Source organism: Shewanella sp. SP2S2-6, assembly GCF_031931965.1.
GTDB lineage: Bacteria > Pseudomonadota > Gammaproteobacteria > Enterobacterales > Shewanellaceae > Shewanella > Shewanella baltica.
Window position 1 is genome coordinate 1 of sequence record NZ_JAUOEQ010000032.1, and the last position, 56741, is coordinate 56741.

At 46.6% G+C, this 56741-nt stretch carries 44 protein-coding genes and 3 tRNA genes; 21 read left to right on the forward strand and 26 right to left on the reverse strand.

Annotated features, from left to right (window positions below; genetic code table 11):
- Positions 1 to 358 precede the first annotated feature (358 nt).
- The 10 genes from panP to Q4Q57_RS17560 form a co-directional block, all read right to left on the reverse strand.
- Entirely contained in the window at positions 359 to 2008 is a 1650-nt protein-coding gene (gene panP / locus Q4Q57_RS17515) for a pyridoxal-dependent aspartate 1-decarboxylase PanP (protein WP_311891550.1), read from the reverse strand.
- A gap of 282 nt (positions 2009 to 2290) precedes the next feature.
- Positions 2291 to 3505: a glycerate kinase gene (locus Q4Q57_RS17520; protein ID WP_311891551.1), complete on the reverse strand. Its 1215-nt coding sequence runs from the start codon at positions 3503 to 3505 to the stop codon at positions 2291 to 2293.
- Positions 3506 to 3589: 84 nt separating this feature from the next.
- Positions 3590 to 4948, reverse strand: coding sequence for a GntP family permease (locus tag Q4Q57_RS17525; RefSeq protein ID WP_311891552.1), 1359 nt, complete (start codon positions 4946 to 4948; stop codon positions 3590 to 3592).
- 326 nt (positions 4949 to 5274) lie between these two features.
- Complete coding sequence (locus Q4Q57_RS17530; protein ID WP_311891553.1) at positions 5275 to 6282, reverse strand: catalase family peroxidase; 1008 nt, start codon at positions 6280 to 6282, stop codon at positions 5275 to 5277.
- A gap of 209 nt (positions 6283 to 6491) precedes the next feature.
- Positions 6492 to 7730: a sugar diacid recognition domain-containing protein gene (locus Q4Q57_RS17535; RefSeq protein WP_311891554.1), complete on the reverse strand. Its 1239-nt coding sequence runs from the start codon at positions 7728 to 7730 to the stop codon at positions 6492 to 6494.
- An 8-nt stretch (positions 7731 to 7738) separates the two neighbouring features.
- Complete coding sequence (locus Q4Q57_RS17540; RefSeq protein WP_311891576.1) at positions 7739 to 8437, reverse strand: uracil-DNA glycosylase family protein; 699 nt, start codon at positions 8435 to 8437, stop codon at positions 7739 to 7741.
- Between the two features lie 172 nt (positions 8438 to 8609).
- Entirely contained in the window at positions 8610 to 9215 is a 606-nt protein-coding gene (locus Q4Q57_RS17545; protein ID WP_259589336.1) for a hypothetical protein, read from the reverse strand.
- Positions 9216 to 9443: 228 nt separating this feature from the next.
- Positions 9444 to 11531 carry an MtrB/PioB family decaheme-associated outer membrane protein gene (locus tag Q4Q57_RS17550; RefSeq protein ID WP_311891555.1) on the reverse strand — a complete coding sequence of 696 codons (2088 nt, stop codon included), beginning with the start codon at positions 11529 to 11531 and terminating at the stop codon, positions 9444 to 9446.
- A gap of 12 nt (positions 11532 to 11543) precedes the next feature.
- Positions 11544 to 12551, reverse strand: coding sequence for a decaheme c-type cytochrome MtrA (mtrA, locus tag Q4Q57_RS17555; protein WP_311891556.1), 1008 nt, complete (start codon positions 12549 to 12551; stop codon positions 11544 to 11546).
- Positions 12552 to 12619: 68 nt separating this feature from the next.
- On the reverse strand, positions 12620 to 14581 hold the full coding sequence (locus Q4Q57_RS17560; RefSeq protein ID WP_311891557.1) for an OmcA/MtrC family decaheme c-type cytochrome: 1962 nt from the start codon (positions 14579 to 14581) through the stop codon (positions 12620 to 12622).
- Positions 14582 to 14719: 138 nt separating this feature from the next.
- Between Q4Q57_RS17560 and Q4Q57_RS17565 the strand changes: the two genes are divergently transcribed.
- Positions 14720 to 14881 (forward strand): hypothetical protein, encoded by a 162-nt coding sequence (locus tag Q4Q57_RS17565; RefSeq protein WP_006081109.1) that lies wholly within the window; start codon positions 14720 to 14722, stop codon positions 14879 to 14881.
- Between the two features lie 41 nt (positions 14882 to 14922).
- On the opposite strand, the gene Q4Q57_RS17570 is transcribed toward Q4Q57_RS17565, so the two are convergent.
- The 4 genes from Q4Q57_RS17570 to Q4Q57_RS17585 all read right to left on the reverse strand — a co-directional run bounded on the left by Q4Q57_RS17570 (position 14923) and on the right by Q4Q57_RS17585 (position 22448).
- Positions 14923 to 17115 carry an OmcA/MtrC family decaheme c-type cytochrome gene (locus tag Q4Q57_RS17570; protein WP_311891558.1) on the reverse strand — a complete coding sequence of 731 codons (2193 nt, stop codon included), beginning with the start codon at positions 17113 to 17115 and terminating at the stop codon, positions 14923 to 14925.
- 248 nt (positions 17116 to 17363) lie between these two features.
- Positions 17364 to 19283 carry an OmcA/MtrC family decaheme c-type cytochrome gene (locus Q4Q57_RS17575; protein WP_311891559.1) on the reverse strand — a complete coding sequence of 640 codons (1920 nt, stop codon included), beginning with the start codon at positions 19281 to 19283 and terminating at the stop codon, positions 17364 to 17366.
- Positions 19284 to 19318: 35 nt separating this feature from the next.
- Positions 19319 to 21469, reverse strand: coding sequence for an MtrB/PioB family decaheme-associated outer membrane protein (locus Q4Q57_RS17580; protein ID WP_311891560.1), 2151 nt, complete (start codon positions 21467 to 21469; stop codon positions 19319 to 19321).
- A 13-nt stretch (positions 21470 to 21482) separates the two neighbouring features.
- Positions 21483 to 22448: a DmsE family decaheme c-type cytochrome gene (locus Q4Q57_RS17585; RefSeq protein WP_311891561.1), complete on the reverse strand. Its 966-nt coding sequence runs from the start codon at positions 22446 to 22448 to the stop codon at positions 21483 to 21485.
- A 436-nt stretch (positions 22449 to 22884) separates the two neighbouring features.
- Between Q4Q57_RS17585 and Q4Q57_RS17590 the strand changes: the two genes are divergently transcribed.
- The 3 genes from Q4Q57_RS17590 to glnS all read left to right on the forward strand — a co-directional run bounded on the left by Q4Q57_RS17590 (position 22885) and on the right by glnS (position 27296).
- A complete protein-coding gene (locus Q4Q57_RS17590) occupies positions 22885 to 23124 on the forward strand; it encodes a ferrous iron transport protein A (protein WP_012196862.1) in 240 nt (79 codons plus the stop codon).
- Positions 23117 to 25411, forward strand: coding sequence for a Fe(2+) transporter permease subunit FeoB (gene feoB / locus Q4Q57_RS17595; RefSeq protein ID WP_311891562.1), 2295 nt, complete (start codon positions 23117 to 23119; stop codon positions 25409 to 25411). Before Q4Q57_RS17590 ends, feoB begins: the two co-directional genes overlap by 8 nt.
- Positions 25412 to 25625: 214 nt before the next feature.
- Positions 25626 to 27296, forward strand: coding sequence for a glutamine--tRNA ligase (gene glnS, locus Q4Q57_RS17600; protein ID WP_311891563.1), 1671 nt, complete (start codon positions 25626 to 25628; stop codon positions 27294 to 27296).
- Positions 27297 to 27495: 199 nt separating this feature from the next.
- Here the strand turns inward: glnS and Q4Q57_RS17605 are convergent, their stop codons facing one another.
- Entirely contained in the window at positions 27496 to 28092 is a 597-nt protein-coding gene (locus Q4Q57_RS17605) for a Yip1 family protein (RefSeq protein WP_006081117.1), read from the reverse strand.
- 283 nt (positions 28093 to 28375) lie between these two features.
- Here Q4Q57_RS17605 and miaE point away from each other — a divergent pair, with 283 nt between their 5' ends.
- Positions 28376 to 29146 carry a tRNA isopentenyl-2-thiomethyl-A-37 hydroxylase MiaE gene (gene miaE / locus Q4Q57_RS17610; RefSeq protein ID WP_311891564.1) on the forward strand — a complete coding sequence of 257 codons (771 nt, stop codon included), beginning with the start codon at positions 28376 to 28378 and terminating at the stop codon, positions 29144 to 29146.
- Positions 29147 to 29274: 128 nt separating this feature from the next.
- Here miaE and Q4Q57_RS17615 read toward each other — a convergent pair whose 3' ends face one another.
- Both Q4Q57_RS17615 and Q4Q57_RS17620 read right to left on the reverse strand, forming a co-directional pair.
- Positions 29275 to 29997, reverse strand: a complete 723-nt coding sequence (locus Q4Q57_RS17615) for a UDP-2,3-diacylglucosamine diphosphatase (RefSeq protein WP_311891565.1) — start codon at positions 29995 to 29997, stop codon at positions 29275 to 29277.
- A 9-nt stretch (positions 29998 to 30006) separates the two neighbouring features.
- A complete protein-coding gene (locus Q4Q57_RS17620; RefSeq protein WP_106650139.1) occupies positions 30007 to 30501 on the reverse strand; it encodes a peptidylprolyl isomerase in 495 nt (164 codons plus the stop codon).
- A 140-nt stretch (positions 30502 to 30641) separates the two neighbouring features.
- Between Q4Q57_RS17620 and cysS the strand changes: the two genes are divergently transcribed.
- Complete coding sequence (gene cysS / locus Q4Q57_RS17625; RefSeq protein ID WP_311891566.1) at positions 30642 to 32021, forward strand: cysteine--tRNA ligase; 1380 nt, start codon at positions 30642 to 30644, stop codon at positions 32019 to 32021.
- 164 nt (positions 32022 to 32185) lie between these two features.
- On the opposite strand, the gene folD is transcribed toward cysS, so the two are convergent.
- Positions 32186 to 33040 (reverse strand): bifunctional methylenetetrahydrofolate dehydrogenase/methenyltetrahydrofolate cyclohydrolase FolD, encoded by an 855-nt coding sequence (gene folD, locus Q4Q57_RS17630; protein WP_011846463.1) that lies wholly within the window; start codon positions 33038 to 33040, stop codon positions 32186 to 32188.
- Between the two features lie 364 nt (positions 33041 to 33404).
- Here folD and Q4Q57_RS17635 point away from each other — a divergent pair.
- The 9 genes from Q4Q57_RS17635 to Q4Q57_RS17675 all read left to right on the forward strand — a co-directional run bounded on the left by Q4Q57_RS17635 (position 33405) and on the right by Q4Q57_RS17675 (position 42502).
- Positions 33405 to 33481: transfer RNA gene (locus tag Q4Q57_RS17635), tRNA-Pro, on the forward strand.
- 116 nt (positions 33482 to 33597) lie between these two features.
- Positions 33598 to 33674: transfer RNA gene (locus Q4Q57_RS17640), tRNA-Arg, on the forward strand.
- Positions 33675 to 33683: 9 nt separating this feature from the next.
- Positions 33684 to 33759: transfer RNA gene (locus tag Q4Q57_RS17645), tRNA-His, on the forward strand.
- A gap of 262 nt (positions 33760 to 34021) precedes the next feature.
- Complete coding sequence (tig, locus tag Q4Q57_RS17650; protein WP_063883149.1) at positions 34022 to 35326, forward strand: trigger factor; 1305 nt, start codon at positions 34022 to 34024, stop codon at positions 35324 to 35326.
- 89 nt (positions 35327 to 35415) lie between these two features.
- On the forward strand, positions 35416 to 36024 hold the full coding sequence (clpP, locus tag Q4Q57_RS17655; RefSeq protein WP_006081124.1) for an ATP-dependent Clp endopeptidase proteolytic subunit ClpP: 609 nt from the start codon (positions 35416 to 35418) through the stop codon (positions 36022 to 36024).
- Between the two features lie 84 nt (positions 36025 to 36108).
- Positions 36109 to 37389, forward strand: coding sequence for an ATP-dependent protease ATP-binding subunit ClpX (gene clpX, locus Q4Q57_RS17660; protein ID WP_220592579.1), 1281 nt, complete (start codon positions 36109 to 36111; stop codon positions 37387 to 37389).
- A gap of 132 nt (positions 37390 to 37521) precedes the next feature.
- Positions 37522 to 39879, forward strand: coding sequence for an endopeptidase La (gene lon, locus Q4Q57_RS17665; protein ID WP_311891567.1), 2358 nt, complete (start codon positions 37522 to 37524; stop codon positions 39877 to 39879).
- Between the two features lie 259 nt (positions 39880 to 40138).
- Complete coding sequence (hupB, locus tag Q4Q57_RS17670) at positions 40139 to 40411, forward strand: nucleoid-associated protein HU-beta (RefSeq protein ID WP_006081127.1); 273 nt, start codon at positions 40139 to 40141, stop codon at positions 40409 to 40411.
- 225 nt (positions 40412 to 40636) lie between these two features.
- Positions 40637 to 42502 carry a SurA N-terminal domain-containing protein gene (locus Q4Q57_RS17675; RefSeq protein ID WP_311891568.1) on the forward strand — a complete coding sequence of 622 codons (1866 nt, stop codon included), beginning with the start codon at positions 40637 to 40639 and terminating at the stop codon, positions 42500 to 42502.
- Positions 42503 to 42692: 190 nt separating this feature from the next.
- Here the strand turns inward: Q4Q57_RS17675 and Q4Q57_RS17680 are convergent, their stop codons facing one another.
- From Q4Q57_RS17680 to pspF, 8 genes are all read right to left on the reverse strand, one after another.
- Entirely contained in the window at positions 42693 to 42905 is a 213-nt protein-coding gene (locus tag Q4Q57_RS17680) for a molybdopterin-binding protein (RefSeq protein ID WP_006085368.1), read from the reverse strand.
- A gap of 142 nt (positions 42906 to 43047) precedes the next feature.
- Complete coding sequence (gene fabV / locus Q4Q57_RS17685; RefSeq protein WP_011846466.1) at positions 43048 to 44250, reverse strand: enoyl-ACP reductase FabV; 1203 nt, start codon at positions 44248 to 44250, stop codon at positions 43048 to 43050.
- Between the two features lie 105 nt (positions 44251 to 44355).
- The gene (locus Q4Q57_RS17690; RefSeq protein WP_006085370.1) at positions 44356 to 45141 is read right to left on the reverse strand and encodes an ATP-binding cassette domain-containing protein; all 786 of its coding nucleotides are present in this window, start codon (positions 45139 to 45141) and stop codon (positions 44356 to 44358) included.
- Positions 45122 to 46129 (reverse strand): oligopeptide/dipeptide ABC transporter ATP-binding protein, encoded by a 1008-nt coding sequence (locus tag Q4Q57_RS17695; protein ID WP_063883145.1) that lies wholly within the window; start codon positions 46127 to 46129, stop codon positions 45122 to 45124. Before Q4Q57_RS17695 ends, Q4Q57_RS17690 begins: the two co-directional genes overlap by 20 nt.
- A gap of 3 nt (positions 46130 to 46132) precedes the next feature.
- Entirely contained in the window at positions 46133 to 47023 is an 891-nt protein-coding gene (locus tag Q4Q57_RS17700) for an ABC transporter permease subunit (protein WP_006081133.1), read from the reverse strand.
- Positions 47010 to 48041: an ABC transporter permease gene (locus Q4Q57_RS17705; protein ID WP_311891569.1), complete on the reverse strand. Its 1032-nt coding sequence runs from the start codon at positions 48039 to 48041 to the stop codon at positions 47010 to 47012. Before Q4Q57_RS17705 ends, Q4Q57_RS17700 begins: the two co-directional genes overlap by 14 nt.
- A complete protein-coding gene (gene sapA / locus Q4Q57_RS17710; RefSeq protein WP_311891570.1) occupies positions 48041 to 49666 on the reverse strand; it encodes an ABC transporter substrate-binding protein SapA in 1626 nt (541 codons plus the stop codon). The genes Q4Q57_RS17705 and sapA overlap by 1 nt, the downstream gene beginning before the upstream one ends.
- Before the next feature lie 69 nt (positions 49667 to 49735).
- Entirely contained in the window at positions 49736 to 50827 is a 1092-nt protein-coding gene (pspF, locus tag Q4Q57_RS17715; RefSeq protein WP_311891571.1) for a phage shock protein operon transcriptional activator, read from the reverse strand.
- A 177-nt stretch (positions 50828 to 51004) separates the two neighbouring features.
- Between pspF and pspA the strand changes: the two genes are divergently transcribed.
- From pspA to megL, 6 genes are all read left to right on the forward strand, one after another.
- On the forward strand, positions 51005 to 51688 hold the full coding sequence (gene pspA / locus Q4Q57_RS17720; protein ID WP_311891572.1) for a phage shock protein PspA: 684 nt from the start codon (positions 51005 to 51007) through the stop codon (positions 51686 to 51688).
- 17 nt (positions 51689 to 51705) lie between these two features.
- Positions 51706 to 51945 (forward strand): envelope stress response membrane protein PspB, encoded by a 240-nt coding sequence (pspB, locus tag Q4Q57_RS17725; RefSeq protein ID WP_006081138.1) that lies wholly within the window; start codon positions 51706 to 51708, stop codon positions 51943 to 51945.
- Entirely contained in the window at positions 51932 to 52318 is a 387-nt protein-coding gene (gene pspC / locus Q4Q57_RS17730; RefSeq protein WP_063883141.1) for an envelope stress response membrane protein PspC, read from the forward strand. The genes pspB and pspC overlap by 14 nt, the downstream gene beginning before the upstream one ends.
- A 113-nt stretch (positions 52319 to 52431) precedes the next feature.
- Positions 52432 to 53892, forward strand: a complete 1461-nt coding sequence (locus tag Q4Q57_RS17735; RefSeq protein WP_311891573.1) for a YcjX family protein — start codon at positions 52432 to 52434, stop codon at positions 53890 to 53892.
- A complete protein-coding gene (locus tag Q4Q57_RS17740) occupies positions 53889 to 55163 on the forward strand; it encodes a YcjF family protein (RefSeq protein WP_311891574.1) in 1275 nt (424 codons plus the stop codon). Before Q4Q57_RS17735 ends, Q4Q57_RS17740 begins: the two co-directional genes overlap by 4 nt.
- Positions 55164 to 55518: 355 nt before the next feature.
- Positions 55519 to 56712 (forward strand): methionine gamma-lyase, encoded by a 1194-nt coding sequence (megL, locus tag Q4Q57_RS17745; protein ID WP_311891575.1) that lies wholly within the window; start codon positions 55519 to 55521, stop codon positions 56710 to 56712.
- The last annotated feature ends 29 nt before the right edge of the window (positions 56713 to 56741 follow it).

Sequence of the window (56741 nt, forward strand, 5' to 3'; positions counted from 1 at the left end):
CCCTTGGTTTTTTCCAAGCTAGTTTTCACACTTAGTGTGGAGCAAGACTGCCTATGTGATAGTGGTATGTATTTTTCCATATGCAGTAGATCACGCAGAAATTAGCTAAGGCGAATTCAGATGCTGACGTGACCTTCGATGACATGGATGTCATCGTAGAGCCGCCATGGATGGCTTCACGGCGTGTCACGGAAGCAGTTGAATTCGGCGAACGAGTGATGGATAAGCGCTTTGTCTTGTCTCTTTAATGTTCAGCTTATTTCGTGTCGCGTAGCAAACAGCCGCAAATAATTTGCGGCTGTTTGCTATTAACACACTGTATTTGAACTGGGATTTAAAGCTTTCGCTAAACAACTCGCTATTGGGCAACCATCGCCATGAGTGCGGGTAAAAACTCGTTATCTAGTGCAGCGATTTCACTTTGCTCGACCAGCACTTGATTGAGGATGTCATGGCTGGTGAGGGGGTTGGCGAGTACTACGCGAAACACCACGGTCGCTTGTCTAAAATAGCGGGCTGGCTGAATGCGGGTGCGGGAGACGAAGGATTTACCCTGTTCGCGTTGGTGCTTTTGAATAAACTGGGTGAGGCCATCAAGCAGCTCGTTAAAGCGGGCGAGTCTTAAGGTGTCTGCTTGCTCACAGGCAAGCTGCATGGCGGCTTGGACGCAGGCGGGCACATAACGGTAAGTCAGCAGACACAGTTCTGGTTCAGTAACCAGCTCAAAATCCTCATGGGCTTTGATTTGCTCCGCAAAATAGCGCGCTTTCTCAAGGCTGTTGTTGATTAAGATTTCATACCCATCGCGGCCGATGATCTGCAAGCAAGCGTGCACTAACATCGCCATGCCAGGGCGTGAACCTTCCAGCGTTTGGCTGCCTAAGTCCTTTGAACCACGGCGCAGGATATATTCGGCGTGATGGGCGATGGCGTGGGCGAACTCTGGGTCTTTAAATAACACCATGCCCGCGCCCATGGGCACGTACATTTGTTTGTGGGCATCGATGGTGACTGAATCGGCAAGTTCGATACCTGCGAGTAAGTGGCGGTATTTATTGGATAATAAACTTGCTCCGCCCCACGCTGCATCCACATGGAAATGGCAGTTTAACTCTTTTGCCAGCGCCGCTAACTCTGCCAGTGGGTCAACATTACCGGTTTCTGTGGTGCCTGCCACGCCAACAATCGCCAACACTTTGATGTTTTTACGGGCAAGTTCAAGGGCGGCTTGGCGCATTTTCGCGACATCGACCTTGTTATCGCTGCCCGTGGGAATGCTGATGATATTGTCACGACCGATACCAAGCAGATCGACGGCTTTGCCTAGCGAATAGTGACCGCGCTCCGAGACTAAAATCGCTAAATCGTCATAGCCATAGTGGCGCAGTGCCTTGAGTAAACCTTCGCGGCTGACGCCTTTAAACTCGCCATCGGCCTTCAATAATTGGTTACGGGCAATCCACAGGGCCGTGATGTTGGCAACCGTGCCGCCGGAGCAAAATGCGCCGAGGGAATGATTGGCGCTGTGCATCCAGCTTTGATAAAAATCCGTATCTTGGGCATAAATCAAATGGTGCATCATGCCGAGCACTTGGCGCTCAAGCGGCGTAAATGCCTTCGAGGTTTCGATTTTGACCAGATTTTGATTCAGTCCCACCATCATTTTCGACAGCGGCAACACAAAGTAGGGCAGTGCCGACGTCATGTGGCCGATAAAACTCGGTGCCGCTGTGTGTACCGAATGCGCCACCAAATTTTGCATAATCTCGTCGGTGTAATCGGAGACGAAACGCGGCTGAGTTGGAATTTCAAAGGCTTGAAAATCGGTTTCAATTTCCGACAAGGGTTTTTCGAGCGCGGCGATACTGTCACCCAAAAAGCCTGCTAAGTCCTCGGAGAGCTTCTGCTCGATAATACTCAGCGTTGATCCTGCATCTTCCGGTGCAGTAAAAATGCGTAGCAGACTTTCTTCGGATGCTGTGGCTTGGCGAGGGAGTTTCTGGGTCATGGGGCTTGCCGTCTATTAATTTTTATAGTGAAACCGCAAATTGGCTCGAAGAGTATAACGGACCAGTGACTTTCGACCAGTGACTCTCAAAATGTTCAATCAGCGGAATACCAAAAAGGGAGCTCACTTTACTGCAAGGCCTTTTAGGCATCAAGCACTAAAATTTTGTGTTGCTAAAGCGTTGCGGCCTAAATAAGCAAAGGCGCCGTTATGGCGCCTTTATGTTTAACTCGACGAGCTGCTCATCAAGCTTGAGCATTAGCCCTAAAATTCATGTTAGCCCTAAAATTTGCGTTGGCCCAACATGAGTACCGCGCCGATATTTCGGGCGGTATTGCAAAGGTTTAGCTTGGCATTGGCCAGTACATCATCGAGCGGACTTAAGTGCGGAATGATAGGGAAGATAGCCGCCATACCGTGATCCAATATGGCATTGGCGTTGTCACCCAGGCAGCCCGCGATACCGATAGTAGGAATGCCCTGCAGTTGGGCTTGCTTTAACACACCCATCGGGGTTTTTCCAAACACGGTTTGCCCGTCGATGCGGCCTTCACCTGTGATCACTAAATCAGCGCCACGGATTTTGTCAGCAAGGCCAACGGTTTTCATTACAATTTCAACACCGGGTTTAAGTTCGGCATTTAAAAAAGCCATCACGCCAAGACCCATACCGCCCGCAGCACCTGCACCCGCATGTTCACGGTGATCTGTCATGCCACTTTGGGCAATCACATCGGCATAATGGGATAGCGCTAAATCGAGCTGCTTAACCATCGCAGGCGTTGCGCCTTTTTGCGGGCCAAAAATCGCCGATGCACCACGCTCACCGCACAGCGGATTATCAACATCGCAGGCGACTTCGAAGCTGCACTCACGTAACAGCGGATGAGCGTTTGAGACATCGATTTGGGCAAGGTTCGCCAGTGCCGCGCCGCCAGAAGGCAAGGTTTTACCTTGGCTATCGAGCAATAAAATGTCCAGCGCTTGGGCCATGCCCGCGCCGCCATCGTTGGTGGCACTGCCGCCTAGACCTAAAATGATGTGCTTTATCCCCCGATTAAGCGCATCACAAATCAGCTCGCCCGTCCCATAACTGGTGGTGATCAGCGGATTACGTTGCTCCCTTGGCACATGGTGCAGACCAGAGGCCGAGGCCATTTCAATCACGGCAATCGCGCCAGTATTTGGAACCGTTGCAGAGCCATGATTAGAGCGACTATCCAAGTCATTATTCGAGTCACTATTTGATAAATTACCAAGAATGCCATAGTGCGCTTGCACCCTATGCCCCAGTGGGCCCATGACCTCTAAGCTGACAATACTGCCGCCCGTGGCATCGACCATAGATTGCACTGTGCCTTCGCCGCCATCGGCAACGGGAATTTTGACTATGTCGCAGTCGGGTATCACTTGTCTTAAGCCTTGCTCGATGGCGTTGGCCACTTCGAGTGCGCTTAAGCTTTCTTTAAATGAGTCGGGGGCGATAACTATTTTCATTAAAAATCCTACAACTAAATGGGCGCGGTTTGCGCCCAAGGGACAAGCTTGAATCAAGGTTAACTCACTAATTACTAATCACTATCAGAGCAAGACTAAGCTGAGCACATACACAGTCAACATAGCGGTGACACCTTGAATAAGGGTTGCCATGGTTTGTGCTTTGTAAGCTTGTTTCACACTCATGCGGCTAAATTGGGTGACGACCCAGAAGAAGCTGTCATTGGCGTGGGAAACCGTCATCGCACCGGCACCAATTGCCATTACCGTTAATACGCGGCCCATATCGCTGCCAAGGCCGATATCACCGAGCATAGGCGCAACCAGTGCCGAGGTTGCGACTAATGCCACAGTCGATGAACCCTGCGCCGATTTAAGCGCCGCGGCGACGATAAAGGGCATAAAGATACCGATACCGAGTGCCGACAGTGATGTGCCTAAAAAGTCACCGATAGGCGTAGCTTTCAAGACAGCACCAAAGGCACCGCCTGCACCTGTGATTAAAATAATCGGCGCGGCTGTGACTAACCCTTGGCTGATACGCTCGCTAAATTCGCTGATCTTATTCTCACCTTTTAATAACGACAGGGATAAGAATAGACCAATCATCAGAGCGTTAACCGGTTGACCGAGGAACACTAGCGCGTCAAATAATCCTGCTTTACCTAAAGGCGCTGAAGGGAAGTTAGCGATAGAACCTAAACAAATTAATACGATAGGCACAAAAATCGGTGCGAAGGCTTTTAATGGGCTAGGTAGGGTGCCATAGCTTTTTTTCAGAGTTTCATAGTCGCTAATCTCCGCTTTAAGCTCCTCTGCACCTTCACCATCGGGCTCAACATCGGCAAATCGGTTCGCCCATAACATGCCCGCTAATGCGGCAACGGCGGCCACAAACAGACCCACGCCGATCACTAAGCCTAAGTTGGACTCTAAGCCTAAGTTGCCTGCGGCGGCGATAGGGCCAGGCGTTGGCGGTACAAAGGTGTGAGTAGCATACAGACCTGTAGCTAAGGCAACGCTCATGGAGACACTAGAGACCTTCATGCGGTTCGCCATCGATTGTTTTAGCGAGTTTAAGATCACAAAGCCCGAGTCACAAAAGACTGGAATAGACACGAGATAACCGATAATCGACATGGTTAATGTCGGGAAGCGTTTACCTAATACCTTGATGACCACATCAGCCATAGTAATGGCGGCGCCGCTTTTTTCTAGAATGATACCTATGATAGTCCCTAAGACGATCACAAGGCCGATATAACCTAAGATGCCGCCAAAACCTGTGGTGATGGTTTTAGCGATTTCTCCGCTCGGTAAGCCATACGCGAACGCTGCGATAAAGGCGGCCAGAATTAAGGTTAAAAAGGGGTGGAGTTTAAATTTTGAGGTCGCGATAACAATAAATGCAATCACGCCGATGAGAATAAGCACTAAGTTCATATTATGTCCCGTTCAGTTCTTGGCTGAAGTTTTTGAGTAAGTTTTTTGATTAATATTGTAGGGCGCAGTGCTTATTTGGGCCTGAGTCCAAATGAGGGCTGCTTTAAGGTCATCCTATTATTGTGCAGGTATGTTTGAATAGCTTTGGCTAAATCCACGGAATTACCGCGTTATATTTCGCCATTTTTGTGCTCATGCACAAAAATGCTTAGGTGAATTCGAATGCAGGAGGAGGTGTTTTGTCGGTAAGGGAGGCGCTTGTCGATAAGGATTGGCAAATAGGGCTATTTGCCAATCCTAAACAGGAGGGACTTAACTCGACATCTTTATTGACGACGAATAAAGGATTCGACATAGGCGGCGGTGCGGGCATTGAGTATCGGATCGGCAGATGCAGTAATGCCCTTAGGCAATAACAGTGGGTTAAATATGCCTTTATCACACTGCTGTACTTGGGGATCGCTATCTCGCTCGCCGTTAATCATCACTTGGCCTACCAGTAAACGCTGGCGAGTTTCAGGCCAGATCACGGTTGGGTCATTAATCTCATCACCCATTTCGGCGAGTTGAATATAGAGGTTCCATTGTGCTGGCTGGGTTTTAATGCGCTCGAGTAATTCTGCCTTTAAAAAATCATCACTGAGACTGGCAAGTTCACTGGCTGACAGCGCGGCAGTACCTGCGACAGGTTCAAAAATCCATTTACCCGCGACCGTTTCACCTTGTTGAACACTGTTTTTTTGCGTGCTGAACAGGAAACTATTTACACCGAAGTAGCGGCTGTTGGCAAAACTTGGGCTGGGAGGCAACTGTCTAACATGGTCGAAAAAAGCTTTGGCGCTGGGTTGATTATCAATAAGCCACTGTTTACCTTCAGGGCCTTGTTTCACTTTGGTCTGAAAGTTAAAAAATTCTTCGAGATTTTTGGCAAAGAAAACGGGAACGTTAGTGGTGACAAAGTTAAGGTTTTCTTTATCGCCGTCAATTTTGAGTGACATAAAGCGCCCAGCGGTTTTATCTGAGATCTGCGGATTTGTACCGCCGAGGGAAAAGCGGGCTGTGACCTTGATACTATCTTGATTAAAAAATGGAATTGCCAACGTTTGTTGTAATTGTGGATTCGGTTTAAAACTGCCCGAGGTACAAAATCCCTTAGTGTGATTACGCAGTTTGACATTTTTACCCGCCTCGCGACTTGCCGCATCGGGTGTGCCGTTGACGGCATCGACCAGTTCGGGAATGGTTTTCTCGGCCGCGATTAACGAAGGTGAAGTCAGCGCAATGCCGCTAATGAGACAAGCTTTGGCGAGTAAAGTCAGTTTGATTGAGGTCATTATCATTCCTTTCAATGGACTAAGTAGAGAGCGCTAGCATATCGACGCGATACTATATGAAAGGATAGGAAAGGGGATACGGTATAAATCTTTCAATTAATTTTTTAGTACAGCCCAAGTTTTACTCAATTGATCTGGCCATCAGGTCTGCGCCGTCATCTGCGGGCTTTTTTCTAGCTAATCTGTTGAGTTGCTAAGTCATTTGAGCGTTAAGTTAAGCGAGTCGAAGTATCAATTAATTGCCCAAGATACAGGCTCAATAATCCATGCAGGGATTGAATGTCGGCTTGGGTGATTTGCTGAATTTTATCAAGGCGATATCTCAGTGTATTGCGATGAATAAACAGGGCATTAGCGCATTGCTGTGCATCGCCAAAGTGGGTGATGTAAGCCGCTAAGGTTTTTCGTAATTGGCCGTTTTTATCCGCCTTGGCGAGTTGCTGATAGGGCGTTGCGAGTGCCTGACCGCGCCAGTCATGTTTTAGCCCTGCAAGTAACACTTGTAGGGAATAATCTTCAAATAGGTATTTATTCCCTTCTGCATTGAGCTGCTTACCGAGTGCTAAAGTTTCTTGAGCTGTGTGATAGGAGCGCGCTATCCCACCTTTTTCGGGGAAGAAATGGCCGAGGGCAATCTTAAAGTTTAAATCCATCTGGGCGGGTAAGCGCTGCAACAGCTTATCAATGCGCTGATTTTCAAGCTCAGGATCCCATTGTTTTCCATCTAAAAAAGCAGGCTTTAGGATCACCAACTGCGACATTGAGGTCATGGCAATCAAGTTACCACGGTCAGGATATTGCAATAGATGCAGCACTTGCTTGAGGGTTTCACTGACTCTGGGGCTGCGTTCATCGGCGGGCTGAGTGGATGCCTCAGCTAAGAACAAGGCCGCTGGGGTTGTGTCGGTTTTTAAATGGTGTTTCTGAATGTTTTTCTCGCTGATCTCAATAATGGCCGCGACTCTTGGCAGGCTGATATCAATGTCGAGCTGTTTTGCCCAGCGGTGCAACTGTGCATCATCGGTTTCAGCTTTGATCAGTTGCAGAATAAACTCTTCACGCTGGCGATTCTCCCATTGCAATTTATCCTGCAGGTTGGCTTGTTCAACAATCATTTCGGCGGTCATTTTGAGTAACTCACCATAATGGGTGAGCTCACGTGGATCACCGGTAATGCCGACAACGCCGATAATTTGTCCTTGATAATGTAAGGGTAAATTGATGCCTGGCTTAACGCCATGCAGCCCTGAGGCGACTTCTTGACTGATCTCAACATTGCGATTTTGGGCAATCGCCAGCAGCGCGCCTTCGTGGGTTGACCCTATACGCTTAGGGTCGCCTGAGCCTAAAATCACCCCTTGGCCGTTCATCACATTGATATTGTGGCCAATGATTTTCATTGTGCGACTCACAATTTGCTTAGCAATGGCAGAATCAAGCAGATACATACAGGCGCCTAGTAGTGTTGAAGGTTTAATAGGGATGCAATACGCATTCTTAATCTGGGTAGCATATCGCGTTCAAACTCAGGATGCTGCTTAAGCCAAAGATTATTACGCGGGCTTGGGTGCGGCAAGACAAGATACTTAGGCCAATATTGCTGCCATTGCGCGCATGCTTGGGTCACTGTTATTGGTTTCAGTTTGGGGATGGCTTTTACTTTAGCGTTGGTCGAAATTTTACTGCTGGTTGTTTGAGGCTTAGTGATCGGCGAAGTGGGGTTTACGGTCTCGGACGATTCGCGCGGTAGATGATAGTCGATGGCATATTGGCCGAGGATCACAATTAGCTCTATTTGCGGCATTAGGGCGAGCAAGGCCTGATGCCAAGTGGCAGCACATTCGGGGCGCGGTGGTTTATCACCCTGCTTTTTACCGTTTTTTTCGATACTGCCCGGAAAACAAAATCCCATAGGGATAATGGCAAAAAGATTGGGGTCGTAGAATTGCTCCCGCGTGACATTCAACCAAGTGCGCAGCCGTTCACCGCTGGCATCGTCAAAAGGTATGCCTTTATGGTGGGTTTTCACGCCCGGAGCTTGGCCGGCAATCAAAATCCGCGCTTGGCTACTGGCCTGCAATATCGGTTTGGGCGCTAAGGGCAAATCAGCCTGACATAAAGTACAGGCGTTAATTTTTGTCAGCAGCGCTGTCATTGATGCAGAACTGGGCGGCGATACCGTTTCGCTTAGCGGTGATGACGCCGGCGCGTTAGTGCAATGTGTTTTAGTCAAAATTTGTCTTAGTCAGTGGTCAGTGCCCGTGGTTAATTGTAAATGTCATCGCTCATTCATCGTTGCTTATTCATGGTCGCTCATTCATTTTCAATCAGGATTGGAACATCATCGCCGTTTGATATAGCCAGTAGCCAAAAAGACCGTAGCCAAACAGCAAGCTTATATAACTTAATAGTTTAGGCACTCGACTTGGGCTTGAAGCCAAACAGATATGGGCCAGCACAAGGGTAAAGAAGGCTAATGGGGCAATCACATAGCTCAAGGCGAGGATGAATAATGCCCCTAGGCTGATGATCCAATCGGCATTGCGATTGCTGGGCTTATCGATTTGACACAATTGTAGCGGCAATAATATCAGTCCAATCGCCACACAAATAATGCCTAAGTTCAGGGCGAAATCACTCCAACCTCTGTGATCATATATGGCTAACGCGACGGCAATCAGCGGTACGATTAATGCGCTTAATACATGGCGTTTGGCAAAGGCGGCGCTGCGATACTGACCCGCAAAAAAGAACAAACCCTGTAAAAATAAATTGATCAAGGTAAAGCCGCCGAGGCCGAGAATGATAAACAGGCTGGCGGTGCCGCCCGAGGGGTCGAACGCCAAGGCGGGTAAGGGCAATAGACTCAGTCCCAGTAGGGCGGGAAGCGATGACAACCACTTAGATTGGCAGAGGGGAGAATAAATACGCATGTGCTCAGAGGATTAACCAAAAGATTGAATTAAGATCCGCTAAAGTGAGCTAAAACTCAAGGAATAAGGTTTTTATGGGCGGACTTTTGCGCCAGAGTCTGATCTTATTCAAGATTTTTACTTTTATCTGTGCCGATGTAATGATTTTGCATGTGACTTTGGATGTGACTGCTGCGGTTAAACAAAAGCCCGCAAGATGCGGGCTTTTGGATTGTCTATCGTTGAGGATTAGATCTTGTAGCTCATGCTTAACATGATCATCTGCGCTGTGTAGTCATGGCTATTATCACCAAAACCTACGACGTTCCAGATCCCATTGACGGCGATATCATTGGCAGCGTCATTGTCCTTATAGTTCTCAATTTTATAATCGAAGCGCAGCGCCATTTTCTCGGTGGCTTGATATTGAGCGTATAAGTTAATGTTGTGTACTTTGGCAAAATAATCGCCGTAGTCGCCTGTGATACCTTGTCTAACTTGGGTGTTACTGTTGGAGTCTGAATAGGTGTAATCCAGTCCCATGCGTAACTTGTTCTCAAGTAAGTTGTTGTAGCTAATGCCAGCGCCGACAACATCGACTTTATCTTCGATGAAACCTGTCCAGGTTGGGGTGCTGTAGTTGCTGCTTCCCGCTTGTTCAGATTCAATGATTTGATAGTTGTAGAAGGCGTTCGCCAGTAAATCATCGGTGATCATGTAGCTGATGTTGGCATCATAACTGGTGTCTTTTGACTCAGTTAAACCGATGACAGTATCTGTGTAGTCATCTAATGCGTAACGGGCACCGAAATCTATGGTCAGGCTTTCGATAGGCGAATGAGTGACTCGCGCTTCCACTTGGGTTCTGTCACGGTTCGCCAGATTGTACTTACGCAACAGGCTGTTGGTTTCAGACGATGTCCATTCAGAGGCTTGATATTCAGAGCCGTCACGTTGACCGTAACTGCCCTTAACCCACATATCCCAAGTTTCGAAGCTGTTGACTCTGAAACGCGCCCAAACCGTGTTCTCATCCGTAGTTTCACGGTCTTGATAATTACGTTCGTCACGTCTGAAGTCATAGCCGCCATCGAGTTTCATGCCGCGGGTAAAACGATAATCCGCCGCCACTTTGAAGCGTTGGCTAGTGTTATCGTAAGGGGTGTTATAGGCCACCTTACCGTTGACATTGTTGATGCTGACTTGGGTCCACTCTTCAATCTGCGTATTGTTATCGCGGTCGTTGTAGTCGTAGCTACCACTTAAGCGCAGTGAATTGGTGACTTTGCTGACCACTTTTAAGTTCAAACCGATAAGGTCGACCTTGGCATCAAGGGCTTCAGTTGGCACTTGATAACCATAACCTGAAGTCACTAACGCTTGGTCTTGACTCATTTGTCCGGTAAGCAAGCGAGCCGATAGCACATTGGTACTGTCGTTGTATTGGCCCATTAACGATACTGTGTGTGACTGATTGTCTGGGTCTAGGGCGATAGAGCCAGAGGTTTGCGCGCCAAAGGTTGGATTAAACGCACTGTCAAAATTTAACTGGTTGTACTCGTTCTTAAAAATCGAGCCATTGTAGTTAAGTGCGGTGAACCAGTTGTCGCCTTTAAGCTTGATACCCGCTTCAATGGAGTCAGTGGTGTAATCGACAGGCTCGGCTAACATCATAGATTGATTAAAGAATCCACCTGAAGCTTTTTTCAAGCCGGTTTTTTCTTCACGCATGTAGCTCACATGTGTGCTCCACAGCGATTCACCTTGATAATCAAAACCTAGCCCAGTGCGCTCACGTTTGAGCGACAGTTCTAAGGAGTTCAGGCTGTCCATCAGTAATGGCATTTGGCTGCTTGAACCCGCCGTCACCCAGTTGTCTGGCAGCGTTAAATTATCGCTGCCCACACCCGAGTAGGGCGTTAAGGCACTGTTGCTGTTGTAAGTGGCAATCTGGCGATAGTTCACATTGACATTGTACTGGCCTTGCTTGCCGGCATTCACCTCTAAGCGGCCGCCATCCATGCCCAGTTGATAGGCTTCAACGCTGGCACGATAGCCTTTTTCACCGCGAAAGGTGACATCAGCATCCAATTTCCCTGCGACTTCGTTTGAAGTCCCAAAGGCATTCGCCGAGCGAATGTCCTCTTCACTGTTATAACCTACGCCGACACCCACAGTACCCGATGTGCCCGTTTCAACGACGCAGCCTTTACAGCTCCATGCGGACATTTTGACTTTTTCTGTATTGGCATTGGCCAAGCCATACCCATCGGCCGCTATCGCAAAACCTGTGTTTGCCAGTAACGCAAGAGTGATCAAATTGAGTTTAAATTTCATTTTCTCGTCTCCTTAGCGCTGTAATAGCTTGCCAGATGGATGGTTTGAACCATGAACCTGACTGTGGCAATTTAAACAGCTTCTTCCACCCGTGAAGGCATTGTCACCGACGTTTGAACCTAAACCAGTGTTACCTAAATAAGCATTGCTGGCATGGCCATCGCTGGCGTGACATTGCTGACACAGCTGCGGTGCGCGGGTTTTCAACATGGCATCATTCACGCTGCCGTGAGGATTGTGGCAAGTGACACAGTTCTCAGTGACGGGTGCATGTTCCCACAGTTTGGGGCCGCGTTTTTCGGCGTGGCAGGAGTAACAGGTTTCGTTAATGCTCGGCTTGTTCAGATCGGAATCTGTCATGCTCCCATGGGGATTATGACAATCGCTACAGGTCATTTGAGCCCATTTTAATGGGTGACTTGAGCGTTTGTTCATGTCTGCTTTTTGCTTAGTGTGGCAGCTAGTACAGACTTCCATTTCGGTGTTTTTTGATAACACAGGATCTTTTGCCACATGCACTTGGTGGCAAGAGGCACAAGCGACATCGGCATTGTCATGGTGACTGCCGTTCCAAGACACACGTTTATCATCTTGGTGACAACTCATACAGACGCTGTTTTGTTTTTCAGCACTTAAGGTCGATTGCTTACCGAAAGTGATCATCGGCTCGTTGCCGCCTTTATTGTGTTGACCTAAAGGACCATGACAGGCTTCACATTGCAGGCCAGCCATTGGGCTTTTTGATGAATCAATGGCGCCGTGGACACCTTTGAAAAGGTCCATCACTTTTTCAGATTTTTTATGGCACATCAAACAAGAATCGGCGCCTTTAGGGGAGTAGTTGCCTTCGGCAAACTTCTTATCTAAGGTGGCTTCGACTTGCTCTGGCGTCATTTTCGCATCCCACTTCGACGCATAAGCGTTTGGTGCAATGCATAAAGACATGACTGCTGACATTGCCATGGTGATGGTGATGACAAGTGCCGGCAGTAGGTTTTTCATTTTTAGGCTGTTCTTCATAATAGGCTTCCCAATTTGTCCCAACAAAATTCAAGAAAGGGGGAGCGAGCTCCCCCTGCTTGGGCAAATTACATTTTCACCTGAGTGTGATCTGTTGGTGTGGGTTTGTGACAGTAGAAACAGGTTTCTGACTGCGCCGCTTGGTTAGCTTGAACATAATCACCGTTCACAATCGCGCCCATGTTTTCTAAGCCGTGGCCAATGGATTCTGGCGCGTGGCATGAAGTACAAGTGGCTGTGATTGGCGTGGTGTATTTACCTGCTGATGTTGCCAGCGCGCCTTTCACTTTGAATGCATCTAGGTTGAAATCGTTGTGACATTGGGTACATTCTTTGATGACACCTTGCTCGCCGTGGATCACGTGCAGTTTCATCTCGAATGCGCCTTTGTTAGCACCAGAGGCATAAGTACCATCAGGTGTATGACACGCGACACAAGCATCAACACCGACGATCGCTTTACCGTTCGCATCTTTTGCGTGTGATACTTGCTCTGTCATCACAAAACCTGAATGGTGGCCTTTGTGGATTTCAAAGGTATCGCTGTGACAGCCTTGACAGGTGTTGAAGTTAACTGAGTTAACATGGCGCATGCTTGGGGCGTTGCCTGATTTAGTACCAAAGGCGAGCTCTGCTTTCATACTGGTGGTTGCGCTATCAACGGTACATGCCGTTAAGCTAGTACCTGTGCTACACATTTCCAGACCGATAAAGGTAAAGGCCGTATCTGTATCGCCAGCACCGAAAGGCAGGGCAGGTGTCGTGAAAACCAGTTTGCCGTCAACTAAGGTCACACCAGCTTGTAGTGCGCCATCTTTGACTAAGTCTTTAGCAATTTTCGCAGCACCACTACCAGGGCTCTTGTTGTAACCCATAATAGGGAAGTTAGGGCCAACGTTAGTGACAGTTTCTAAACGTTTAATCTTGTCTTGAACCGTTGCCGCATCAATCGCGTTACCGTCTTTGTCAAAGACAGACACAGTTAATACCGCAGTATTGTCTTCTTGACCCGCAAGCGTTGCAGACATACCTAACTGAGCCATAACAGCTTTCTTCTCAGCGGTTTTGCCTGTGTGTAGCTCGGCAGTCCAGTCGCTGTTATGACAAGCGACACAGTTAGAGTTATCTAACTGCTGAGAGTGGCCTTTGCCTGCGGCAAAATCGATGTCTACGTGACAGCTAGAGCAAACTTCCATTGTTGGAATACGTGACCAGTTTTTTGCCTCGGTGAGCATGTCAGATTCAACGTGACAGACTTGGCAATTATCTTGGACTATATGTTGTGCAACTTCTGGAACTTTATTATTTTTGCCCCACGCTTTGTTGGCGTTGTGCACATTATGAATTAAGTGACTAAAGGTGACATGGGGTTTACCGCGACCATCCGCAAATTCTTGCGTATGGCAAGAAATACACGTTTCGACTTCAGTCGCTTGGTGATAAATCTTTTCGCCTTCCACGTGGCAAGTTGTACAGACTTCATGGCTGACAATATTTTTAGTGTATAGAGGAGCATTACCTTGGCCGTCGAAATCTTCGACCATTTCGGCAACGGGGACCGAAGTTCCGTCTGGTAATTTTCCTGCTGCAGACACGACGTTAAAACGTTGCGTTAATTGCGTATTAAAGACCTTATTGCTATCGAATGTGTCGAATTTAAAGGTATAACTACCGTTTTTATTATCAACATAGTTTTTCGATGAGCCTAGCCCTTGCCAGTTAGCACTATTACCAGGGCCAGTCGCCCCTTGAGGTATTAATTGCAGTGCTTTTTTGATTTCTAAATTAGCAAGACCAACAATTGGAAGGTCGTCTTCGTTTGTGGCGAAAACAGTGACCACAGGTGAATCATTTTCATAGTTTACTTTAGTAATATCAAGGTTTAACTTGTGGATGGAACCAGCGGGTTCTCCACCAGGTTCACCGGGATTACCATCATTACCATCGCTGCCACCACAGCCAGTTAAGGCCATAGTGACTGCACTTGCTGCTAACAGCAGTGCAATTTTAGTTGTTTGTGCGTTCATCATTTTTTTCCCTGCATAGGTTTGGCATTGCTTAAACGCTGTGTTCTAGAGCCAACAGATTCTATGTCTGTGTTTTTGGTCACTAGAAGCGACTTAAGTGGATGCTGGAAATAGAATTCCCCAAGGAAAGGCTAACCTAACATGACCTTAAAATCTCCAAGGCCTTTGCTAATGTGTGACTTGGATCTTTCTATTTCTAAAGAGGTATTTAAAGCAAGAGGTAAAAACGATTTCAGATCAAAAAAACAGCGGATTTTTAAATGGCAAGAATATAAAGAGAGAGGTAAAAACCTCTCTCTTTAGTAACGATAAAACATTGCTCTGAATGAGAGCGTTATATCTGCTTAATTACCGTGAACTTTACTTAATTGAGCTGGGGTATGACAAGTTGCACAGCTTTCTGATGCACGAGTTTGCACATCGGCTGCACTACTGCCATTTAAAATACCACCGTTAGTCTCAATGTGAGATTTTGTCGCATCAGTCAGATATTTTTGGTGACAGCTTAAACACGCACCCGCATCTGAAGATACCCAAATATCGGCACCGTTTTTATTGATATCACCGTAGCGCCATGTGCGATTAGGCTGACGTCCTAAGGTAATACCTGTAATGACGTTTGCTTTATCAACTGTATGGCATGTCGCACAATCGGTTTTTAGCACAGTGCCTGATTGTACACCCGCATATTTCAGGTAATGGCCTTCACGTTCGTGAGCTTTCCACGCAAAGCTAGTTGGGATCTTACCGCCAGGATAGTTGGCATCATTTTTCAAGGTTTTATCCGAAGTATGACAAGTTTGGCAATTTACACCGTTGTCATAGTGGTGGATTTCTTGATTGTGACAACCTTGACACTTAGTTGCATCAATAATGTCGCGACGTGTCGCTGCCTTGGCAGTGCTGTCCACTCCTGTATCTTTCCAAACGAAATGATATGGTGCTTGTTTAACCGCGACTTTACTTACACTGTCAGTAGAGCAATCTGTCATAGCTACGTCAGCAACGCCATAACCGCCATTGTTGAAGCACACTTCTAATGTTGACCACAGCTCGAATGTTTTACCATTTGCATCAGCGGGTAAACTGAACTTAGTGCCTGTTAATGAGTAGGTTTTATTCGCTTCATTATAGGTACCTTCACTTAAAGCGATACGACGATTGCTATAAGAGGCATCAGCATAGCTTGGGTAATCTTTATCAGAATCCCATGCTACGACAACGCGTGAGCTTTGATTTACGAAGGCTTTATCAATGGCATTGCCATCTTTGTCAACAACTTGGACATCAAAAGTGATTTTGCCCGTGTCATTCACGCCGACATTAGTGAACTTAATGCCCATGGCTTTAGTTTCTGTGTAAGCTTTCAGCACATCACCATGACGTTTAGCTGCACTACCTGTGCCATTGTATGGTTCAGTTGCATTATGACAAGCGACACAATCACTGCTGCTGTGGTGAGCAGACGGTTTTTCTGTGTGGCAACCAATACAGGCTTGATTGCTTAAGTCGGCTTTAAATAAATCGGCATTAGCTGGTGCACCCGCTCCTTCAACGTGACAGGCTGCGCAATCCGCTGCAGGTTTTAATGGGAAACCAACCTTGCCGTAGTCAATTACTTTGCCACCATAACCGACAATCTTGTAAGGGGCTGGTACTTCAGCGCCTGTCTCATCAAAGGTATGACGTTCGCCACCTTTGTGGATAGCATGGATCATGTATGTAAATTCAATGCTATTACCTGACTCAGGATCGCCAGAGGTTGCCGTATGACAAGATGCACAGTTCTCAATATCAACTCTACGGCCACCGTGTAACTCTAAACTTTCTGGTTGGTGACAGGTATAACAGGCTGTTATTGAAACAACGTTGCGTGTTTGAATACCTTCAGTTTTACCTGTAGAAGGCTGCCAATCAAAATGTGCGTTGGCAGCAAGCTGTGGTAATTCAAGTTCTAATGTTGCCCGTTGAGTCGCTTCAGCACTGTAAGTAATCGCTAAGGGTTCAGTGACATTGGCGATATTGGCTTGATAGGTATAGCTGTAGTTACCATCACCATGATCCACTAAACAGGTATCACACTTGGCAGCGGCTTCAACGTTGGCTTGATATTGAGCTGATGGATTGAGGTTATCCACACCAGAAGGCACTGTGCCAGGCTCTTTTTTGGCATTGATATAAGCTTGCCATTGGTAACCGCGGTCAGCGGGTTTGGCTGGATCCTCAGTTGCTACTGTAACGTGGCTAAGCTGTGCAATACCAAAACGTATGTCGTGATCTTTATTTAAGCCTAGTACTGCTACGCCATTCGCATTTTCTAATGTGAAATCGACTGTAACCTTACCTGCATCGATAGTGGCATTAGTGAAACTTGCTTTCAGTGTAGGCGTTGTATCGATATTGACACCAACAACACCCGGTTTACCGTCTTCACCATCTTTACCGTCACTACCACCGCAACCGGCGAGTAGTAGAGAGAGTAAACCGGCACCCAACATCGCTTTTGTTGCGGCATTGAAATTGAACCGTTTCATCATGATATTTCCCTGCAATAGTTGTAATCATCATCAAACGCTTGGTAGATAAGAATAAATCTCATTACCCGCATAAGATGTGTGGAATTAGTTTTCCATCTGTAAGGCTAACTAAGTCACTGGTATTAATCAGTCACTTTAGGTGGGTAATGTGACTGAGATCTGACTATTTCTTTAGGAGTAGATGACTGCATAGTATGAGTTCCTTTTATATCTGCAGTTGCTGGCCTTTTTAGGCCAGCATCATAGGCTTAGTTTATGGGATGCACTTTTAACACGTCTGCGACTCCGCCTTGTCCATGACAGAAAGCACAGGTTTCAGTTCCTGCGGTTGCATCGGATTTTGTGCCTGCAAAAACAGCACCTTGCTGAGCCATGTGGTTATGAGTGCTGGTATCTGAATGGCAGTTGCTACACACAGCGGCAATCGGGCTGGTAAAAGTGCCGTTATCGAGGGCCAGAGGTTGTACCGCTGAATTTAAAGGAAGGGCGACGGTAGATATCCCCGCTGTATCGTTAACATGGCATTGGGCACAGTTACCGATGTTCCCTGGGTAGTTTAGGTTTTCAAAACCTGCGAATTGGCTGGTGTGAATACCGTGGATCAGCTGCTTAAAGTCAAATGACGTGGTGGAAGGATTTGCCGCCGTCGCATTAGCCAGCATATTGGCGTTATGACATAGCTGACATTGACCACCGAGATCGTTGCGTGAGCCGTGAATATTAAGCTTTTGATCGCCATGGCAATTGCCGCAGCTTGCATTACTGACAACAGTGCGGCGACCCGTACTGCTTAATGCTGCCATATCAAAATAACTATGGCTGGCTTTAATCACTAACACTTCCGCCAGTTCAGTGGTGCAAGCAACGAGTACCTTGTCTTTGGCGCAGATTCGGCCTTGAATCGCGAGTCCGCCGTGATCCGCTTCAGTGCCCGCAGGCACTGTAAGACCCGAAATCGTATAGGTATAAATGCCATTTGAGCCTGACACTGGGGTGGATTCCGGCAGCTTAATCGAGCGGGCAGAGCGGGTCGCATAATCAAAACTGGTTCCCCAGTTGGCATATACCCTTAAATCATTGATGAATTTTAACTTATCGGCACTGTCGCTGTAGACACTACCAGTGGTTGGGTTCATCAATTTAACCGCGACTGTGACTGTACCATTGGCATCCATACTGGCGCTGGTAATGCTTGGGCTAAATTGCATCAGTGCTGCAGTTTTGTCTTCATCACTGTGAACGCTTGCGGTCCAGTCGGCATTATGGCACGCCACGCAGTTACTGTTATCGGCCTGCGCTGGGTGTCCTTCGCCTGCGGGAAAATTAATTTGTGTATGACAGGCGCCGCAGGCTTGCATGGTTGGGACTCTGTGCCAATTTTGCTGCTCAGCTAACTCAGCCTTATCGACATGACAGGTTTGGCAGTCACTGATGGGTTGCGGGAAACCGGTTAAATGCTTGCTGTGGATCATTTGCGGGAAAATATCCGCAGAGTTACTGACTTTTTTGCTGTTATGGCAAGTGACGCAGGTTTCGATTTTATTATATTTACTGCCATGGAAAGCAAGATTACTGTGGCAACTATTACAGGTTTCTATTGTGACTAAGTTGCGGGTGTAAGCGACATTATCCCCAGAAGATTGCCAGTCATAATGTTGATTGGTAATAGGTAAGGGGGTGTTATCAGCAAGCTTATCGCCGCCGATTTTGACCACCATTCTTTGGGTCGCTTCGGGCATAAACGTCACCCCATTCATGCTATTAAACGGTGCGCTGAAGATGTAGCTGTAGTGACCGTTTTTATGATCTGTGAGACTGCCAGGGCAAGTTGCCGCGCAGGTTTCGGCGGTAAAATGCTGCCATTCACTGCTATTACCCGCACCTGTATAACCTTGCGGCAGAAGCTGCGCCGCAATAAACGTCGCCGATGGGACACCAATCACGGCTTCATCATCTTGATTGCTCACTTGAAAATCCACTTGAGCAATACCATCTATCATTTGAACTTTATCGACCGTGACCTTTAGGCTAGTGATGGTTAACGCGGGCGGTTTTGCGGGTTCACCGGGATTGCCATCTTGGCCGTTATCACCGCCACAGGCGCTTAATAGCGAGACTAAGGCCAGCATCAGACTGAATTTCGAGCTCATTTTTGCAAACTTGTTCATATTTCTATCCTTGGAATGCGCTGTCAGTGCCTAAGTTACATTTGGTAGCTTAAGGTCAAGCCTAAATAGTGAGCGTTGTAGTCGTGGCTCATATCCCCAAAGCTGAGTACGTTGGGAAGCGTGTCCCAATTTGTGCCTTGGTTTTGCCAGTTAGCATCTTGATACTTCTCGAATAACCAATCGACGCGTAGCGACATACTGTCGGCAAACTTATATTTGGCGTAGGCATTAATATTGTGTTTGCGGGCATAAAAATCGCCATAGGGACTGGTGATGCCGTAGACGACCTCGGTATCACTCTGTCCATCGGAATAGCTGTAGTCCAAGCCAATGTCGAGGTGATTATCGAACAGGTTTTGATAACTAAAACCTGCCCCAATTAAAGTCGATTTTTCCTCGGCAGTGCTGTACCAATCGGGCGTTGAAAAGTGGTTGCTGCTTGCTTGATCTGAGTCGCGCCAATCTTGGTTAACAAAGGCACTGAAATGAAGATCGTCACTCAGCGCATATTGGGCCGATACGTCATAACCTAGGTAGGACACTTGAGTAAGACCCACTTGGGTGTGGTGATAATCGTCATCTACACTGTGCAAGCTGGCGCCCAGCGAGAGGCCGATATCAGTTTGATAATCAGTGTGTAAGGTGACTTTTTGCCTTTTTCTGTCGGCAAGGTAGGATTTACGTAGCCAAGGATTGCTTTGGCTTTGAGTGGTCGTGACGGGATCGTATTCACTGCCATCGCGCTCTAGTGCTTCTCCTTTTAACCATGCTGACCAAGCAGGGGAATAGCGATAGCTCAGTTTGGCAAACACGCCTGACTCGTCGACGGATTGGCGGTCGAGTTCAGTGTAATCGTTTTCGTTACGGCTGTAGCCTGCTTCGGCATAGGCGGCTGAAGTAAAACGGTATTTGCCTTTAAGTTCGAGTTTTTTGGTTCGCTTATCATAAAGGCTATTTTGAGCAGAGCCTTGGTTAATACTGTCGGTGATGATTTGTGGGAAGTCTAATTTGGCCGTTTTGTTATCTCTGTCTTGATAGTTGTAGCTTGCCTGTACACTTAAATCTTGGGTGATCCGGCCCGAATATTTAAGGATCATTTCAATAATATCCACTTGGCCATCTAAGGTATCCGCAGGCAGGACAGGTGACGGGCCATTGATGGTGGCTGGAATAAAAGTGTCATCTTGGGTCATACGGCTAAAGCCTGCGTGCATTAGCACATTCTGACCATTCGCTCCCCCAGAGGCTTCTGCGGCAACGCGATAGGCTTTACTGTCGGGGTCGACTGCATTTTGACCGAAGTATGCCGCGCCAAAGGTGGGCGTGTAGGCGGATTGCCATTGCATGGCTTGGTGATCATTTTTATATTGGCTGACTTGGCTATTGATGCCAGCCTGCCAGCCCGTGCCATTAAAATAGACTCTGGCATCGATTTCATCGGTACTGTCATCAATAGGTTGGGCGAGCATAACGCTATTGGTGAGTATATTGGCGCTGGTCTTTTTGGCGCCGCTGCGGTCTTCATGCTGATAGTTTAGCGAGGCTTTGTAGTGACTGTTATTGTCACCTTCAGGTGATATTTTGCCCGCGTAGTAACCACCGATCATAAAGCGATCACGTTGAATACTTAAATCTTGGCCAACAAGGCTGCTCTGTAGCATAGGCATAGATTGTGTTGTGCCACCTGTTATCCAGTTATCGGGCAACAACATCTTATCTTGCGATGAGGTATAAGGGCTTTTGAGTTGATTATGGTTATAGTTAGCTAAGCCTCTATAACCTAAGTTGATTTGATAGTTCCCTGGCCTTCCTGTTGTGAGCTTAGCTGAGCCCGCATCAAAACCTAACTTATCCGCGATCAATTGAGTTTGATAACCCGACGGTGTTTTGTACACCATATCCGCACCGACGGCGGCAACGAGACCATCGTTATCTGTCCCAGTGCGGTTACCGAAACGACTGTCCTCGCCATCGTTGTAAGCGAGGGTGGCACTGACATCACCACTATGCCCTGACTTAGATTGGCATTGTTTGCAGCTCCATGCTTCTGTTTTTATGCCACTTCGATTCGCCTGTTGTAGCTCATAACCTTCGGCATGTGCCTGAGATAAAACACCGCTTATCACCCATGCGAGTAACGTGAGTGAGAAGCAAGCACTAGGGTGAGATAGTTTAGCTGTTGGCATGATCGTTCCCTTGTTATCTCTGTAGCAATTTGCCAGAAGGATGGTTAGAACCATGCACTTGCCCGTGGCAATTCATACAGGAATTACCTGAAGTAAATGCATTGGTTTGATTGCCAAAGTAGGCATTGCTGCTATGACCATCCGAGGCGTGGCATTGTTGACAAAGCTGCGGCGGCTTACTGATCAGCATGGCTTCGTTCACGCTGCCATGGGGATTGTGGCAATTCGCACAGTTGTCGGTGACGGGGGCATGTTCCCACAGTTTAGGGCCGCGTTTTTCGGCGTGGCAGCTATAGCAATTTTCGTTGACGCTCATTTGTTTCAAGCTTGAATCGTTCAAACTGCCGTGGGGATTATGGCAGTCACTGCACACCATCTGTTGCCACTGTAGTGGATGCGCTGAGCGTTTGTGCATATCAGCTTTTTGTTGGGTATGGCACTGGGTACAAATGGCGACTTCATTGGCTTTATCACTGATAGGATCTTTGGCGGTATGAACTTGATGGCAACTTGCGCAGGCAACATCGGCGTTATCGTGGTGATTGCCTTTCCACGCGATGCGTTGACTATCATTGTGGCAGCTCATACAAACACTGTTTTGCTTTTGCGCGGGAACGGGAGAATTTGTACCAAAGGTGATCATTGGCTCTTTGCCACCTTTGTTATGATTTCCTAACGGGCCGTGGCAGGCTTCACACTGCAAATCGGCCATGGGCGAAGCTTTCACATTAGGATTACCATGAACCCCATCAAAAATGGCCATGACCACGGCACTTTTTTTGTGGCACATCAGGCAAGTGTCAGCCCCTTTGGCAGAATACTTACCTTCGGCGAATTTTTTGTCTAATGTCGCGATAACGTCCTCTGGTTTTTTGTCATCCCAAGGCGTCGCCGAGACAGAAATACTCACGATTGATAACAAAATACATAGCATAGCCTTAGCTATGCTTTTGAACTTTAGCCTTATTTCCATGTTCATCTTTTCCCGAGTGCATTTATATTTGTTATTTTTACGCTTTCGACATTGCTAATTTAGCTTATTAAAGCTGATTAATATTAGAACAAATATGTGACACTCGCTTAACATCTAAGGGTCTTTTCACTGTAAAGAGGGATGATTTTACTGGTGATATAGAGGAAGCGTGACCTTGATCACGTTTGCTTTGGTAAGGGTTTTGTTCACAGCTTTTTTGACTTCTTTCGATCGCATCATTCTCTTGTGCACTTAGGTATGGATTTTTATTTTCAGTTGGCCGTTTATTCATTGGTATTTTTGTCACATAATACCCAACACAATTGAAAACTATTATCGTTACCAGTCAAAAATCTTGATCTAGGTAAAGTTATTAGGGTCATAGCTCAGTTACAATGGGCGCAGTTTTTCGAGCTGAACCTGTTGCAAGGTGGAATACGTAATGAAGTTAAGCGAACTCAGTCCCGGTGATCGCGGTATTATTTCTGAAGTGGGGCGTTTAGTGTTACCACAAACCGTGAAGCGTAAGTTGTTATCCATGGGGATCACGCCAAATACGCGTTTTTCATTGATCCGATACGCACCTATGGGTTCTGGTCTCGAACTGGATATTCGTGGTAGTAAACTTTGTATGCGCAGAGATTTGGCAGACATCATTGAGGTGGAAAAGGCGAATGACTAAGCAGTTTCATTGCGTCACAGTCGGTAACCCGAATGCGGGTAAATCGACGCTCTTTAACGCGCTAACCGGCGCGAATCAACAAGTCGGTAACTGGTCTGGTGTGACGGTCGAGAAAAAGACTGGTCATTTCACCTTAAACGGTGCCGATGTCTATCTGACCGATTTACCGGGTATTTACGATCTTCTGCCTGCGGGCAATAGTTGCGATTGTTCACTCGATGAGCAAATTGCGCAGCAATATCTCGCCGAGCAACGTGTCGACGGCATTATCAATTTAGTCGATGCCACTAACATCGAACGTCATTTATATCTCACCGCCCAATTGCGTGAACTCGCGATCCCTATGGTGGTGGTGCTGAATAAAATTGATTCTGCAGTTAAACGCGGTATCAAAGTCGATTTAAAGAAAATGAGCAAAGAGTTGGGCTGCCCTGTGATTGGTGTGTGCTCACGCGATCCTGCCGATGTAGAAAAAGTGCAAGCGCAGGTACTCGATTTACTGCAAGGCCGAGTCTCTGAAGCACCATTAGTACTGCATTACGATGAACAAATTGAAGCTGGCGTGCAGTTGCTTTGTAGCAAAGACACGCAATTAAGCCGTGGCCGCGCCTTGGCTATGTTAGGCAATGGTTCAGGTTGTGGCAGTTGCCAAAATGCTGAGTTGCAGGATGAAGTAAATACCTGTACCCAGATTATCTCTTCGCAGGGCCATGATATTGAAGTGATGGTGGCTACCACGCGCTTTAATTTCGTTGAGAAAGTGTTTCAAGGTTCAGTGAAAGAGTCGGGATTCCTCACTCTCAGTGATAAATTAGATAAACTCGTATTGCATCCCGTGCTTGGCATTCCTGTGTTCTTGTTCGTGATGTATTTGATGTTTATGTTCAGCATCAATATTGGCAGCGCTTTTATCGATTTCTTCGATGTGTTTGCGGGTGCGTTGTTTGTCGACCACTTTGGCGCATTCTTGACGAACATGGGCTCTCCGGCTTGGTTGGTCACTATTCTCGCTGGTGGTGTTGGCCAAGGTATTCAAACCGTGACCACGTTTATTCCGGTGATCGCTGCTTTATTCCTCGGTTTGTCAGTCCTTGAAAGCTCTGGCTACATGGCCCGCGCTGCATTTGTAGTTGATGGGTTAATGCGCCGCATCGGTCTGCCCGGTAAAGCTTTCGTGCCTATGATTGTCGGCTTTGGTTGTTCTGTGCCGGCGATTATGGCGACGCGGACCTTAGGCAGTGAACGTGAGCGTATTGTCACGGGTATGATGGCGCCATTTATGTCTTGCGGTGCACGTCTGCCAGTATATGCGTTATTTGCCGCGGCTTTCTTCCCCGATTCTGGGCAGAATTTAGTCTTCTTGCTTTACGTTATTGGTATCTTTGCCGCTATCGGAACGGGTTTATTACTCAGAAGCACGCTGTTACCCGGTACCAGCAGCGCTGTGGTGATGGAACTGCCAAGCTATGAAATGCCAAAACTCAAAGCCGTAATGGTCCGTACAGGTAAACGCACTAAGAGCTTTATTTTAGGTGCGGGTAAAACCATTGTGCTGGTGGTGACGCTATTAAACTTTATCAATGCCATTGGTGTTGATGGCACTTTCGGTCATGAAGACAGCCAAGCATCTTTGCTAAGTGTCGCGAGCCAAAAAATCACGCCAATCTTCTCACCTATGGGTATAGAACAGGATAACTGGCCAGCAACGGTTGGTATTATCACAGGTATTTTTGCCAAAGAAGCCGTGGTCGGTACCTTAAACAGCTTGTACAGCACTGCCGCACCCGCTGATGAAGAGCTTACGCCATTGAGTGAAAGCTTTAATGCGGCTCTAGCGACGATTCCTGCAAACTTGTTTGGAATTGATCTGGAAGATCCGCTGAAGTTGTCGGTTGGTGATTTGACTAATAAAGAAGCGATAGCGGAAGAGCAAGGCGTGGCAACATCGACCTTTGGTGCCCTGCAAGCTGGTTTCAGTGGCAAAATTGCGGCGTTCTCTTACTTGCTGTTTATCTTGTTGTATACCCCTTGTGTCGCGGCGATGGGCGCCTTAGTGCATGAGTTTGGCTCTCGTTGGGCGACATTTGCGGCTACGTGGACTTTCTCTCTGGCCTATGGCTCAGCGACTGTGGTCTATCAAGCGGCAACCTTTACGCAGCATCCTGTGCAATCGAGTCTGTGGATTGGTTTCTTCCTGTTTGCGTTAGTGGCCTTTTATCAATGGCTGAAACGTAAGGGCAGAAGAACCCAGCAGATTATTCCAGGGATCCGCATCATCACAGAGTAAGATTTACTGAGTCAGCATGACTGAGTAATAAATGTCAGCTTAGTTAGGTCAAAGATAAAAGCAGCTTTCATGGCTGCTTTTATTGTTTTACTATCGCGGTTATAACCCTGCCGGTCAAAAACCATAGTTTTTAGCACTAGGCATTGTAACTAGTAGTGATCTGTAGGATCATGCTGGTTTCTTAAAATTGCCATTGTTCGCAAAGAGGAATTCCATGAGTCATGTGGACACTGAAGTACGTCCGAGTAACTTTATTCGTAATATCATAGATGAAGATTTACAAAGCGGTAAGCACACGAGTGTGCAGACTCGTTTCCCGCCGGAACCGAATGGCTATCTTCATATTGGTCATGCTAAATCTATCTGCTTAAATTTTGGGATAGCGCGAGACTATAACGGTCTGTGTAATTTACGTTTTGACGATACTAATCCTGAAAAAGAAGACATTGATTATGTTAATTCTATTCAGGCGGATGTGCGTTGGCTTGGATTCCAGTGGGATGGCGATGTACGCTATTCATCAAACTATTTTGATCAGTTACATCAATATGCAGTTGAACTGATCAACAAAGGTTTGGCTTATGTGTGTTTCTTGAATGCTGATGAAACTCGCGAATACCGTGGCACGTTAAAAGAGCCAGGTAAAAACAGTCCTTTCCGCGACACATCAGTCGAAGAGAATCTTGCCTTGTTCGCTAAGATGCGCGACGGTGGTTTTAAAGAAGGTGAGTGTGCGCTGCGTGCCAAAATTGATATGGCGTCGCCATTCATGTGTATGCGCGATCCTATCATCTACCGTATTCGTTTTGCCCATCACCACCAAACGGGTGATAAGTGGTGCATTTACCCAATGTACGACTTTACCCATTGTATTTCTGATGCGTTAGAACACATTACCCACTCTTTATGTACTTTAGAGTTCCAAGACAACCGTCGTTTATACGACTGGGTGTTGGATAATTTGAATGATTTTCAAGCGCCGAATCGTACTCGTCAATACGAGTTTTCACGCTTAAATCTTGAATATACCTTGATGTCTAAGCGTAAGCTAAACGATCTTGTGACCCGTAAACTCGTGTCAGGTTGGGACGACCCACGTATGCCAACGATTGCTGGCCTGCGTCGCCGTGGTTACACGCCTGCGTCAATTCGCGAGTTTTGCCAACGTATCGGCGTGACTAAGCAAGAGAATATGATTGAAGTCGGCATGTTAGATGCGTGTATTCGTGAAGAATTGAACGAACATGCACCGCGTGCGATGGCTGTATTACGTCCATTGAAAGTGATCATCGAAAACTATGCTGAAGGTGAACTTGAGTATATTCAAGCGGCCGCTCATCCAAATGATGAGAGCATGGGGACACGCGAATTAGCCTTTGGCCGTGAAATATTGATTGATGTGGCTGACTTTAGAGAAGAAGCAAACAAACAATACAAACGTTTGGTAGCAGGTAAGGAAGTGCGTTTACGTAATGCCTATGTGATTAAAGCTGAGCGTTGTGATAAAGACAGCGAAGGCAATATCACGACGGTTTACTGCACTTATGATCCTGAAACCTTAGGTAAAAATCCTGCTGATGGCCGTAAAGTTAAAGGTGTGATCCATTGGGTTGAGGCATCTACTGCTAAACCAGCTGAATTCCGTCTCTATCAGCGTTTATTTACCGATCCTAATCCTGCTGCGGCAGAGACTGTGGACGAAGTATTAAACCCTGAATCCTTAGTGGTAGTGCACGGTTTTGCTGAAGCAAGCCTAGTGAATGCGCCAGCAGAAAAAGCTTATCAGTTTGAGCGTGAAGGATATTTCTGCGCTGACAGCAAAGATTCATCAGCTGATAAACTCGTGTTTAACTTAACTGTAGCGCTGCGTGATTCTTTCGAATGATTTAATAGAATTAGCTTGATTGAATTGGTTTGATGAAACGAGTCAAACAGTTCAACTCAACGAAGCTAACTTGAATTAAGCTAAGTTGTTCTGATCATTAATCAGACCCAAAAAAAGAAGGCCTTTTAGGCCTTCTTTTTTATTTTATGGATTAGCGATAGAGCTATTGGTTGGTGTGAGTGACAGTTAATTCAACTGGTTATTGATACATAGGACCAAAACCTAGGCTCCATAAAATAACGCTGGTTGCCATTAGCCCTACTAACAACACTAAACCAGCGGTCACCATAGAGCTGGCATAGATAAAGCCTTTCTCTTCAGGGATATTCATAATAATCGGCACACCCGCGTACAGTAAGTAGACTGAGTAAGCCAGACCAATCAATCCCACGATCATGATAAACCACAGCACTGGATACAAGGCGGCTAAACCGACCATAAACAATGGTGTAGCTGTGTAGGACGCGAGTTCTAACGCTTGGGTGTAGGTTGGGTTTGCATCGAAGGTTTTTGCCATCCAATAGGCCAAATAGGCGAGGGCGAATACGCCCGCAATTAGGCCTAAATACATGCCAGCTGACATAAACATGGCGCTTTGAGGTGTGAGGTAAATAGGATCGCCAGCGCCTGGATTCCAGCCAATATAAGCCGTAGCAATATAACTGCAAATCGCTGGGATTAAAGCGATCAGCACCACATGACTTAAGCTACTTTTTAGTGCCTCATGGTTTTTCTCAATTGTGTGCCACTCTTGTTTAGGATGAGTGTATAGCCCCATTAAGTGATTCAGTATCATTATAATTATCCTTGTTCAGCATTGATGAATGGCTCGCCAAACGTCAGACGAGCTGATAACAGCTCCACAATCGAGGTTAAAATGGTGTCCTGTTCCTTTAACTGACGATTGGTGACACATACAGAAGTGAGAGGCTGTGTGATCAGGATCTCAGTTCTTTAGAGTGTAGATTATTTATTGAACAAAAAGTTCAGCGCGTCAAGTTTACTGAAGCCTAATGCTATAGCTTATGAGTAAATATGCGTAAAATAGCGCGATATTCAGAATGAGATTGAGTGAGTCCATGCAGCAACTTCTTGCCCCCATCCACGCGTTTCTTCGCTGTGAAACACCGCAAACTTGGATTGATGTCGCGATTAAATCAGATTCCTTGGATGAGTTGCTGATCGATCACTGTAACTGTGAGTTAAAAGCGGCTCAGACAGCGATATTTTTGCTACGAAAATATGCGTTAGATAAAGACAGTGGTCGAGCTCTGTTGGCGTGGGCTAAACCCTATGAAGAGTTTATCTATTCGCAAGACCACGATGTGGTGAGTTTTCTGGCGCGCGATGTGAAAAAGAATGAACTGGTGGCCGAACTGATGCCTAAGCTAAACTTTAAATTTGCCGCCAATTTAGTGTCACCTTTAATCCGCTTGATTAAAGAAGAGTTTCATCATTTTGAACAAGTACTGGAATTGATGCACAAACGCGGTATCGAATACCGTAATATTCGCGCAGGCCGATATGCCAAGGGCATGATGAGTTATGTGACCACCCATGAGAAAGATATCCTGCGGGATAAGTTGATTGTGGGGGCCTATATTGAGGCGCGTTCGTGCGAGCGTTTTGCTAAGTTGGCGCCCTATTTAGACGGTGAGCTGGGTAAGTTTTATGTGTCACTGCTGCGCTCTGAAGCTCGACATTATCAAGATTATCTTGCGTTAGCTCAGTTAGTTTCACCTGAAGATATTCGCGAGCGTGTAACGTATTTTGGTGAGTTAGAGGCTGAGTTGATTCTGGCGCAGGATGATGAGTTTCGTTTCCACAGTGGGTCGCCGCTAGCAAATTGATTTGAAAGTAGCTTCTCTTTAAAAGTCGATGAATTAAGTCGATATGGCTAAAACGATTAACGGTTCGCTCGAACCGTTAATATGAAGCGTTTTTAAACTCAAACAAGGTCAATAATAAGCAAGCTAACTTAAGTTGCCTGCTCGAAGGGTAACGATTGTAAATTAATGCCTTTGGCGCTGACACTCAGCACACTGCCTTGCTCATACCAGTCACCAACCACAATACGTTGACAGCCATTGGCAAGTTGATGAATGGCGGGTCTGTGGGTATGACCGTGGATCATATTTTTGGTGTGGGTCTTGGCAAATAACGCATCGACCGCATTGGGCTCTACATCCATGATGGTATAGCTTTTTTGCTGATTGCTGCTTTTGCTATTGCTGCGAATTTTATCGGCAATACCCTGACGGGTTTTCTTTGATAAACAACCATATAGCCAACGCGCCAGTGACAAACTGCGCAGTTTTCGAAAGCGTTGGTAGGCCTTATCCAAAGTACACAAGCTGTCGCCGTGTAAGATAACCGTCTCTATGCCGTATAAATTCAGGCACGTCACTTCGGGTAAGATTTGCATTCCTGCGGCGCGTGCATACTGCTTGCCTAACATAAAGTCACGGTTGCCGTGGATGAAATACACTGGCAGTTTTTGCGATACTTGCTTGAGTTTTTCGGCGAGTTCAAGGGCAAAAGGCAAGGCAATATCATCGCCAACCCAGACTTCAAACAAATCACCTAGGATATAAAGGGCATCGGCATCATCGAGTTCAGTGTCGAGGAAGCGAGTGAACGCTTGGGTGATATCAAGACGATCTGCACTTAGGTGCAGATCGCCTATAAATAAAGTTCGCATTCGCAGGGATTATGCCGCAACGCTGACTTTTTCAATCACTACAGCTTCTAATGGTACATCTTGATGCATACCACGGTTACCTGTACTAACTGCTTTGATTTTTTCGATAATATCCATGCCTTCAACAACTTCGCCGAATACGCAGTAGCCCCAGCCCTGTGAGGTTTCTGATTTAAAATCGAGGAAAGTGTTGTCGTTCACGTTAATGAAGAACTGCGCAGTGGCTGAATGAGGATCAGAAGTACGCGCCATAGCGACAGTACCAGTACGGTTTGATAAACCGTTATTGGCTTCGTTCTTTACTGGCTCGTTACAACGTTTTTGGCTCATGTCTTCGTTGAAGCCACCACCTTGGATCATGAAACCGTCAATCACACGGTGGAAGATAGTGCCATCGAAGAAACCTTCGTCAACATATTTCATGAAGTTTGCCACTGTTAACGGCGCTTTTTCAGCGTTCAGTTGCAGTTTAATGTCGCCCAAATTGGTGTGTAATGTGATCATGTTTTCATACTCTCTGTAAATAGTGGCGCGATTCTAACTTATCTCGGATTGCGCGCAAAGTGCAGTATTCAAAACCTGTCAGGCCGTGATAGACTGACTCCTTGATTTTACACCTGAATGTATCATTGAAGAGAATATCGATGTTGAAGATTTACAACAGTATTACCCGCCAAAAACAGGAATTTAAGCCGATTACTCCCGGAAAAATCGGGATGTACGTGTGTGGTGTGACCATATACGATCTCTGTCATATTGGTCATGGCCGTACTTTTGTTTCCTTTGACATGATAGTGCGCTACCTGCGTTACGCGGGTTATGAAGTGAATTTTCAGCGCAATATCACCGATGTTGATGACAAAATCATCAAGCGCGCTAACGAGAATAACGAAAGCTGTGAAGCCTTAACCGAGCGTTTGATCGGTGAAATGCATCAAGACTTCGATGCCTTAAATATGTTGCGCCCCGACTTTGAACCGCGCGCAACCCTGCATATTGCCGAAATCATCGACATGGTTGAGTTATTACTCGCCCGTGGCCATGCCTATGTGGCGAGCGATGGTGATGTGCTTTTCAGCGTGGCTTCCTATCCTGATTACGGCCGTTTATCGGGGCAGAATTTAGATCAACTGCAAGCCGGTGCTCGGGTTGAAGTGGACGAAACCAAGCAAAATCCAATGGATTTTGTGTTGTGGAAAATGTCTAAACCTGGCGAACCGACGTGGGAATCGCCATGGGGACCGGGTCGTCCTGGCTGGCATATCGAATGTTCTGCCATGAACAGCAAACATCTAGGTCTGCATTTTGATATTCATGGCGGCGGCTCTGATTTACAGTTCCCGCACCATGAGAACGAAATTGCTCAGTCTTGCTGTGCCCATGACACCCCATACGTTAACTATTGGATGCACACTGGCATGGTGATGGTTGACCGTGAAAAAATGTCTAAGTCGTTAGGCAATTTCTTCACTATTCGTGATGTACTTGGTCACTATGATGCTGAAACTGTGCGTTATTTCCTGTTATCTGGCCATTATCGTAGCCAACTGAACTATTCAGAAGATAACTTAAAACAAGCTCGCTCAGCCTTAGAGCGTTTGTATACGGCTATTAAAGATGCCGACTTAACTGTCGCTGCGGCGCCAGCAGAAGAGTTTGTCGCGAAATTTAAAGCGGCGATGGATGATGACTTTAATACGCCTGAAGCCTACTCAGTCCTGTTTGACATGGTACGTGAGATCAATCGCTTAAAACTGACCGATATGGCACAGGCATCGGCATTAGCAGTCACCTTGAAGCAATTAGCGGATGTTTTAGGCTTATTAAGCCAAGAGCCTGAAGCTTTCTTCCAAGGCGGCGGCAGTGATGATGAAGTGGCTGAAATCGAAGCTTTAATCGTTGAACGTAACCGTGCTCGTACTGAAAAGGACTGGGCTGCTGCGGATGTGGCGCGTAACCGTTTGAATGAGTTAGGCGTTGAGCTCGAAGATGGCCCAAGTGGCACCACTTGGCGCAAGAAATAAGCTTAGTTAGTTGTTTTCTCTCATCTAGACGAAATCTTCAGCCATAAAAAAACCTGCATCATGCAGGTTTTTTTATGCTTGCAGAACTTAGAACTTAGAACTTAGAACTTAGAACTTAGAACTTAGAACTTAGAACTTAGAACTTAGAACTTAGAACTTAGAACTTAGTCGTGATATTGCTCGGCAGCGTATAAGGTGTTTTCTAATAGACTCGCAATCGTCATCGGACCAACACCGCCTGGGACTGGAGTGATAAAGCTGGCATTTTGCGCCGCAACGTCATATTGCACATCGCCGACTAAGGTGCCGTTATCTAAACGGTTAATGCCTACGTCAATGACAATAGCGCCGGGCTTTATCCACTCACCAGGAATGAAGCCGGGTTTACCGACTGCGACAACCACGAGATCTGCGATACGAATTTTTTGCTCAAGATTCTTAGTGAAACGGTGGCAAGTGGTCGTAGTGCAACCCGCCAACAGTAATTCTAACGTCATAGGGCGGCCGACAATATTAGACGCACCAACCACGACAGCATCTAAACCATAGGTATCGACACCAGTGGATTTGATGAGTGTCATTATGCCCATCGGCGTGCAAGAGCGCAGCACAGGAATACGCTGGGCTAAACGGCCAACGTTGTACGGGTGAAATCCATCGACATCTTTATCTGGGCGAATACGTTCGATGACTTTTGAATCTTCGATATGGGCAGGTAATGGCAGTTGCACTAAAATGCCATCGATGGTCGGATCATCATTCAGACTATCAATAAGGCTCAGCAACTCATCTTCACTGCAACTTGTTTCTAAATCGTATGAACGAGAAATAAATCCAACTTCTTCACAGGCCTTACGTTTGCTTCCAACATAAACCTGTGATGCCGGATCGGCTCCCACTAATACTACGGCTAAACCCGGAATACGCTGTCCAGCCTCTTTGCGGGCGGTGACTTTTTCGCTGAGCTTAGTGCGGATGGATTGAGCAATCGCCTTGCCGTCGATTATTTGGGCTGTCATGGGTGTAGGATATCCTTTATATGGGCGATGGTTAAAACAGTAGTTAACACAGAGATTGGCAATCGCGGCTATTTTAACAGGGCACAGCTACTGTGTCATGGTTAAAGCCGTCGCCAAATGGATAAAAAAAACCGGATTAGCCTGATAATTCAGCACCTAGAGTCAATCAATAAAAAAATCGTTGACGGTTGTAAAGTGAGGGGATAAGATGCGCTCCGTTCTCAGGCAGATGTGTTCATCTAGCACTGAAAATGTTATGTAAGACTTTCGACGATTAGCTCAGTCTGATAGTGCATCCAGATTTTGGATGAGAGCGGACCAGAGGGGAACCTCTGAGTTGATACCAAGTAAAATGTAAGACCTTCGGTGATTAGCGCAGTCCGGTAGCGCATCTGGTTTGGGACCAGAGGGTCAGAGGTTCGAATCCTCTATCACCGACCACTTTATTGTCATTTGCATCGATGAATTCAAAAATAATTTGAACTCAAATAGGCGAATGATAGGGTTAGCTAAGTGCTTTCCAAATCGGTTAGGATACAGAAAATTCTGTAAACCATGCGCCCGTAGCTCAGTTGGATAGAGCACCCGCCTTCTAAGCGGGTGGTCGCAGGTTCGAATCCTGCCGGGCGTACCAGTTTCAGTGGTGATTGTAGCTCAGTTGGTAGAGTCCCGGATTGTGATTCCGGTTGTCGTGGGTTCGAGCCCCATCAGTCACCCCATTTTTTAGTACTTTGAGTACAAATTAAAAAAAGCGACCTTGTGTCGCTTTTTTTATACCTCAGATTCGGCTGTTGAGGCTCGACTCTGCAGAAAACGGTGGCTATAATGTCGCGTCTTGATAGATATCAACTATGAGCGACCTGTGCCTAAAGCCAGTAGTGGTGGGCATTGTAGTCAAATTTAATGATCAAGAAACGAATACCTGAATAGTTGATGAATCGGCTATTACAAAGGACGTTAGACAAATTTCGAGGTAAAACAATGCAAGTTTCTGTTGAAGCAACCCAAGGCCTAGAGCGTCGCCTGACCATTTCTGTTCCTGCTGAACAAATTGAAAAGCTGGTTAAAGACAGTTTACAACGTGAAGCTAAGCGTGCTCGTATCCCAGGTTTCCGTCCTGGTAAAGTGCCTATTACTGTGATTAACAAACGTTACGGCGCAGCGATTCGTCAAGACATCATGGGTGAAGTGATGCAACGTAACTTCATCGAAGCAATTATTGCTGAGAAGTTAAACCCAGCGGGTGCACCGACTTTTGTTCCTGGTTCAACTGATGGCGAAAAGTTCGAATTTATCGCTACCTTTGAAATCTATCCAGAAGTTGAGCTGAAAGGCTTAGATGCAATCGAAGTAGAACAGCCAAAAGCTGAAGTGACTGACGCTGACGTTGACACTATGATTGAAACCCTACGTAAACAACACGCGACTTTCGCTGCTGTTGAACGTGAAGCTGCCGATGGCGACAAAGTGAAAATGAACTTTGTTGGCTCAGTTGACGGTGAAGAATTTGAAGGCGGCAAAGCTGACGATTTCGAACTGCAATTAGGCAGCGGCCGTATGATCCCTGGTTTTGAAGCGGGTATTTTAGGTCACAAAGCGGGTGAAGAATTTGTTATCGACGTGAACTTCCCAGAAGAATATCACGCTGAAAACCTGAAAGGTAAAGCCGCTAAGTTCGCGATTACGCTGACTGAAGTTCAAGCCGCTAATCTTCCAGAAGTCAACGATGAGTTTGCTGCTCTGTTCGGTATCAGCGAAGGTGGCTTAGAAGCCCTTAAAGCTGAAATCCGTAAAAACATGAACCGCGAACTTGAGCAAGCGTTAAAAGCTAATGTGAAAGAGCAAGTGATCAACGGTCTGTTAGCGAACAACGACATCACTCTGCCAAAAGCACTGATCGATGGCGAAGTTAACGTATTGCGCCAACAAGCAATGCAACGCTTTGGTGGTCAAACTGCTAACATGCCTGAACTGCCAGCGGAATTGTTCACTGAACAAGCGGCTCGTCGCGTTAAAATCGGTCTGTTATTAGGCGAAGTCATCAAGACGAACGAACTGAAAGCAGAAGACGAACGTGTCCAAGGCTTGATCGCTTCTATGGCTTCTGCTTACGAAGATCCAAGTGAAGTTGTTGCTTATTACAACAGCAACAAAGAGCTGATGCAAAACATGCGCAACGTTGCTTTAGAAGAGCAAGCAGTTGAAGCACTGTTGAAATCTGCCAAAGTGACCGAAAAACAAGTCGCTTTTGAAGAATTTATGAACAAGGCTACTGGTCGCGCATAAGCTAAGCTTGACTTGATTAGCTGTTCGCCATTTATAATGGCTCGTATGAGGCTCCTCATGCGAGCCATTTTTATTTAGGGAAGTGAATAATGCATAATGCGTCAGACATACAAAGTGCTTTAGTGCCTATGGTGATCGAACAGACTGCTAAGGGTGAACGCTCATACGATATTTATTCTCGTTTGTTGAAAGAGCGGATTATCTTTTTGGTCGGTCAAGTTGAAGAACACATGGCAAACCTTATCGTGGCGCAATTATTATTCTTAGAATCAGAAAGCCCAGATAAAGATATCTTTTTATACATAAACTCTCCAGGTGGCTCTGTCACGGCAGGCATGGCGATTTATGATACTATGCAGTTCATCAAACCAAATGTTAGCACTGTGTGTATCGGTCAAGCGGCTAGCATGGGTGCATTCTTATTAGCCGGTGGTGAGAAGGGCAAACGTCACTGTTTACCAAACTCTCGCGTGATGATCCATCAACCACTGGGTGGTTTTCAAGGTCAAGCTTCTGACATCGCTATCCATGCCAAAGAAATCTTAGGCATTAAGAATAAGCTTAACCAAATGTTAGCCGAGCACACTGGCCAACCGCTCGAAGTCGTTGAACGCGATACAGACCGTGACAACTTCATGAGTGCGACTCAAGCCGTCGAATATGGCTTAGTTGACTCTGTGATGACGAAACGCGGCTGATTTTTGCTTTTGACTGAGCTATGCTCTGTAAAAGTTAAGCAAATTTAAGACAGGCAGTAGAGCAGACTGCAAATGAGGTAATTAATGGGCGACAACAAAAATAATGGTGACAGCGGTAAATTGCTGTACTGCTCTTTTTGCGGAAAGAGCCAGCATGAAGTCAGAAAACTCATTGCTGGCCCATCAGTGTATGTATGCGACGAATGTGTTGAGTTATGTAACGACATCATTCGCGAAGAGATTAAAGAAATCTCTCCGAAGCGTGATAGCGATAAATTACCAACACCACATGAATTACGTGCACATTTAGACGATTATGTGATTGGCCAAGACAGAGCCAAAAAAGTGCTATCAGTGGCTGTGTATAACCACTATAAGCGCTTAAAAAATGCATCGCCTAAGGACGGAGTCGAGCTGGGTAAGAGTAATATTTTGCTGATTGGCCCAACGGGCAGCGGTAAAACCCTACTGGCAGAAACCCTTGCACGCTCACTCAATGTGCCTTTCACTATGGCGGATGCCACCACCTTAACTGAAGCGGGTTATGTGGGTGAAGACGTTGAAAACATCATTCAAAAGTTGCTACAAAAGTGCGACTACGATGTAGAAAAAGCGCAGCGTGGTATCGTTTATATTGATGAAATCGATAAAATTAGCCGTAAGTCTGATAATCCATCGATCACCCGTGACGTATCGGGTGAGGGCGTACAGCAAGCGCTGCTTAAGCTGATTGAAGGCACTGTTGCCGCGGTTCCACCTCAAGGTGGCCGTAAGCATCCACAGCAAGAATTCTTACAAGTCGATACTTCTAAGATCCTGTTTATCTGTGGTGGTGCATTTGCAGGGCTTGAGAAAGTGATTGAGCAGCGTGCACACGTTGGTTCGGGTATCGGTTTTGGTGCACAGGTAAAAGGCGAAAAAGAGAAGGCGACGATCTCTGAGACCTTATCGCAAGTTGAACCTGGCGATTTAGTCAAATACGGTTTAATCCCTGAGTTTATCGGCCGTCTGCCTGTGGTTGCGACTCTGACTGAACTTGATGAAGAAGCCCTAGTGCAAATTCTATCTCAACCTAAAAATGCCCTGACTAAACAGTACAGCGCGTTATTTGAGATGGAAGGCGTTGAGCTTGAGTTCCGCGAAGATGCACTTAAAGCGATAGCACACAAGGCGATGTCACGTAAGACAGGTGCCCGTGGCTTACGCTCAATCGTTGAAAGTATTCTACTGGATACTATGTACGATATTCCTTCAGTCGATGGTGTAGTGAAGGCCGTTGTTGATGAATCAGTGGTGAAAGGTGAATCTGCACCTATCCTGATTTATGAGCACAATGAAGCCCAAGCAGCCTCTGGCGAGCAATAATTGTACTGATTGCTAATAAACTGAAAAACAAGGAGTCCAATGGACTCCTTTTTTCGTATTAGCCATTGAAACTCAATAAAGCGTCCCAATATACTCCAGTATTAATCCATTTCACCAAAACGGAATCGAACTATGACCCAAGAGCGTGAAGCGCATATCGAACTCCCCGTGCTGCCACTGCGAGATGTGGTGGTCTATCCCCATATGGTAATTCCGTTATTTGTCGGACGAGAAAAATCTATTCGATGTCTCGAAACCGCAATGGCGCAGGATAAGCAAATTATTTTAGTGGCGCAGCGTGATGCCGAACTCGATGAACCATCAAAAGATGACATCTTCGAAGTGGGTACGGTTGCCTCTATTTTACAGTTACTTAAGCTGCCAGACGGCACAGTCAAAGTGCTGGTTGAAGGCGGTCGTCGCGCCCGTATTACCCGTTACACCCAAGAAACAGAATTCTTTGTGGCTAAGGCTGAGTATCTGGAATCAGAACCGCTGGAAGACAAAGAAGAAGAAGTGTTAGTGCGCAGTGCTATTGGTCAGTTTGAAGGTTATATCAAGCTGAACAAAAAGATCCCGCCAGAAGTCTTGACCTCTTTATCGGGTATCGATGAAGCGGCGCGTCTGGCAGATACTATGGCCGCACACATGCCACTTAAGCTTGAAGATAAGCAATCTGTGCTTGAGATGATCAACGTTGGCGAGCGTCTGGAATATTTAATGGCGATGATGGAATCGGAGATCGACCTATTGCAGGTTGAGAAACGTATCCGTACCCGCGTTAAAAAACAGATGGAAAAAAGTCAGCGTGAGTACTATCTGAACGAACAGATGAAAGCCATCCAAAAAGAACTGGGTGACCTAGACGAAGGCCATGACGAGTTTGAAGCCTTAAATCGTAAGATTGAAGAGGCTAATATGCCCGCCGAGGCGAAAGAAAAAGCCCTGGCAGAGCTTAACAAGCTACGTATGATGTCGCCAATGTCGGCAGAAGCGACAGTTGTGCGCAGCTATGTGGATTGGATGACGTCAGTGCCATGGAGCCAACGCTCTAAAATCAAACGTGATTTAGCAAAAGCCCAGGAAGTGCTCGATACCGATCATTTCGGTCTGGAAAAAGTTAAAGAACGTATCTTGGAATATTTGGCAGTCCAAAGCCGAGTGCGTCAGCTTAAAGGACCAATCCTCTGTCTCGTTGGACCTCCAGGTGTGGGTAAAACTTCCTTGGGTCAATCGATCGCTAAGGCGACCGGTCGTAAGTATGTGCGTGTTGCCTTAGGCGGCGTGCGTGATGAAGCGGAAATCCGTGGTCATCGCCGTACCTATATTGGTTCTATGCCAGGTAAAGTCATTCAAAAAATGGCTAAGGTGGGCGTGAAAAACCCATTATTCTTGCTCGATGAAATCGACAAGATGAGTTCAGACATGCGCGGCGATCCGGCTTCTGCTTTATTAGAAGTGTTAGATCCTGAGCAAAATGCGACCTTTAACGATCATTACCTCGAAGTCGATTACGACTTATCCGATGTGATGTTTGTGGCAACGTCTAACTCTATGGACATTCCTGGTCCACTACTGGACCGTATGGAAGTGATCCGTTTGTCGGGTTACACCGAAGACGAGAAGTTGAATATTGCTAAGCAACATTTGCAGAATAAGCAAATTGAGCGCAACGGCTTAAAAGCGGCTGAAATTAAAGTCGAGGATAGCGCTATCGTTGGCATTATCCGCTATTACACCCGTGAAGCGGGCGTGCGTTCGCTTGAGCGTGAATTGTCTAAGATTTGCCGTAAAGTCGTGAAAATGATTTTGCTCGATAAATCAGTAAAATCTGTCACTGTGAATCAAGAGAACCTTAAGTCATTCCTTGGCGTGCAGCGCTTCGATTACGGTAAAGCCGAGTCGAAGAACCAAATCGGTCAAGTGACAGGCTTAGCGTGGACACAAGTAGGTGGTGATCTGCTAACGATTGAAGCAACGTCAGTGCCTGGTAAAGGTAAATTAACTTATACCGGTTCCCTTGGCGACGTGATGCAAGAGTCGATTCAAGCTGCTATGACAGTGGTTCGCGCCCGTGCGGAACAATTAGGCATCAATGCGGATTTCTACGAGAAGCGTGATATCCATGTGCATGTGCCAGAAGGTGCAACGCCAAAAGATGGTCCATCAGCCGGTGCGGCTATGTGTACCGCTTTAGTATCAAGCTTAACGGGTAACCCAGTGCGTAGCGACGTGGCCATGACAGGTGAAATAACCTTACGTGGTGAAGTGTTACCTATCGGTGGTTTAAAAGAAAAACTGCTGGCAGCACACCGCGGCGGCATAAAATTGGTGCTTATTCCAAAAGAAAACGAGCGTGATCTGGAAGAAATTCCTGCAAATGTGATTGCCGATTTAGAAATTCGTCCCGTGCGTTGGGTCGATGAAGTGTTAAAGCTGGCCCTAGAAAGACCGGTTGAAGGCTTCGAAGTGGTTAAAAACTTGGCATAACGCAAGAAATTGCGCTATCACGTTAAAAAAAATGAAAAAAGGGGCTTAACAAAGCGTAGACCTGTGGTAGCCTAGGTCTGTGGAGAGCCAGCTGCTCCAAGCCCTTGGCGCAACTGGCTTTGAGCTGTATCCAGTTTTATTTCTTTGGTTTTCGAACTCAGCTTGAACTTTGAATTCAAGCTTGTTATAAAAGCCTCCGCAGACCGCTCTAGAGACGGATTTGGTTGCGGCGCAAAAAAATTACATTCAAGGGGATGACATGAACAAATCTGAACTAATCGAGAAAATCGCATCTGGTGCTGACATTTCTAAAGCCGCTGCCGGCCGTGCACTGGATTCTTTTATCGCTGCTGTGACCGAAGGTCTGAAAGAAGGCGATAAAATTTCTCTTGTTGGTTTTGGTACTTTTGAAGTGCGTGAACGTGCTGAGCGTACTGGTCGCAACCCACAAACGGGTGAAGAAATCAAAATCGCAGCAGCTAAAATTCCAGCATTCAAAGCTGGTAAAGCACTGAAAGACGCTGTTAATTAATCATTAATATCGTAGCCTTTGTAAGGCATTCGTAATGACAAGCACTGTTTATCAGTGCTTTTTACGAATTGAAAGTAATGGAATATGAAGCTTAATTTCTACCATTACTCGGGGTTTTAGAATTTACCAGTGGTAGCGTCTGAATATTCCCCATAAATTACAGAAAGGCGCATCTCAAACTGATGCGCCTTTTTATTTTGTTAATCGCAACAAGCGAGAAATCTGATGTTAGAAAAGATCCGCGATGGTTCGCAAGGCGTGATTGCTAAAGGCATTCTCGTACTTGTGATTTTATCTTTTGCATTTGCAGGAGTCAGCAGTTACTTAGGTTCTACAACTGATGTGCCAGCAGCAGAAGTGAACGGTGACATAATCACTAAAGCCGAGCTTGAGCAGGCTTACCAAAGCGAGCGCTCTCGTATGGAGCAACAGCTAGGTGAGATGTTTGCTGCGTTATCTGCTGACGAAAAATATCTACAAAGTATTAAGCAGAGCGTATTAGAGCGCTTAGTCGCTGACAAACTGATAGATCAAGCGGCTAAGGCTATGGGTTTGCGAGTATCTGACGAACAGATTATTGCTGCCGTGAAAACTGAACCCGCATTCCAAACCGATGGCAAATTTGATAACGACCGTTATCAAGCGATTCTACGTCAGTTAGGTTATCAGCCACAGGCGTTTAGAGACATGATGCGTGTCGATATGACCCGTCGTCAGTTAACAGCTGCGCTAGTTGGTACTGAATTTGTGTTAGCAGGTGAAGCTAAGCAATTGGCTGAGTTACAAGGTCAAACCCGCGATGTGCGTTATTTAGTGGTTGATTCTGCGCCATTCTTAGCGACAGCGGTTGTGACTGACGAGCAAGTGAAAAACTATTACGACGCAAACCAAGGGCAGTTTATGAGCCCTGAAATGGTGAGCTTAGAATATGTTGAACTGAATGCGGCTGATTTTGCTAAAAATAACCCAGTGTCAGACGAAGAAGCGCAAGCTTATTACGAAGAACATAAAGCGCAATACGTGTCTAATGAGAAGCGTCTTGCCGCACACATTCTGGTTATGCCTGGTAGCGATGAAGCGGCTGCAAAAGCCAAGGCTGAAGATTTAGCTAAGCAATTAGACAGCGGTGCCGATTTTGCTGATCTGGCTAAAGCGAACTCTGACGATACCTTGAGTGCAGAGCAGGGCGGTAAACTGGATTGGTTTGAACCAGGCGTGATGGACCCCGCTTTCGATGCTGCATTATTTGCATTGAACAAAGGCCAACATTCTGCTGTGGTTAAAACTGACTTTGGTTTCCACATTATCAAGCTATTAGATGTGCAACCTGGTGTGACTGTACCCTTTGCCGATGTAAAAGCTAAGATAGTGGCGCAATTGCAAGATAAGAAAGCGGTTGATCAATTCTATAGCTTACAAAGCAAATTGGCTGATACTAGCTATGAAGTGCCAGATACGTTATCTGAAACCGCTAAAGCTCTGGGCGTCGATATTAAGACGACTCCACTGTTCTCTCGCGATAACGTTCCTGCTGCGCTGAACAAGCCTGACTTAGTTAAAGCTGCGTTCTCTGAAACTGTTATGCTGAAAGGGTTAAACAGTGAAGTGATTGAGCTTGAACCTAACCACGTGGTGGTGGTTCGTGTGAAGGAACATCACGATGCGGGCACTTTGGCCTTAGCGGAAGTGAAAGCCAATATCACAGAGCGTTTGAAGCAAGATCAAGCAAACGAAGCCGCCCGTGCGAAAGCACAAGAGCTGATGGCCCAAGTTAAAGCCGGTGCAACGGATCTTGGTTTAGTGGCTAAAGCGAAACTAGGCCGCGGCGCGCAAGATGTTGATGCTGCGATTGTAGGCAAAGCGTTCCAAATGCCAACACCAAGCACTTCTCCAGTTGTCGATACCGTTGGTTTAGCAAATGGTTATGCCGTGGTTGCGCTAGATAAAGTTAACGCTGCTGAAGGTGTGAGTGATGAGCTGGTTAATGCGCTTAAACAACGCCTGAACGCACAATACAGCGAATCAGATTATCGTGGCTTGATAGATTCACTTAAAGCCAATGCCAAGGTGCTTTACCCTGTAGAAGAATGAGTTAAGTGAGGATAGCGAGTTGAACTGGCTACCCTACTTATAAACTTCGATTAAAAAGGCCAAGTGCTTTCACTTGGCCTTTTTTGTTTTTCAATGCGATGAAGTATGTCGATGATTGTGCAGTGAATAAGTTACAGCAACACAGTCAGACTCAATACGCCATAACATCAAGCGCGGCGTTACAGTCAGGCTAGTCATCAACGCCTATCATCACGCTGCTGGCTTTGATGAGTGCATAAGCCGAATCCCCCACTTTAAGCCCTAGGCGCTCACAGGACGCTTTCGTTACCACAGAGGTCAATACTACACCTGGTGCAAGTTCGATCGTCACTTCATTGTTTACCGCGCCCATTTCTATGGATTTGATCGTACCGCTGAGCGTATTTCTTGCGCTAATTTTCATCGTCTTTCCTTATTGAGGGATTATTAGGGAGTGATTGGTGAAAGCTAGTGTAGCGCATCTTAGTTCGGGCGTTGCAAATAAAAACGCCACTAAAAAGTGGCGTTTAACGGTGTGATAAGCAGTGATTAGCTATCGCAGTCGATTAGAGCTCGATAACGTCAAACTCAACGTATGGGTTAACGTCGGCATCGTAATCAATACCTTCGATACCAAAGCCGAATAATTTAATAAATTCAGCTTTGTATTCACGGTAATCAGTCAATTCTGACAAGTTTTCTGTGGTCACTTGTGGCCACAGATTACGGCAGTGTTGCTGAATATCTTCACGCAGTTCCCAATCGTCTAAACGGATGCGATTGTCGCTGTCGGTTTCTGGCTTAGCCCCATCGGCGCGGAATAGACGCTCACTGAACATGCGATAGATTTGCTCCATACAACCTTCATGGAGACCTTCCTGACGCATTTTCTTGAATACCATAGCAATATACAAAGGCATGACTGGAATAGCCGAACTCGCTTGAGTCACAACGCTCTTCAGTACCGCAACGTTAGCGCTGCCGCCAGTGGCTGACAATTGCTCATTTAAGGCTTTTGCTGCGCGGTCCAGATCCATCTTGGCTTTGCCAAGGGCGCCGTGCCAGTAGATTGGCCACGTCAGTTCAGTACCGATATAGCTATAGGCTACGGTTTTGCAGTTATCCGCTAATACACCCGCTTCAGACAGGGCTTTGATCCACAATTCCCAATCTTCGCCGCCCATTACTGTGACTGTGTCGGCAATTTCTTGCTCAGTTGCAGGCTCAACGGTGGCTTCAATGATGCAGTCTTTATTGGTATCAACCGCAGTCGCAGTGTAAGTTTCACCGATTGGTTTTAGCGCAGAACGAATAAGTTCACCAGAATCTGGCAGTTTGCGCACAGGTGATGCCAGTGAGTAAACGACCATGTCGATTTCACCGAGATCTTGCTTAATAAGCTCGATCACTTTTTGTTTTGCTTCATGGCTAAAGGCATCGCAGTTAATGCTCTTAGAATATAAGCCTTCAGCTTTAGCAAATTTGTCGAAAGCAGCAGAGTTGTACCAACCTGCAGTACCTGGTTTCGTTTCAGTACCTGGCTTTTCGAAGAACACGCCAATCGTTGCGGCATCGCTACCGAAAGCGGCTGCGATACGTGAAGACAGACCGTAACCGCTTGATGAACCAACCACTAATACCTTTTTCGGGCCGTTAGCAATTTTACCTTTAGCTTTGGTTAGCGTGATTTGTTCTTGAACGTTTGCTTCACAACCGACTGGGTGTGTAGTGGTACAAATGAATCCACGAATTTTTGGTTTGATAATCATGTTTAAGCTTCTTCTATCAAAATGACCAATAGGATAAATATTTCGGCGGGTAAATGGCACCTATTTTTAGCCAATTCACCTGATTATTTAAGTGGTTGGAGCAGTTTAACGTTTGTGGACAAACAGACTTTGCTCTTGGATCAACCTCTGGGTATATTCATGTTGTGGCGAGTTAAATATCTGTTCTGTAGGCGCTTTCTCGACCATTACACCTTTGTGCAGCACCATGATTTTATCGCTAACATGGCGAATAATATTGAGATTATGGGATACGAAGATATAAGACAAGCCGAGGTCTTTTTGCAGTTTCAGCAGCAAATTAAGAATTTGTGAGCGTACTGAAAGGTCAAGCGCGGTCAAGGCTTCGTCGGCAATGATAATTTTAGGATTGAGCATCAAGGCTCGCGCTACTGCAACGCGTTGTTTCTGGCCTTCGGAAATCATGTGCGGATAAAACTCCGCATGCTCAGGTAATAAGCCCACTTTGCGCAATGTGTCGACCACTTGGGTGTGCCGCGATTGCGCCGACATTTTGGTATTAAAACGCAGCGGCTCATCGAGCAACTGGCCAATTGTCAAACGCGGGTTTAGTGAGGTATTCGGATCTTGGAAAATCATTCGAATCAAGCGGCATCTTTGCTTGATATCGCGGCTGTCTAAGGCTTCACCTTCGAAAAAAATCTCGCCGCCGCTGCGGGGCTCTGCACCGACTAAAATGCGGGCGAGGGTACTTTTACCCGACCCAGCTTCACCTACTATGGCTAAGGTTTCGCCGCGTTGGAGCTCGAAGGATACAGGCGCTAGTGCATCGTTATATTGGCGGGAAAAGCCCCTATAACCGGTATCGTATCTTTTATAAAGATCGTTAACTTTAAGCAGTGGGGTCGTCATTGTGGGTTTCGCCGTGATAAGGGAAATGACAGGCAAAATAGCGGTCTTTAATATGACTTAAATTTGGCTGATTAACGCATTTTTTTTGGGCTTCGGGGCAACGAGGCCCTAAGCGGCAACCGATTGGCAAATGCTGTAAGGCGGGCGCAGACCCTGGAAGGGTGGGCATAATCGCCTTGTGGCCACCTGAGCCTGAATAGTCGGGCATGTTGTCAAGCAGCGCCTTAGTGTAAGGATGATAAGGCTGCTTAATCACTTCGTCTGTCGGCCCTGATTCCATAACCTGACCGCAATAGAGCACGGATAAGTGATCGCACCATTGGGCTAAGGTTTCAAGCTCGTGGCTGATCAATAGAATCGATACGTTTTGTAATTGATTTAATTGAGATAATAATCTGAATATCTGCGCTTGAGTGCTGAGTTCCATCGAGCTTGTGGGTTCGTCGGCAATCAAGAGGCGAGGCTGGTTTGCAACCGCCATCGCAATCATCACTTTTTGGCATTCGCCTTCGGATAATTCCCAGGCGTAGCTAGACATTACCTGCCTCGGATTCTTGATCCCGACTTTATGTAGCCACTTTTGTGCCGTCAGCCGTGCATGTCGACGCCGTTGCCAAAAATAGGCGTTGGGATTCTTAGGCATAGCTTGCATCAGCTGACTGCCGACGGTTTGCGCCGGATCTAAGCTGCCCGATGGATCTTGGAAGATCATCGCCATGTCTGAACCCATCAGATTGCGGCGCTCTTTTGAGCTCATGGCCATCAAATTATTGCCATCCCACATCATGCGATCGGCTGTGATGGTCCAATTGGGACCTGGGATCCCAAGAATCGCTCTGGCTAACAAACTTCGTCCAGAGCCTGACTCTCCGACTAGGCCATGAATTTCGCCGGCATTGAGCGTTAAGCTGACTTTTTCGAGCGCCCGCACTCTACCGTGGGGCGTATCGAGTTCAATCGTGAGATTTCGTACGTCGAGTAAAGGCATAAGTTAGTTTCTGATGGGCGCAAGCGCCGACCGTAGGCCATCGCCAACCAAGTTAATGGAAAGCACACTGAAAAGAATCGCTAAGCCCGGGATAGTTACAGCCCAAGGCGCCGTTAATAAATTATCCATACCTTGGGCGACCATAGCGCCCCATTCAGGGCTTGGTGCCTGCGCGCCCAAGCTTAAAAAACCAAGGGCGGCGATATCTAAAATGGCGGCCGAAATGGCAAGTGTGGTTTGAATGATCACCACTTCCCACACGTTTGGCATGATGACATACCAAAAAATTTGCATTGAGTTCGCGCCATCTAAACGCGCCGCTGTGACGTATTCTTTTTGCAACTCCTCATGCACTGACTGGTGTATCGAGCGCACAAATTGCGGGGTTAACGCTATCCCGACGGCCCAGAACACATTTTCAAGCCCTGGCCCCATTACCGCCACCACTAAAATGGCCATCAATAATGAAGGGATTGATAACAATGCATCGAGTAAGTGCCCGAGAATACTGGATTTTAAGCCCCGCATCATGCCGGACAGTGACCCTATGATAAAGCCTGTGAATAATGCGGTGACGACGATCAGCAGTGCCATACCAAAGGTCAAGTGTGCGCCGTGTAATAATCGGCTGAAGATATCGCGGCCTAAATCGTCTGTGCCTAAAAAGTGTGCTACTGTGCCTGAGGGATCCCAAGAGGGCGGCAATAGCAAGGCTCTTGGATCTTGTGCTTCTGGTGGGAAGGGCGCAATCATAGGGCCAAATAGCGTTAGCAAGAGTAGAAATGCAATCGTCCACAGACCTGCCAAGGCGAAAGGGTTCGCTGAAAAGTTAAGCCAAACCCGCATAGTCGGGGAGGCAATCTGATCTTCTTGATAAATTTTAACTGGTGGCATAAAGGTCTTTTCTGCTCAGAGGATTAAAGACTGTGTGGAGCACTTCAATCAAGATACTTAGGAAGATAATCAATAGGGCTACAGCCAGAATACCACCTTGGATGACAGTGTAGTCCCGTTGGTAAATCCCTGAAACCAGCCAAGAACCCACGCCAGGCCAAGAGAAAATCATTTCGACCACTATGGCATAACTGGCAAATGAGCCAAGCATCAACCCTAAATGTTTCAGCACGGGGATCAAGGCGTTAGGTAGGGCGTGACGCAGTATAATAGTCCCAGTATGCATGCCTCTGGCTTCGGCGGCGCGGATAAAGGTTTGATTCATTACATTCATCATCGCCGAGCGGGTGCTGCGAACCACCACAGTAAAAGGTAACACGGCCAGTGTCGTGGCAGGTAAAATGATGTGCAGCAGCGCATCTTTAAATGCCGACATGCCGTATTCAGACTCTGACAACAGGGTATCTACCAACATAAAGCCAGTGACAGGTTTGATTTCATATAACAAATTGATTTGGCCAGAAATCGGTAACCAACCGAGATCGACACCAAACCAGAGCGAAAGATAAAGACCTAACCAGAACACGGGCACAGAGTAGCCCGTTAGCGTGATCGCCATAATGGTATTTTGGGTGTGCTTATGTTGGCTCTGGGAAGCAAGCACACCTAAGGGCACACCAAAGCAAATCGCGATAATGGCCGCCATCACAGCAAGTTCGAAGGAGGCGGGTAGGACGGCGCTGAGTTCTTCAGCCACTTCTTGATGTGAGGTGACTGAAATGCCTAAATTACCGCTAAGCCTTTGTTGTAGATAAGCGATAAATTGCCACGCTTGGTTTTTATCTAATTTGTAGTCCTGCTCGATTTGAACCAGTTGGCTCGCCGTCGGTGTATGTATGCCAGTGAGTGCGTGGGTGCGATCCACCGGAAATAAGCCGGTGGCGTAAAATAAGACACCCACCATGACTAACGAGGTGGCAAGAAACAAATTGAGGCGGCGCAGTAGGTATTTAAACATTAATTCGCCTCCTCTTGTGCTTGGCTAGTGTGGGCGAAGGAAATGCCACCAAAAGGCGTGAGTTGCATGTCTTTGACATCATGGCGAGTTAACGCCACACGCTTGGCATGGGCCAGACTCAGCATAGGCACTTGTTCTGCTAAAAAGGCTTCTGCTTGTTGATAAATCACTTTACGTTCGCTCTGATCTGACACTTCCCTTGCGCTATCTAAGATGGCATCAAACTCAGGGTTACACCAGCGAGAACGATTGTTGTTCGACTGCATCGCAGCGCAACTCAGCAGAGGAGTAAAGAAGTTATCGGGATCGCTGTTATCGGCATTCCAGCCAATCAGCACAGAATCATAGTCGTCGCGGCTGAGCCGCTGACTAAACACGCTCCAGTCGTAACTGACGATGTTCACTTTTACGCCTACGTTGGCCAGATCTGATTGAATTAATTCGGCCGTTTTTAACGCATTGGGATTATAGGCGCGGGCGACTGGCATGGCCCAAATATCAATACTGAGATTTTTAATGCCTGCTTCTTTTAACAGGTCGCGCGCTTTTTGCGGATTGTAATCCACAAGCCCTTTGTTATTGGCATAGGCCCAAGATGCTGGCGGTAGAACCCCCGTGGCTTCAATGGCAGTATTTTGATAAACCGCCCGCAGGATATTTTGTTTATCGACCGCATAGGCGAGGGCGCGGCGAACACGGACATCATCTAGTGGCGGCTTTTGCGTATTAAAGGCCCAAAATGCTACGTTGAGTCCAGGTTGTGACTCAATATTTAATTCTTCATGTTGCTTGATGACCGGTAGCTCACCCGCTTTGGGCAGCGCAGACACACTGCAATCGCCTGCGATCAGTTTCGCGAGTCTGACGGTACTTTTGGGCGTGATATCAAATACGAGCATATCAATTTTTGCTGGTTCGCCCCAAAAGTCAGGATGACGACGATAGCGAATATATTCGTTTTTCGCGTACTGCACTAAGGTGAACGGCCCAGTGCCAATGGCAAAGTGGTCGACGTTTTCAGGATGACCCAAGGCTAACTGCTGCTGCGCATATTCATCGGATAAAATCACCGCAAAGTCGGTGGCCAGATTTGACAGAAATGAAGCGTCTTTGCGGGTCAAATAAAAGACCACTTCATGATCGTTTATCTTTTCTATCCCTTTAACTTGTTCAGAAAAGCCAATACTTTGGAAGAAGGGATAACCCGTGCGGGAGACAAAATGATAAGGATGCTGGGTATCGATAATACGCTTAAAGGAGAACAACACATCGTCGGCATTGAAGGGCCGTGTTGGGGTAAACCGCTTCGAATGCTGGAACTGCACGTTTTCCCTGAGGGTGAAGCGATAGCTTAAGCCATCATCGGACATAGCCCAACTCGTCGCCAAGGCAGGGACAAGCTTGCCTGACTGGGTATCATAATCCACTAAGCGACTATAAATTTGGTGCGAGGTGGCATCGATTGTCGTGCCAGACGTCACCAATTGTGGATTAAAAGACTCAGGGTTCCCTTCGGAGCAATACACCAAACCGGAAGGGAGTCGTTGGGGGCCACACGCGACCAACAACCAACTCATGCAAGAAACTGCAGTTGTTAGGCACAGGCGTCTAATTAGCACACTCATTTATAAATCATTATTTTATCGACTATGAACGGCTATTTTAGCAGTGCATCTCCCCCATGGGCAATCTGCTTATGCTTTATCAAGTAAATTGTATTTTTTAAGGATGCCACGCAGTTGGTGGTAGCTTAATCCGAGCATGTCGGCGGTTTTCTTTTGGTTGTATTGGCTGCTTGAGAGCGCCTGTTGGATCAGATCCATTTCGTACTTCTCAGTTTGCTCTTTAAAATCCAGCGGAAAATTAAAGCTATTCACTGAAGACTCAGTATTGACTGGTACTTCAGCCTCAAGTATCGGCGCATATTGCGGCGTACTGGCAACGGTTGTTGGCGCGACTGAGGTGATTTGACGTTCGCGGGTCTTGATCCGAGTTTTAGGTCGATAGGGTGAAGCAAAGGGATCAAGAGTGATATGGTCGATGGGCCGATTTTCACCACCATTACGATAAACGCTGCGCTCGACCACGTTTTTAAGTTCTCGGATATTGCCCGGCCAGTCGTGGGTCATTAGTTGCTCGACCGCATGGGCACTAAAACCGCTGAACAGCTGCAGCTTTAACTGACGCGCCATGCCAACGGCGAAGTATTCCGCCAGCGTCATTATGTCTTCTGGGCGGCAACGCAGCGGTGGCAGAGTGATCACATCGAAGGCGAGTCTATCGAGCAAGTCGGCACGAAATTCGCCTGCGTCAGCAAGTGATGGTAAATCTTCGTTGGCGGCGCAGATTAAACGAACATCACTTTGCACGGTTTTACTGCCGCCGACTCGTTCAAATTCGCCGTATTCAATGACACGCAGGAGTTTTTCTTGGATAAGTCCTGAGGTATTGGCTAATTCGTCGAGGAATAAAGTGCCGCCGTCGGCGCGCTCAAAGCGGCCTTCGTGTTTGCCTTTGGCGCCAGTAAAGGCACCTGACTCATGGCCAAACAATTCGCTCTCGAGTAAATTTTCACTCAAAGATGAACAGTTTAGCTTAATAAAACTTTGATCCCAGCGCTTAGACAGATAATGTAAGCGTTCGGCAATAAGCTCTTTACCTGTGCCACGTTCACCAATAATCAGTACGGGTTTAGACAGCGGCGCTATTTGCGACACATGTTCTAACACTTCGAGTAGGGCGTTGGATTGACCGATAAGGTTGTCTTGCTGAAATTTATTATCCACGATATTTTTTAGTCTTTCGCGCTAAAATTTGGTGAAAATGATAATAAGTGGCTTGAAGCGTAAAAGGAAGTAAAAGTTAATATTTTGTTTAAGCTATTGTATTTGAATAAGAAGTTAAAGTTGGCACGGTTAGTGTATTACCTTATACGAGACCAACATCAATTTGAGGATAGGATTATGGGAATTTTCTCTCGTTTCGCCGATATCATTAACTCTAATATCAGCGCATTGCTGGATAAAGCCGAAGACCCAGAAAAAATGGTTCGACTGATTATCCAAGAAATGGAAGACACACTCGTTGAAGTGCGTTCTACCTCAGCTAAAGTGTTAGCTGAAAAGAAAGAGCTGCAACGTCGTATCAACCGCGTGTTAGAGCAAGTGCAAGATTGGCAAGATAAGGCTGAACTGGCACTGTCCAAAGACCGTGAAGACTTAGCGAAAGCCGCTTTAGTTGAAAAACAAAAAGCGACCGGTTTAGCAGACACGCTGAATCAAGAGTTAGCTGTTATCGATGAACATATCGCACGCTTGAAAGATGAAGTGGGTATGTTGCAAGAAAAGCTGCTCGATGCAAAAGCGCGCCAAAAGACCATTATTTTGCGCACTCAAACCGCGTCATCACGTTTAGAAGTGAAAAAGCAGTTAGATTCAAGCAAGATCGACAACGCCATGCTCAAGTTTGAGCAATATGAGCGCCGTGTCGAAGGCTTAGAAGCCCAAGTTGAATCTTACGATCTTGGCAGCAAAAAGACCTTAGCCGATGAGTTTGCGGCGCTAGAAGCGGAAGATTCTGTGAATGCAGAACTGGCAGCGCTAAAAGCCAAGGTAAAAGTTAAAGCGCCAACTAAGTCAAAAGAATAACAATTCAGAGGTGAGTTATGGATATGGACGTGCTAATGGCGCCGATTATTATTTTCATGGTGATAGTCGCGCCAATATGGTTAGTTCTTCATTATCGCAGTAAGCGACAAGTGAGCCAGGGACTCACTGAGGAAGAGTTTTCACAACTCAATGACTTGATATCCAAGGCCGATAAAATGGCGGCGCGTATCGAGACCTTAGAGGCCATTCTGGATACAGAATCGCCCGAATGGAGGGGGAAACATGAGAGGATCTAATGGCCGTACTTTGTACCGCATTCCCCAGTCAGGCAAAATAGCGGGTGTATGCGCAGGGATTGCCGAGTACTTTGCGATTGAAACTTGGTTAGTGCGAGTACTGGCGGTGTCTATCTTCTTACTCGGCGGCTCAGGTGTGGTATTTATCATCTATGTCGCTTTGTGGGTGATTTTAGACATCAAGCCACAGAAGTCATACGATAGGGACGATATCGAGGTGAAGAAGAAGCCGTGGCAGTCGGGAGAACCCGCAAAGCAAGCGCTGAGCGACGTGAGTCGTCAATTTCGAAGTCTGGAAGTCAGGCTACAAAATTTAGAACGTCACGTCACCTCTGACAACTTTGATTTAAAAAGACAAATCAATAGTTTGTAACCCTTCTAAAGGGCGGCCATGTCCGCCCTTGTTGCTTAATCTCTTGTCCATTCCAGTGTATAGTCAAGATCACTTAACATAAGTTAACCTCATTCGACATAAGGGAAGTCTCTATGGGAATGCTTGATGCCTCGCTCCATAAATTAACCCAAAAGGGCCAATCCCTGTTACATCGCACCGCAGACCGGCATCTACGTTTGGCTGTGACTGGGCTTTCTGGTGCGGGAAAAACTGCGTTCATCACAGGGTTAGTCAATCAGTTACTTAATTCTGGACCAGTCTCAACCTTACCCCACACCCGCAACAACAGCGCTTTGCCATTGTTGCAGGTGAGCCGCGATAAGCGTTTGCTCGGGGTTAAGCGTGCCATGCAACCGGATCTGGAAATCGCCAGTTTTGATTATCAAGGCGCCATGTTAGCGCTCACTTCCGAACCCGCGACTTGGCCAGCCTCCACTCGCACTATTTCTGAATTACGACTGGCAATTAAATATCGACCGCAAAAGGGCTTATTGGCCAAGTTTTCTGATACCGCCACACTGTATTTGGACATAGTTGATTATCCCGGCGAATGGCTACTCGATTTGCCTATGCTGCGCCAAGACTTCGTTACTTGGTGTCGTGCGCAACAAGTTCGCATCGAGCATCTTAAAAGCTCACCCCTGTATGCTGAGTTTGAACAATCTTTGATATCATTGGATTTAGCCGCCAGCGCCGATGAGCAGCAATTAAAACTGATTGCCGATCAGTATCAGCTATTACTCGATGACTTAGTGCACGTACAAGGTTATTACCAAGCGCAGCCTGGACGCATGTTATTGCCGGGTGAATGGCAGGGCGCTCCCTTATTGGCTTTTTTCCCCCTGTTATTGGTTAATGATGAAAAGTTCGCTGAGTTTTCGCAAAGCGATAAACACAGTGGATTCCATGTATTGGAAAAACGCTATCAAGAATATGTCGCTAAAGTGGTTAAGCCTTTCTATAAAAACCACTTTGCCGGTTTTGACAGGCAGTTAGTACTCGTTGACTGTTTTAGTGCGTTGAATCGCGGTAAAAAGCAATTTGAGGATATGGGGGCGGCACTCAATGCCATTATGGAAAGCTTTCAGTTTGGCCAATCGAGCTATTTACGACGTTTATTTGCCCCCCGCATCGACCGTTTATTGTTTGCTGCGAGCAAGGTTGACCATGTTACCCGCGATCAGCAGAGCCATGTTTTGTCCCTGCTGACCGATATGTTGAAACACAGCCAGCATTTTGCCAGTTTCGATGGTTGCAAAGTGGAGACTATGGCGATTAGCGCCATCAAGGCGACTCGCCACGGCATGGTGACGACCCAAGAGGGCGAGGTCGAAGTTGTGCAGGGGACGGGACTCAATGGCAAAGCCCTGACCTTGTTTCCAGGCGAAGTGCCCACTCGCTTACCTGACCCCGATTTTTGGCGTGATCAAGGGTTTAACTTTATCGGCTTTGCGCCGCCGAACAATGTGAATATTGACCCCTCTCAAGTGCACTTTGACCATATTCGTCTCGATCATTTGTTGCAGTACTTACTGGGAGATAAGTTGGAATGACGTTAAAGCTATCGGATAACCCAAATGAGCAGGTCTCCAATTCTTCTGCTAACTCATTTGAAGGCTCGGTTGAGCAATCAGTTGAACAATCCATTGAACAACAGGCAGCTAAACAACAGGCCATTAAGCATAAGCCGCTGAAAAAGCAGCAGCTGTTTGACTCACAAGTCGTGGAGCTCAAATCCAGCAAAGAGGAGCTCAAAGGGGCGAAAGCCTTTGATCCGCATACACCAGTGCAAGAAGTGGCTGCTGATATTGAGGAAATGATGGATGAAACGCTGTCATCCCATCCAAAAATGATCGATGCTAAATCGGTATCGCCTCAACTTGTAAAATCACGCCGTTGGTCTTGGCTCGCTCGTCTTGCGGTAACGAGTTTATTGCTGCTCGTAGTGGTTCAAACAGGATTAGGATTGAGGGATGCCTGGCTTGAGAGCCCTTGGTTGTTTAGTTTTTATGGCGTGGTGCTTGGGGTCGTCAGTGCGTGGGCATTGGCGGGGGCGTTTAGTGAGTACCGCAAACTGAAGCGACTCAAACAGGTCGCCGATACCCAAGAAACAGGCGCTAGGCTGGCGCAGAGCATGCAAATGGGTGAGGCAGACAGCTTTATCGATAACATAGTGTGCCACTATGGCGACAGCCAAGGTTTGCAGCAACTGCGTCGCTCATTAAAAGATGAACATAATGATGCCGAGAAAGTCTTGTTATTCGAGGACTTAGTGCTGACGGAGCGAGATGAACTGGCCAAAAAAGTCGTGCGACGCTATGCGGCTGAGTCGGCAGTGCTACTGGCGGCCAGTCCGTTAGCTGTGCTCGATATGGCAATCATCCTTTGGCGTAATCAACGTATGCTGCGTGATGTCGCCCGCTGTTATGGCATAGAGCTAGGTTATTGGAGCCGAATTAAACTTATCCGCAGTATCATCATTAATATTATTTATGCGGGCACCAGTGAGTTAGTTACCGATTTAGGGACACAGCTGTTATCGGTTGAAATGACAGGTAAATTGTCTGCTCGCTTGGCCCAAGGCTTAGGGGGCGGCATGTTAACAGCGCGCCTTGGATATCAAGCCATGGCGCTGTGTCGGCCGATTGTGTTTAGGGAGGAGCAAAGGCCTAAATTGTCTAAAGTGCATCAGGAATTGTTGATCGAACTGAAGCAGTTTTCAGGCAAGTTGTTTACCAAGGAAGGCCGCGACGCATTAAAAGGCCAGTTCGCCGATGTGGATGACAAAGTACCTAAGTCAACTAAAGATAAGTCTAGAGAGTAAATGCTATTTAATATCAAATGATTGACTGATTAAAATTGTCAACATAGATGCGTTAATGGGCTGGTTCCTTAGCGCATTTTTTTATGTTTTTTTGCAGGTAGCGAGTATGACAAAGTGTGACTGAAAAGTGCTATGTAACAAGTTAATTACACTTTGCGCGCTGCTATTTTCGCCATGCTACTGGCTTAAGTGCTTGGTCGCGTTATGGTAGGGCTTATTCTGTAGGTTTTATTCGATAGGGCTAATGTTTCATTAACTTATCTATTGGATTATCCATAACGCAGGTATTGAGCATCCCAAACGAACAATTAATCAACAACGGGGTCAGTTCAATGCCAATGACAAGGAGCTAGGTATGCAAGATGTGTCAGGCAAGATGTGGAAAGCGGCAACACAGGTTATTCATGGCGGCCATGAGCGTGAGGCCTTTGGCGCCTTAGTGACGCCGCTATATCAAAGTGCAACTTTTGTGTTTGAGTCTGCACAGCAAGGCGGTGAGCGATTTGCGGGTAATGAACCAGGTTATATTTACACGCGCTTAGGGAATCCGACAACCGCCGAGCTTGAACGTAAAATGGCGATTTTAGAAGGTGCAGAGGCTGCCGCTGCAACCGCATCTGGTATGGGCGCAGTATCCGCCGCATTACTGGCTAACTTGCAGATGGGCGATCACTTAGTGGCATCCAATGCCGTATACGGCTGTACTTATGCGCTAATGACGACTCAGTTCGCTCGCTTTGGTATTGAAGTGTCCCTAGTAGACTTTTCATCGGTAGCAGAAATAGAAGCGGCGATTAAATCCAATACTAAGGTCATTTTCTGTGAAACCCCAGTGAATCCCCATTTACAGGTGTTTGATTTGGCAGCAATTGCGACTATTGCTAAACGCCACCAGTTGGTCAGTATTGTCGATAATACCTTTATGACTCCATTACTACAGCGGCCGCTAGATTTTGGTATCGATTTGGTGATCCACAGTGCGACTAAATATCTCAATGGTCATGGTGATGTGATTGCGGGGATAGTGTGTGGCAGTGAAGAGCAGCTCCATAAAGTGAAGTATGAAATCTTAAAAGATATTGGCGCTGTGATATCGCCACACGATGCTTGGCTGATCTTGCGCGGCCTTAAAACCTTAGATGTGCGTTTACAGCGCCATTGTGATAGCGCCCAGCGCGTGGCCGAGTTTTTGGCCGAACATCCCAGTATTAACCGGGTGTATTATCCCGGACTTGCCTCTCACCAAGGGCATAAATTTATTGGTAATCAGATGAAACGTGCCGGCGGCGTGATCGCATTTGAACTGGCGGCAAATTTAGAAGAAGCCATGGCCTTTGTGGGGCATTTAAGTTTGTTCTCTATTGCAGTGAGCTTAGGCGATGCAGAATCCCTGATTCAACATCCTGCGTCGATGACGCACTCTCCCTACACGCCAGAGGCTAGGGCGGCGGCAGGCATTGGTGACAATCTGCTGCGAATTTCTATTGGCTTAGAAGATTGTGACGACATTATCGCTGACTTAAGTCAGGCGTTAGCGCGTTTAGCTTAACGAGTGTCACTAATTTAAACCACCAACTA

Coding starts and splice junctions, on each gene's coding strand:
- Q4Q57_RS17525 (WP_311891552.1), bottom strand. CDS start 4,948: ATGAACTTAGTGCTTATTCTCATCGGCGTGATTGCATTTATTGTTATC.
- panP (WP_311891550.1), bottom strand. CDS start 2,008: ATGACCCAGAAACTCCCTCGCCAAGCCACAGCATCCGAAGAAAGTCTG.
- Q4Q57_RS17690 (WP_006085370.1), bottom strand. CDS start 45,141: ATGACGACCCCACTGCTTAAAGTTAACGATCTTTATAAAAGATACGAT.
- Q4Q57_RS17560 (WP_311891557.1), bottom strand. CDS start 14,581: ATGATGAACGCACAAACAACTAAAATTGCACTGCTGTTAGCAGCAAGT.
- miaE (WP_311891564.1), top strand. CDS start 28,376: ATGCAGCAACTTCTTGCCCCCATCCACGCGTTTCTTCGCTGTGAAACA.
- Q4Q57_RS17590 (WP_012196862.1), top strand. CDS start 22,885: ATGAAGTTAAGCGAACTCAGTCCCGGTGATCGCGGTATTATTTCTGAA.
- cysS (WP_311891566.1), top strand. CDS start 30,642: ATGTTGAAGATTTACAACAGTATTACCCGCCAAAAACAGGAATTTAAG.
- feoB (WP_311891562.1), top strand. CDS start 23,117: ATGACTAAGCAGTTTCATTGCGTCACAGTCGGTAACCCGAATGCGGGT.
- Q4Q57_RS17620 (WP_106650139.1), bottom strand. CDS start 30,501: ATGATCACATTACACACCAATTTGGGCGACATTAAACTGCAACTGAAC.
- Q4Q57_RS17695 (WP_063883145.1), bottom strand. CDS start 46,129: ATGCCTTTACTCGACGTACGAAATCTCACGATTGAACTCGATACGCCC.
- clpP (WP_006081124.1), top strand. CDS start 35,416: ATGCATAATGCGTCAGACATACAAAGTGCTTTAGTGCCTATGGTGATC.
- Q4Q57_RS17520 (WP_311891551.1), bottom strand. CDS start 3,505: ATGAAAATAGTTATCGCCCCCGACTCATTTAAAGAAAGCTTAAGCGCA.
- Q4Q57_RS17740 (WP_311891574.1), top strand. CDS start 53,889: ATGACGTTAAAGCTATCGGATAACCCAAATGAGCAGGTCTCCAATTCT.
- Q4Q57_RS17550 (WP_311891555.1), bottom strand. CDS start 11,531: ATGAAATTTAAACTCAATTTGATCACTCTTGCGTTACTGGCAAACACA.
- Q4Q57_RS17535 (WP_311891554.1), bottom strand. CDS start 7,730: ATGTATCTGCTTGATTCTGCCATTGCTAAGCAAATTGTGAGTCGCACA.
- mtrA (WP_311891556.1), bottom strand. CDS start 12,551: ATGAAGAACAGCCTAAAAATGAAAAACCTACTGCCGGCACTTGTCATC.
- lon (WP_311891567.1), top strand. CDS start 37,522: ATGACCCAAGAGCGTGAAGCGCATATCGAACTCCCCGTGCTGCCACTG.
- Q4Q57_RS17540 (WP_311891576.1), bottom strand. CDS start 8,437: ATGACAGCGCTGCTGACAAAAATTAACGCCTGTACTTTATGTCAGGCT.
- Q4Q57_RS17705 (WP_311891569.1), bottom strand. CDS start 48,041: ATGTTTAAATACCTACTGCGCCGCCTCAATTTGTTTCTTGCCACCTCG.
- Q4Q57_RS17565 (WP_006081109.1), top strand. CDS start 14,720: ATGACCTTAAAATCTCCAAGGCCTTTGCTAATGTGTGACTTGGATCTT.
- glnS (WP_311891563.1), top strand. CDS start 25,626: ATGAGTCATGTGGACACTGAAGTACGTCCGAGTAACTTTATTCGTAAT.
- Q4Q57_RS17675 (WP_311891568.1), top strand. CDS start 40,637: ATGTTAGAAAAGATCCGCGATGGTTCGCAAGGCGTGATTGCTAAAGGC.
- sapA (WP_311891570.1), bottom strand. CDS start 49,666: ATGAGTGTGCTAATTAGACGCCTGTGCCTAACAACTGCAGTTTCTTGC.
- Q4Q57_RS17530 (WP_311891553.1), bottom strand. CDS start 6,282: ATGACCTCAATCAAACTGACTTTACTCGCCAAAGCTTGTCTCATTAGC.
- Q4Q57_RS17680 (WP_006085368.1), bottom strand. CDS start 42,905: ATGAAAATTAGCGCAAGAAATACGCTCAGCGGTACGATCAAATCCATA.
- hupB (WP_006081127.1), top strand. CDS start 40,139: ATGAACAAATCTGAACTAATCGAGAAAATCGCATCTGGTGCTGACATT.
- pspC (WP_063883141.1), top strand. CDS start 51,932: ATGAGAGGATCTAATGGCCGTACTTTGTACCGCATTCCCCAGTCAGGC.
- clpX (WP_220592579.1), top strand. CDS start 36,109: ATGGGCGACAACAAAAATAATGGTGACAGCGGTAAATTGCTGTACTGC.
- Q4Q57_RS17545 (WP_259589336.1), bottom strand. CDS start 9,215: ATGCGTATTTATTCTCCCCTCTGCCAATCTAAGTGGTTGTCATCGCTT.
- pspB (WP_006081138.1), top strand. CDS start 51,706: ATGGATATGGACGTGCTAATGGCGCCGATTATTATTTTCATGGTGATA.
- folD (WP_011846463.1), bottom strand. CDS start 33,040: ATGACAGCCCAAATAATCGACGGCAAGGCGATTGCTCAATCCATCCGC.
- fabV (WP_011846466.1), bottom strand. CDS start 44,250: ATGATTATCAAACCAAAAATTCGTGGATTCATTTGTACCACTACACAC.
- Q4Q57_RS17585 (WP_311891561.1), bottom strand. CDS start 22,448: ATGAACATGGAAATAAGGCTAAAGTTCAAAAGCATAGCTAAGGCTATG.
- Q4Q57_RS17580 (WP_311891560.1), bottom strand. CDS start 21,469: ATGCCAACAGCTAAACTATCTCACCCTAGTGCTTGCTTCTCACTCACG.
- megL (WP_311891575.1), top strand. CDS start 55,519: ATGCAAGATGTGTCAGGCAAGATGTGGAAAGCGGCAACACAGGTTATT.
- Q4Q57_RS17570 (WP_311891558.1), bottom strand. CDS start 17,115: ATGATGAAACGGTTCAATTTCAATGCCGCAACAAAAGCGATGTTGGGT.
- Q4Q57_RS17575 (WP_311891559.1), bottom strand. CDS start 19,283: ATGAACAAGTTTGCAAAAATGAGCTCGAAATTCAGTCTGATGCTGGCC.
- tig (WP_063883149.1), top strand. CDS start 34,022: ATGCAAGTTTCTGTTGAAGCAACCCAAGGCCTAGAGCGTCGCCTGACC.
- Q4Q57_RS17615 (WP_311891565.1), bottom strand. CDS start 29,997: ATGCGAACTTTATTTATAGGCGATCTGCACCTAAGTGCAGATCGTCTT.
- Q4Q57_RS17735 (WP_311891573.1), top strand. CDS start 52,432: ATGGGAATGCTTGATGCCTCGCTCCATAAATTAACCCAAAAGGGCCAA.
- Q4Q57_RS17605 (WP_006081117.1), bottom strand. CDS start 28,092: ATGATACTGAATCACTTAATGGGGCTATACACTCATCCTAAACAAGAG.
- Q4Q57_RS17700 (WP_006081133.1), bottom strand. CDS start 47,023: ATGCCACCAGTTAAAATTTATCAAGAAGATCAGATTGCCTCCCCGACT.
- pspA (WP_311891572.1), top strand. CDS start 51,005: ATGGGAATTTTCTCTCGTTTCGCCGATATCATTAACTCTAATATCAGC.